A 57,145-nucleotide genomic window follows, 5' to 3' on the forward strand; every position below is an offset into this window, starting at 1 on the left:
CAGAGTCGACTAACTTTACTTGCCAATGGTGAGAGCCAAGCCGAAGTCGAGAAAGCTCAGAAAGTATTTCGTGAAGCCTATTCCATTATGAATTCAGGTGCAGACGACAAGACGATCAGCGAGCGACTGAAAGCATATTTCGACCAAGCGGAAAAAAACGGCGATCTGGACAAGGGCGCAGGAGCAAAACAATTAAGCAGATTGGAAAGGCCCTGGTTTAGAGCATTTATCAAATACGACCCCGCACCGACCCTGGCGAAAGTGAAGCAAGCAACACTGGTTTTGAATGGCGAATTGGATCTGCAAGTTCCCGCTAAAATGAATCTCGATGGCATTCGTGCCAATATGAAAGCAAACAAAAACGTCGTGATCAAAGAACTGCCTAAACTAAACCATCTGTTCCAAACCGCGACCACCGGTTCATCGGCTGAATACGGAAAAATCGACGAAACTTTGTCACCTACAGCCTTAGAAGCTATGTCTGGTTGGATCTTGCAGCAATAAATTTAACCCGTGTAGGTACAATTAACAAAGCGTAATCGTACTCATGACTTTATGATGACTATTGATATTTTTATGTCTCTACGTGTCATCTAAATTGAATTGAAAGAAAATGCGATGATTAAGGCGGACGAGAATTCATCTCAAAGTTTATTTGACCAGGCCAACGATGCATGGGACCGCGGAGAAAACGAAAAAGCTTTTGAATTGCTACATTTAGCGGCCAATCAGGGCGAAATTTATGCCTATAACACTATTGGCTATTTTCTGGACGAAGGTGTCGGCGTGCCTCAAAATAAGGATATGGCATTACTCTGGTATAAAAAGGCTGCAAAAAATAAGGACATCTGCGCTTTTATGAATATCGGTGTCTTGTATCGTAATCTGGGCAATTTAAAGCGTGCTTCTTATTGGTTTTTAAAAGCTCTACATAACGGCGATGGTGACGCTGCAATTGCTTTGGCAAAAATTTTCATTCATAAAGGAACAAAGCAAAGTAGAGCCCAAGCAGTTAAATATTTGAATATGTCCCTTGAATCAGACAATGTCATGTCTGATACGCATGATGAGGCACGCAGAATTTTGAAGCAAATCAATTCGTAGGTTCGAATGGCGTCGCGTAATCGTACACATGTAGCGCAAGGAAATGACAGAAACCCAGACTATATCCTGAGTTTCTGTCCGATGACTGCCTGCAGTTATGCTGAACTTATACCGCTAACATTCGCTTATTCAACGACCTGCATCCAGCGTCTTTCCTGCACGGTACGTTCTTTGAAATACTTGCGCGGATTGCCGCACATATGGCAACTGCAGGTTGTTGGTGTATGCAAGACCATACCCAGGCGCAAGACACTGAGCTTTTCTTCCCAGCTATAAAAATAATACTGACGTTTCTTTTTCAGACGCGCAGCATGGTGCCTGCGCAAAGCACGAGAGAGATCTTTCATGATAGTTCCTCATTACCCCGGGCGGCCCGATTGCCGCCTTGTGTGGCATGAAGAACTTTTTGTTGTACTGGTTCATGATGGACTTTCTATATTTGAAATATCAATATCGCGTATTTGCGGATACTCCAGATTTTTGCAAGAGGCTATATGATGCTTTATTAGAGAAGATAGCGTGCTGCATACCGCCAGCTTACGGTGTATTGCATATGTTCTGCATTTGCTATGTAGGTGGCGACGTTCGCAATTGGGTAGATGCGTCATGCGCCCTATTCATTGATAGTAAATCGGTGCGCGTGGTGCGCCCCACAAATCTATGTAGCCTGGAGACTGTCAATGCAATGTAAGCTCAGTGCATCCAGATACAAGGCCAACTCTTGCGGGGCTTCGTGCATGATGAGCAGGTAGGGATGGATTGAAGTTTTCTTCTTGAACAGCATGGTGACATGTTGTCCGCTGAAGTACCAGCCTTCCAGTGTTTTGCTCCAGGCCAGCCGGGTGACGTTGGTGTTGATGCGGTAACAAGAGACGACATCATCACGAAACTGATATTCTGCAGTGAATGGCAAGACTTTTTTTGGGGACTTGAGTATTTTGGCTGCACTAAGATTGGCAATCCGGCGCCAGTAGGGCAGGATGATTTTTTCCTGTGTTTTCAGGAACCTGTCGGTATCCCAGGTGCAGAAAAAGGCGACAGAAAAAAGGAAGAAGAGTAGCAGATCAACCCTGATGCCGTGCATCGTCGAACCATCCAGGGAAATCAATACCACCGAGAGACAGAGCCCAATGGCGCTGACATATTTCGCCAGCCTTGCGCGAAATAATTGTATGGTGTCTGTAAAAATCCGCTTGCGGCAAACAAGCAGGCGGTCATACACCAGGCTGCGCAGTTCTGCTTCAAGAGCCGCAAAAAAGTCCGCTTGTACCTGTGTTTGCAAATCTAAACGCTGTTTGCATGTATAAGTCGCGACGGGTATCTGGTGTATGGAATCTGTACTTTCGGTCATATAGGGGGAATATCTGTTTTGGCCTGCCTGGGCTGGTACAGTCCACTATTGTATGCTGCCAGTCTAACACAGGCCATTATTAGTCCAAAGTAGCCAGCGCCCGTTCAAGATCTGCCAGCAAGTCATCAACATGTTCCACACCCACATGCAGGCGCAGCAGCCAGCCGGTTTTTGGCGCGCGCTGTGGGGCAACTGCAATCAGGCTGTGTACGCCACCCCAGCTATTGCCTAGCGTGAATAACTGTAGTGCAGCGACAAACTTTTCTATCGCTGGCAGATTGTCTTGCTTCAGGCTGAAAGACAGCAAGCCATTGCCGAGTTTGAAATCGCGTTTCCATAAGTGGTGATAAGTATCCCCCGGCAGTGGTGGGTAATTGAGCTGGGCTATCGCGGCATGGCTTTGCAAGAATGCGGCGATGCGCAGGGCAGATGCATATTGCCTTTCCAGCCGCAAGGCCAGCGTCGGCAAGCCGCGCAGTGCCAGGAAGCATTCATCGGGGGCGACGTAATAGCCCAGCAGTTCTGCCGTGTCGCGCAGGGCATGGTAGGCTGCTTCATCGCGTGTGCTGACTGCACCCATCAACAAATCAGAATGCCCACCCACGTATTTGGTCAGTGCCTGTATGCTGAAATCGACACCAGCATCCAGCGCCCTGAACCCTAGTGCCGTAGCCCAGGTATTGTCCATCACTACCTTGATCTGGTGCGCATGGGCAGCAGCAACGATGGTGGGTATGTCCTGCATTTCCATGCTGTTGGAAGCAGGACTTTCTGTCCATACCAGTTTGGTATTGTGTTCAAAAAAAGCAGCGATGCCGGCGCCAATATCATTGGGGTAAATGCTGTGGCGCACCCCCCATTTGGCAAACAGGGTTTTGGTGGTTTCCAGCGTCGGGCCATAGATGCTGTCCGGCAGTAGAACATGGTCACCGGCAACCAGCAGCATGCTGTTAACCAGCACCGCCGCGGCAAGGCCAGTGGGCACCAGCACGGTATGACCACCACCTTCCAGCTCAGACAATTTATTTGCCAGCGCATAGTGGGTGGGCGTGCCATTTTGTCCGTAGCTATAACCCGTATGTGCCTGCGCCTGCCGGTGCAGGAATGATGCAACATCCGGGAAGACGATAGTCGATGCATGGAATACGCCCTGCGACAACGAGGCAAATCCATCCGGGATATCGCTGGCAGGTTTTACCAGTCTGGTACTGATGTCAGTCATGGCTATTCTCTCCAAACGCTGATCAGAATGGCAGTTGCGCAGCCGGTATCACGCTGATCTGCCCCATCTCGCTCCATACCCAGTTGTGGTGATTGCTGATGCTTGCTGCATCCAGGTGAGGGCGGTTGCGCGTGGTATGGGCATCGGCAATGACGTTGGTCTTGATACCCAGCGCCGCTGCCTGCCGTATTGCACTGTCTAGACAAAACTCGCTGGCGTAGCCGCAGACAAACACTTCATTTATGCCACGTTCAGCAAGCCCTGCTTCAAAGCCGGTTTGCTGGAAAGCGCTGCTGTGCTGCTTCGCGCAAACATAGTCGTTTGCCTGTGGTGCAATGGCGGTGGGGAATTGCCAGCTGTCGCTGTCTTTTTCCCATGCAGTACCTGCTTCATTATGCTGCACATACACCACCGGCATGTTGGCCTTGCGCGCCCTCGCAATCAATTCGTTGATACGCGCCAGTATTTCGTCTGCCCTATGGGCAGGTGGGTCTATAAAAACCGCATTCTGAAAATCGATGATGAGCAGGGCAGATGACATGGTTTACTCCAAAATTGATAAGCGGGCTTACAAAGGGGGACTTAAAGGCTTATGCAGAAACAGTAGTTGCGATCACTTGCAATAAATCCGGTGGCAGAGTCCAGTTTTGTTTGATGGCCTGCACTGCTGCCTGGGTATCACCAGCACGCAGCGCCGCGATGATGGTTTTGTGTTCTTGTATCGATTGTGGTGCCATGCGCTGGTCACCAAAATGCGCAAGCTCTATGCGTTTAATGCGTGGGCGCAGATTCGCCAGCAGTTTTTCTATCTCTGTATTCTGGCTGGCCCGCACGATGATGGCGTGGAATTGCGCATCAAGTTCAGTCGCACGTTGATGCGCATGTGCTGCAATAGCCTGCGCGAGTGCCGTATTGACAGCCTCAAGTTCCTGTAAATCAGTTTCAGTCAGTCGGGGTGCTGCCAGCTCCAGCGCCGTTGCTTCGAGTGCGGCGACGACCGGGTACAGCTCGATAATTTCTTCCAGCCTTGAAGGTGCGACCTTGGTCCACTTATGAAAGCTGGTAATGACCAGACCTTCATCCTCCAGTTGCCGCAAGGCTTCACGCACAGGCGTACGCGATACCCCAAGCTGCAAGGCCAGTTCCTGGTCGCGCAAGATCTCGCCGGGTGCGAGCTGCAATTCTATGATCCATTGCTTGAGGCTGCGATACACCTCTTCACGGGCGAGTGAGCGGTTCAGAGGGGCTGTGCTGGTGGGGATGGGCATGATTAGATTGAGCAGGGGGCGTTACGTGCTAGTGAATGATTTGTAGTATGTAATATACTACATAAGTGAAAATCTGTCGTGCGAGTGATTTTTACGGGTTTTGGTAAAGAGCGGGCAAAAGCTAATTCAATGCCAGCCGAGTGTTTGCGACGGCATGTTTGACTTTTGTGAAGCATGAATTGCTTTGCTGTTCACACTTGCATTTATGATATTAATTGAAATTAATTATTTTATTTGCAATAATGGTGCTCACTGAAAATTCAATTTTTGAACTCACAGGATTACCATGAAAAAAAGAAAAACTCGTTCAGGTGAGACATTGATCGCCTCAACTGTACTTTTGACTGGTTTTGGAATTATCGCAATTTTTATTGCCCCGAATATTCTTGAAAAAATGGGGGAAGAAATAACAGACGCCGGGAAGTACACCGCCAGGGTGAGCGCGCTGATCAAGGACACACCTGAGTGCGCGAAGTATAAAGAACAGCTGGCTGATCTGGGAAAAAGTGCGCAAACTATCAACGGTGGTCTTACTTACCGTGTTACTGAAGTGAATAATGAAGTCAATAAATTTGGTTGCAAGAAATAGTGCTCGACTTAGCTCAAGACTCAACATTGTAAAGGGTGAACGCAATATTCCTTCCGTTACGGCTACTAAAAAGACTATGTTCCTGATTTTACTTATTAGCTCCAAACCGTCGTGCCGGACTTGATCCGGCATCCAGTGTCTTTTAACCCGGACCTGTAAATTCTCGTGGTTTGCGCAAAAGCTGTGTGCAGAATAACCAGAGGGCAAGTGTTTGACGAAAGCCGCTGGATGCCGGATCAAGTCCGGCATGACGACTTTGAGATTGCTGTTTTTCCTGAGCTGCATATCTTTTTTAAGATGTGCGATAAAGCCCAGCATCAAAAACCAGAGTCAAAGCCGACAATCGAAACAAAAAAAATCAAATCCACACATCCAGCGGACTTGTGCGTTCGCCACCTTCGTCACCGGTATTGACCACACCACGCGGTTCCACGAGCAAGAGTTTGACTTCATGTTCTGCGCTAGGTTTATGCTCCACGCCTTTGGGCACGACAAACATTTCACCTGCGGATATCAGTACGTAGCCATCACGGAAATCGATGCGCAGTTGTCCTTCAAGGACGATGAAACTTTCATCGGTATCGGCATGGTCATGCCAGATGAAATCGCCTTGCAGTCTGGCGACTTTGAATTGGTAGTCATTCATCTCGGCGATGACTTTTTGTGACCATTGTTCGCTGAAAAGACTGAACTTGTTGGCGAAATTAATGCTGTGATAAGTTTTGCTGTCGCTGACTGCTGCGGTATTCATGGCTGGCATCCTTGGCTTTTGTTTGAAAAGCCCCAGCATACGCAAGCTGCTGCCCCAATTCTTGTACGTTTGTGCGTCAGCTATTCAGGCCGGGAAGCCTTGCCATGCATGTTCAGCCAGCGCAGAGGTGTCAGGCCAAAGGCCTTGCTGAAGTGTTTGCTCATGTGGCTCTGGTCGCTGAACCCGGCAGCCAGTGCGGCATTTACTAGCGTGTAGCCTTGCATCAGCAGGCTTTTGACGAGATCAAGGCGGCGCATGGTCAGGTAGCGGTAGGGGCTGGTGCCAAACAGCAGGCGAAAATCGCGTGACAGGCTCCAGCGGTCACGGCCACTGTGGTCGGCCAGTTCATCGAGGGTGATGTTGTCCGTCATGGCGCTGTGGATATATTCGCGCGCCCGTTCAGCGGCCTGGTAATCGAAATGTAATTTGCTGGCCGCTGCGCCAGCGAGTTTGTCTGAGCAGGTGTGCATGGCATGGGCCAGGTCGAACAGGGCGTCTTGTTCTTCCAGTGCATCCATGGGTTTGTCCATGGCTTGCAGCAGGGGCAGGGTGGCGGCAAACAGGCGTGGATCGGTGGAAATACCATTCCTGATAAACGGTAAAGCCTGGCCGCCCAGGATTTGCTGTATCAGTGCAGGCTCGACATAGATCATGCGGTAATGAAAGCCATCGCCAGTGCCTGCCTGGCCATCATGTGCTTCATCAGGATGCAGCACAATGGTGCCGCCAGGCAGGCTGTTACACTTGCTGCCACGATAGGCAAAGCTTTGCACACCCGCCAGCGTGCTGCCTATGGCGTAGGTATCATGCTTGTGCATGGCATAGGCGTTGCCTGAAAAATAAGCTTCGATACGTTCCAGCCGGTCAGACCCTGGCGCCTGGCGTATCCAGTCGGTGTTTTTCTTGCTCATGGCGGTGTGCTCGCTTCCATGAGGTATATGCTAGCACTTGCCAGAACTTTTCACACAGGCCGCAAGCGTGCTATGAAAGCTGCTGGATGCCGGATCAAGTCCCACTGCTGTCCGGAATAATGTCCTTGACAAACAATAACGAGTAAATTCCCTCCCTTTCAAGGGGATGTCGTCGGGGTTTCACAAAGCATGCTTTGTGCCGACAGAATCTAAGCCGCTTGCAAGCGGCGCAGTGGACGGCTTAGGGTGGGGATGGGTTTCAGTCGATTGGCTGTACATGATTTTGCTACAGAAACCCATCCCCATCCCAACCTTCCCCTTGAAGGGGAAGGAGCTTCAAGCATGATCGCTGACAAAAATTATTCAATTGCAGAATTAAGTCTTCGACGTAGAAGAATCGCCGGGACGCTGTTCGTACTTGACTCTCCGAATGAGTCAAGATAATTATTCCGGACAGCAGTGGGATCAAGTCCGGCATGACGGTTCGATGGTTTTCGTCGGTAACGCGGGATGAGTTTTTTGAGATGCCGAAAAGCGATTCATCAGACTTTGATCAGACTTTGGTAGGGGGCGCCGTGCGCACCGGGGTGATGAGGGTAGTCGAAGCATTGGTGCGCACGGCGTACTCTACAGCGCATCAATCCAAATCACGGTAATTCTTTCGGTGGTATCGCTGGCATCCCTTTTTGTGTGAGTACAAAATCACAGCGCCGCTTTTGTTCATTCTCATCCAGGCCAGACATGGCGCGTTGCACGTCTTCTTTTATATTTTTCCCCAATTTCATTTCTTTCCACTGTGCGGGGATTTCATACTCAGGCTTGGCGCTGTCGGCCCGCTTTTTAGACATTTCCATACCTTTTTCAAACTGTGCGCGTAAACCTGATGTGGCCTTGTCACCAGTTGCCTTGTCGGTAGTTCCTGCGCGGCTGACTGTAAGCGACATCATCGCGTGCATGGTCTTGATATTTTTGTCCCACTCCAGTCTTTTTACCGCGAAACGTGGGCTGTAGGCGGGATCAAGGCGGGTGCAAAAAGCCTCGATTTCATCCGCCGTCGTGTATTGAAAATTGACCAGGGCCAGCGAGATAAGCCGGCGGGTATCGCTGGCGGTGTCTTGTGCGAAGCTGCGACCTGAGGCCAGCAGCAAGGCTGTGGCGATACATACGATGCTACTTTTCATTACATTTCATTTCCAAAATGGGCGGGCTGCGGTCAATTTGAATGGTATGACAATGCTATCATTCCCACCATACAAATAAAGCAGAGGCAGGCATGAAAGCATCTAATTTCTTTTGCAAGCTGGCATCCTCGACGCTGGCTGTTTGCTGTCTTGTGCAGCCTGCCAGTGCCACACCTGCCTGGCAGCGTTTGCATCTTCCTGTACCTGGTCAGCAGGCCGGGTATGATTTTCCGGTGTATGCGAATCACAGACTCGATGGCAAGCTCGATGGAAAACTCGATACGATACGTGAAGTGATCATCGTCCAGCATGGCATACAGCGTAATGGCGATGATTATTATGCGGCGGCGATGGCCTTGTTGCAGGCGTCTGGTCGCTCGCTGGACGAAGTGCTGGTGATTGCGCCCAATTTTCCAGGCAAACCTGATACCGGCTTTGATGGCATGCCGGTCTGGTCAGTGCAGGGCTGGACCGGCGGTGATCCTGCCTTGCCGGGCACAGGTACGCAGGCGGGTTTGAGCTCATTGCAGGTCATCGATGATATCGCCCAGCTGCTGGCAGACAAGTCGCGTCTGCCTCAGCTAAAGAAAATCACGTTCGCCGGGCATTCTGGTGGTGGGCAATTGATACACCGTTATGCCGTCCTCAATCATGTGGATGAAGCCTTGCGTGCGCGGGGGCTGGATGTGCAATATGTGGTGGCGAATCCTTCCTCCTATCTGTATTTCACGCCTGAGCGACCAGCATCTACTGGCTTTGCTCTCTACGACAAATCAGTGTGCCCTGCCTATAATGACTACCGCTATGGCATGCAGAATATGGTGCCCTATGCAAAGGGCATGAATGGCCTGGATTTATACAGCCGTCACCTGCAAAGACAGGTCACTTATCTGGTTGGTAGCCTCGATACTGATCCGAACCACCGTGTGCTCGACAAGTCCTGCGGTGCCGAGGCAGAAGGGCCAACGCGCTATGACCGTGCCCATGCCTACTGGGCTTATGAACAATACCTGGGCAAGCAAACCCCGGTCGCCAAAGCCCTGCCAGCCAGCAACCATCATTACCTCGATGTGGAAGGTGTAGGTCATGACCAGACCAGGATGTTCGGTTCGCAATGCGGGGTGAAATTACTGTTTGGCGACAAAGCCTCAGTGGATAAACTGGCCGCGCAGTGCAAGCCTGTAAAACCGTAAAAAAATGCCCTCGGACAGCAGGGCATTGTAAAGAGCATCTCCAGATGGGGACCTGGAGTACTACCGGGTGGGGTTCATGGGGGCTTCTTCAAATGCACTCCGTGACTGCAGAGTAGCGATGCGCGCTTGAAAAAATCCCGCATGAGTAAAAAAATCGTGAATGCTTAATTGTGCATGCTTAACTGTGGATGTTTAACTGTGTATGCTCAATTTTGTATAATTAATACCTTAGCGATGCATGCGGTTGCTCGCTTCTATCAATTCATTGTAGGCCTTGGTGACTTTCTCCTGGCTGCCCTCTACCATCCAGGCTGAACCTGGCTTGAGCATCATCTTGTCGCCTTCACTGTAGGGCACTTTGTCACGGATGCGGCGCACGCGTTCTTTGGCGGCCTTGCGATAATCTTCGCTGGCTCTCTCCAGGCTGGACCAGCCACTGGCCGCGCTTTCACTATTCTTTTTGACATAGGCAATCGCTTCGTCAGTCACGCTTTCATACTCGGCCAGTGCCTTGGCCGCGGTGGCGGCATCGAATTTCTCTTCACCTATCAGGCGTATCAGGTGCTTGGCTTTGCTCATCAGCGCCATTTGCAGATAGGGTAGCTGGCGGCCCTCGGTTTTTTCGAGTTGCTGCATTTCTGCATCGAGTACCTTGTCGTTCTCTGCTTCGATTTCATCAGAAAAAACATTGCTCTTTTCTTCAAACAGCTTCATCGCGGCAGCCAGCGGCGCGTGCATTTTTTTGCCCTTGGCAAATGCATCATCCTTGTAATTGTCGCGGCTGTAATACTGGTCGGCATCGGCCACCAGTGTGCCCAGCTCTGCCAGGCTGTTGATGTAAGCCGTAGCAGCCACATCAAGTTTGCCCGGTGCTGCCTTGCCTGCCTGGGCAAAGCTGGCCTGGCATTTGGCTATCTCATCGACATCGATTTTATACAGGCCATACACCACGCTTTCTTTTCCGCTGGGGCCAGTTTCCATGTTCTTGACCCAGCTCGCGTAACGCGCAATGCTGCGATGGGCATTTCTGTCGAGCTGGTTATAGCAGGCGATGTAGTCTTGCAGTTTGTCTGAGCTGCTTGCTGTGGGAGCAGAGGCCGCTGCGGGCGCAGTAACAGCAGTAACAGGCGCAACTTGTACCTGACTTGCGGCAACGGGCTGGGTTGTTGTCGTTGCGGGCGCATTGTCGGTATTTTTGCTGCACGCGGTAGCCAGCAAGATCAGGCCAAGGCCTGCCAGCGTGCGCGTTCGCATTGTCGTACATATTGTCGTATGCATGTTTATTGAGACTGCAGATACAGCAGATACAGCAGTGTGAGGCAAAGTCATGCTAGTCAAGTTCAGATTGGGTGGGCCATCTTAGCCGCTTGATGTTTTTAAAGTTGCAACAATTTGTATCCATTTGTGTGTTTGGTTGCACTGTATTTTGTTTCTGCGTTTTTATGCATGGCTGGTAGGTTTCTGGCGATGAACAGTCATGTGTCTGCTTTATGTCTTGACTACTAGCGCGGCTTCCATGATTAAACTCACCCGACAAAGCCCTGCCTGCCACGCTACCAATGTGCGACGGTTGTCCTGGCTTGAATCGAAGAGATGACGAGTTGCCCTGATGTTAATGCAGATTCACGATGACATCGCCCAACCACCGCATCGTATAGATGCCTTGCACGCATGGGAGGCACTGCACGTAATTACTTGGAGGCTGTTGCAAAATTAACCTGTCGTTGTTGCGCCTCCCTGTCGTACTAAAGGCCTGCCAGTGTTGGCGACGTCTCGCCGGGGGCACCTAGCCGGGGGCGCCTAGCCGGGGGCGCCTAGCCGGGGGCGCCTAGCCGGGGGCGCCTAGCCGGGGGCGCCTAGCCGGGGGCGCCTAGCCATCTTAATTTTGCAACAGCCTCTTAGTTCAACAGCGAAGTGTCTGCACCAGGCCAACTGCGTTTGAGATCTACAGTCAACTTTTTGATCTCCTCTTCACGGCCTTGAGCTTTCACCACATGGATCAGGCCTTGCAATGCCCATCCGCATGCAGGATTAAAGAACAGATAATTTCGGTAAGTTTGTTCTGCCTCTGGCCATTGCCGCGCGCGCATTTGCAGGTTTGCGAGTGCAAGTATGCTGTTATCTGCCATGACAGGTGCTTGGGCCTCTTCCAGATATTGTGCAAATGCAGATGCTGATTTCTGGTGTCGGATTGCTGTCTCAGTCTTACCCTCAGCCAGCGCCACTTCTGCACGCAATTGCTCGCGTGTGACCAATGCCAGGCTGCGCATGGTCTTGTCCAGCGTTTCATCTTTTGCATGCGAGCCTGCGATGGTGCTGGCAATGGGTTCCAGTCGCTTCATCGCCTCTCTCGCAAGCGCCAGTTCACCCAGATGCGCGAAAGCGATGCCTCGGGCATAAAAATACAGGGCCGCCGCGACTCCCCGCCTTCCATAAGCAACAGGTTCGCGTAAGAGTTCATCCCAGCGTTGCAGGCGCAATAAAATGAGTAAGGGGCGGCTACGTTCCAGTTCTGCGAATTCTTCGTTCACCACAGTTTCTCCACTAGCCAACAGACGTGCGGCATCCAGTGCCGCCTGGCCGCGACCTTCTTTCAGCAATACGTGCCAGAGCGCGGTAGCACCTGCGCTTGCAGGGGACTTGCGTTTTGAATGTGGATTTCCGGGTGTTTCAATATTTTTACTCACAACCGCTACCGCCTCCCGAATTTTGTGATTGACCTGATTGCCATCATTGGTGATGTTGGAGTAAAGGTCTATATTGACAAGTATGTGTTTAATAAATTGAAGTACCGCGAATGCTGCGCTGTACCGGCAGCCAGTGATTTGGCCGTGGCTTGCTACTTTCGCTCCATTGGTCTAAGTATGCCGATGCGCCCGGGTTTAGTATCAAAATACCGGGCGCACATGCATCCATCATTTTTGTAAAAAAACCAGTTGATCACGGAGTTAGCTGCACATACACTGGTTAGCTATAACTCAAACACCTGGTTTCATGAACCCTAGATTTTTTACCGTAAAATTGGCAAGATCAGGCAAGACGCTGCTCATCTGGCTGTTGGGTAAAAACCAGTCCAGTACTGTGGCGGCATATTGATTGACCGATGTCGTGGGGATGAACTGGCCTTTTGCATTTGGTCCACTACCTTTGTCGTCAGCACCGTCAAGTGCATAGTCGGGCCAGATGCCGTATGATTTTTGTCCGCGCACTGCACCGCCCAGCACAAGCTGGCAATTGCCCCAGGCATGGTCAGTACCATTGCTGCTGTTTGGTTTTAACGAACGCCCAAAGTCAGATGCCGTCATGACGGTTACCTTGTCGGACAAGCCCATCAGCCGCATGGTGTTGGTGAAGCCCGTCAGCGCTTCGGACATGTCCCGCAACAAGATGGGGTGTCTTTGCAACTGGTTGGAATGGGTATCAAAATCGCCTGTTCCGACACAGATGATGTCGCGCACGCCACCCAGTTTTGAACGGGCACTGATAATGGTGGCGGCACGTCGCAGATGCCGTACAAAGGCTACGTCCCTGGCAGCTGCGAAACCTGTCGCAATTTCAGCTGCGGGCGTGCCGGAAAATAAAGGGCTGATGGTTTCATTGACATCGATGGTAGATTTTTCCTGCTCGCCCCAGGCCTTGACGAACTCTGAAGTGCTGCCCGTCGCCGAGCCAACCAGCATCTTGATGAGGTCCAGCCGCGATGTTGTCGTTACACCAGATTGTTTGATGGCATTGTCGTCATAACTGAGCGCAGTACCAGACAGGCGCAATTGCGCAACTCTTGGTGCCTGGCCCCAGCGTTTGTCACCTGCAAATGAGTAAGATTTGCCTTTGCCTGCATTTTGCAAGGCACGGCCGCCCCAGCCACTTTGTACCTTGGGGTCGCCCATGGCATTATGCCAGCAGTTTTGTTGTCCGCCATGGTCAAACAGTTGATTCGGGATCTGGCTGCTGTCACCATCCCTGACCAGGCCGGCATATTCAGTCTTGGTGATGGGTCTGACCAAAGGCCCCACATTGGTGATGATGGCCATACTTTTGTCATTCCAAAACGATTGCAATGGTTTCATCGATGGATGCATGCCCAGATGTTCTGGCCCGTCTAGCGGAATCAACAAGCCATTATCACCGCTGATACCAGGGTCGCCAGCATTGCGGCGTAATGCCACACCGTCAGCACCACCCCTGGACTTGTTATATATTTTATAGATAGCCTCATCCATGGGCACAAAGCAATTGAAACCATCATTACCGCCTACCATATAGACATAGATGAGCGCCTTATAGTCGTCGCTCTGTGCATTTGCATCGGTGTATGAAAATACCGAAACGCCGGTAGCCATACTGCTTATCGTCGAAGCAACGCCAGTTTTTAAAAAATTTCTACGATTCATAGGGATGCTCCTTAGCGTTGAATTTGATAGTATCCAGACTTGCGGATCAGGTACAGAGCCAGTTTCACACGCTCGGTTAAATAATCGCTCTTGTAGGTTTTCACCAGTTTGCCGTTGTTGGCCGTATCGCTGGCTGGCGTCCATTTGCTGATGGCATCAACGATGGTTTTGATATCCGACTCAGGCAGTCCGCCAGCAGCAAAGGCGGCGTTCATCCAGCGTACCAGGCTGTTTGCGTCTGCTGCCTGTGCGACCAGGGATTTATATTCCAGTCTGGTGCCCAGGTCCCATGGCGAGTTATAGCGCTGCTGGCCATCTGCCGCGAGAGGGCATTTGCCGTTTGAGCGCTTAAGACCGGTGTCGCAGTCTGGCAAGATACCTGTGCCTTCATTGTACTGATCGAAGATCAGATAATTATCAAAATTGGCGCGCGCAAAAAGTTCGTTCGCTCCATTGATTTCAAACTCTGGCCCGACTAGTTTATTTAGGTTGAGGCCGGGCAGTGGCGCATCAGGTTTAAAGAAATTGAAGACAGTTGGTGAATCAAAAACCAGTTGCCCCAAGTCTTCACCCACGCTATGCCGCCCCATCTGACGGCCATCTGTGACCGAGCCTTCGAGAGCGCGGAAAAGGGAGGTCATATAGACGATAGGCTCTTTGAGTTTGCCAAACGCCGGGTCAGCCGCGCTGGCACTGTCACGGGCTTCCGGGTCCAGCAAGATGGCGGCGATGACTGCTTTCATGTCACCTCGCTTGCCAGCACCTATATCACCAAATTTGCCGCTATCAAATGCATCTGCCACCCGGCTTACATAGGCTGGCTTTGGGTTGCTGGTCACCAGGCGTTGTATCAGGAGTTTGCTGATAAAAGGGCTGACGTTAGGATGAACCTGCACTGCCTGCATGGCTGCATCAAAGGCCTGTTTCGCGTTGCGTGATGCAGGTATCGTCACATCGGAGAGCAACAGTCGCTTATCGCCCCTGGTAATGGCGGCTGGATCGTCGTGCTTGGCATCGATGAGCACCATGGGCCCGGCATAGTATGAATTGTTCCAGGAATTAGGGTTGCGGTTGGTATAGCGCGAGTAACCACCTGCAGGGTAGGTCAGGCCAGAAAACGCATAGGCATAGTTCAGTGCGATTTCTTCCGTGTAGGTAGGCTTGCACTTGTTTTGCTGCAGGCTGCCATCATGATTCAGCAGGCAGGGGCCGACTGAGAATAGCTGCAAAAATTCACGACCATAGTTTTGATTTGGATCGACGCCATCATTGTTGACGGAATTGATGAAGTCGCCAGTGACCGGGCTGAGCGAAAATGATCGCAAGATATCAAAGTAATTGCCAAAAGCCTGGTCGCGGAAAATCTGCTGATGAATGCGCATGCCATAGGTATGGTCTGAATCTTCACCCATGCCAACCAGAATTTCGGATAGCGCTAACGCTACCCGGCCACGCAATTGATCATCTGCATTGATGGCCTGACGATAGAATTCCCATACCAGTGGGTCGCTGGTCATATTGTCGCGTCCGCAGTGATCTGCGGTGAAGTGTTCATCGAAGTTGCTACCGCCTGCACAACCGCCGGATACTTTATCGATGAATTCATTGCCGACCGTGTATTGCGTAGGGGTCTTTCCAAACTGACTGATAATCCATTGCCTTGCACCTGATTGCTGGATTTCTGCCAGACCTTTCAGGGTGGGGCCAAACGTCGCCTGGTGCATCAGGCGCGATGCATCTGTCAGAGATTGCAGATCGGCCCCACCTAATGAACTTGCCGCTCCCGCTGCGATGGGGGGAGGTGCTGCTTGTCCCCCTTTGTCTCCCTGGTTTGAACTGCTGCTGGAGCCACAGCCAGCCAGATAGAACGCCAGCAGCGGCGAAGTCAGACAGATAATCGTCATTCGACTTGATAATATTTTTTTCACTTATGAACTCCTCTTTTTAAAGCCATTGAGACGGATGAGGTAAAACTTCAGCAGATAATTTCTTGTTCTACGCACCGATGAAGAACAAGCCAGAAAAAACGCGTTACGATCTTTGCATTCCTTAATTTTTTAATGTCTAAGCATATCGATCAGAAAATCAGATAAATGATTTCACTGATTTATTGAATTCAGAAAGTAAGTGGACCAATAGATCAAAAGCAGATTTGCGAGCCTATAAAAAAGAGCGTAAAAAACTGCGGAACTGAAATCGACCGGTTCACTCTAAGTACGGCAATTTTTCAAACGGCATCACTGTTCTTTACTAAGCGCAGACATCAAATGAAACTTGATGCAAGCAATGCGTCTTTCACCTATTTACTTGATGAGGCGCAACGGTACATAATTGCAAACCTTGTTTCAAGGAGCCACCAAGTTGTAATCAAGTCACCACGAGGTAACCATGCGGCAACAAATATTGAGCGACGCCTTCCTGGCCGATTGCCCCATCATCGAAGTTCTGGACCAGTTGTCTGACAAGTGGTCAGTGCTCGTCATGGCACGCGTCGTCAAATCACCCATACGATTTAATGAGCTGAAAAGAGACATGCGAGGCATCAGCCAAAAAGTATTGGCACAAACTTTAAAGAAGCTCGTGCGCTTCGGTTTGATAGAGAGAACCGCATATGCCACTGTGCCAGTGACAGTGGAATATGAGATTACCCCGTTAGGCATATCGCTCGCTGCCATCGTCAATGAACTGCGCATCTGGTCTGTGAAGCATTGCGTGCAGATCCGTGCAGCACAACAAAAATTTGACGCAGAGCACAAGCAACTGGAAGATTGAAATGCCTTCCAACGGCTTGTACACGCATACAAAAAATGGATCGTCCAGCAAATGACGGTTCTTTATCGGGATATTTGGAAACAAATTGGTTTTGTTGTTACACAATACTTACAAATCCCCCATCTTGCCTGAGTACCCAATCAAAGTTCTTGTGATGAGTGAGTGGCACAGCCAGTGTGATTTCTATGCATATCTCGGAAATTGGGCACCTGGTGAGTACTAGGGCACTATTCATTCAAACGGCAATGCCCGCACGGTATAAAACTCGCTGGCGATTTTCCAGTGGCCGTTGATCTTCAGCAGGTGCAGCAGCTTCCAGCCAAAGCCACCTTTTTGCGTGCCTGCTTCTTTGGTCACAAAATCCAGCGACACTTGCGCCAGTGCGCCATCCTGCTTGATATCGACATTATAAAAATCCTGCTCCAGCTTGCGACCGCTGCCAAATACACCCTGGCGAAAATCCGCATAACGGCGGGTATCGATGGTGTCGCCAGTATTGGCGATATCTGCGACGCCACGCACCGCCATGAAAGGCACTTGCTCATCAAGCAAGAGCGTGGCAAAGGCCTTGCCGTCACCCGTGCTGACGGATGTCGTGTAGCTGTTCAGCAGGCGCGCTATGGCCTGCTTGTCTTCAGCGCTGTTGAAGTAATGGGATTGAAAATCGACAGGGGAGGGGACAGCTGCGGCGGCAGGATTGGTCATGGTCATGGTGCTTGCTATAGTGAGGGTCAGGATGAAAGTAAAGGCAACGCGGGGTATCAATTTCATGGCGGGTTTTCCTTCAAAAGAGTGCATTCGGCTACTATAGTGAGCTGAGACCCATTAATAAATCGAATATTGATAATGCAAGGTATTACAAAGTCTAATGATTGATCGCCGCCCATGAAAAACCTCGACATAGGCTTGCTCAGGACCTTCCTGCACGTAGCAGAGACTCGTAGCATGAGCTTTGCCGCGCAAAGGCTGCACATGACGCAGGGCGCAGTGAGTCAGCAAATCAAGCGGCTGGAAGACATGGTCGGCAAGCGCTTGCTGGACAGGGCCAGGTCTGGTGTCTCACTGACAGCGGAAGGACAAGTATTGCTGCAAAAAGCGCGCAGCCTGGTAGAAATGAATGACGCCATCCTCGCCTCCATGACGCTGGCCGAAGTCGCAGGCACAGTGCGCCTTGGTGTACCACATGATCTGATGGTCATGCACCTGCCGAATATCCTGCCTGCCTTTGTCAAAGCCTATCCGCAGGTAGAGATATCCCTGCTCGCAGGTTCATCCACTGAGTTGATGAAAAATTTTGACAGTGGCCTGCTGGATCTGGCCATCATTGAATCACCAGCTGGCTCTGCTCAAGGAGAGTTGCTGGCACTGGAAAGACCAGTCTGGGCAGGCAAGCGCGATGGCAGTGCCTGGCAAAAACGGCCATTGCCGATCTGCCTGGTATCAGAAACCTGCGCCTTAAAACCCACGGTAGTGCGTGAACTCGCCAGAGCCAGCATAGACTGGCGCAATGTCGTCGACTACCCCAGCATGGAAGCCATCAGCGCCACCGTGCAGGCAGACCTGGCCGTGACAGCCTTGCTGCCATCGACCGTGCCGCCCGGGCTGGATATATTCGACGAAGAGGCTGGCTTGCCCGTGCTGGATGAATTTGCCATCAGCCTGCGCATGCCCGCGCATGGGGGCAGTGCAGCGAGCATGGCGCTGGCGGAAGCGATACGGGGGGCTTATGCGGGGAAGCGCGCGGTTTCGTAGCTTGGGTCAACTCACGAGTTAATTGTAGATTTTAAAAAAACCAAAAATCTCACCGCAGAGGAAGGAAAGACTTCTTGCAAGAAGTCTTCGTTTCGCACGCGGGCGGTACACCGCCCGAATTCCCTGCTGCACCACAGATATACAGAGGGAACACTGAGATTTTAAAGAGAGAATTGATGTACTCGAATGCTATGCCATTTCAAAGATTTTCTCTGTGCCCACTCTGTGTCTCTGTGCCTCTGTGTTGAGTGGTCTTGAAGTTTGCAGGCAGGGCCAAGCTCAAGCTACGGCCAGAAAAAATCAACGCGCCAATTCCTGATCCCATTTCATGATCCATTCCTCAGGATCAGGCTGGTCATATACTGACAGGCGTTTTTTTGCCATGCGTGCCCAGCTCGTAGGTTGGGCTACGCTTTATCAGCCCAACACTCGGCCTCGAAATAACGCATACGTTTATTAAACGCCCAGTGTTGGGCTGGTACACCGTAGCCCAGCGAGGCCCGGCCCAACCTGCAAGCCCGGCCCAACCGCAATCACCCGCCAACATAAACAGGCAAACTCAACAATCCCTCGAGCCGGTCAACCGTACCAGGAATACGCTCCAGACGCGGGTAGCGTAGCGAGCCTGTGTAGTTGATCGCAACGGTACGGGTTTTACCATCCACCATGAAAGTCAGCTCTATCGCCTCCTTTGATACGGCAGCCGCCTTGATCGCCTGCTTCAATACTGTATCCGAATACGCTTCCTTACCCACATTCAGCAATCGTGCACCCAGGCTGATGCCAGCGCGAAAGGCCGGGCCTTCCCATGTCACGCTGTTGACCACGCCCTTGCCATTGACCGCCATGCCCAGCGAATGAGAAAAATCCGTCGCACCTGCATCCACTTCCATCTTCGTGAAATAGTCTGTGGGTTCATCGGTGTAAATCAGGCGGTAGCCGCTGCGTGTCAGTCCATCGAGTGCATGACTGGCATCGTGGGCTTGCAGGCGTTTGGTGAAATAAGCGGCCCAGTCATAAGGTACCAGCTGGTTCAAGCGTTTGCAGATATCTGCAAATGTATAGGTGCTGATCGCACTGCTCGCTTTGCCGCCGCCAAAGAACTTGCCAGCAAAATCAGCCAATCCTGTTTTGCCGGAGGAGCGTTCGCGCATCAGCATTTCTACATCCAGCCATAGCATCACACCTTCGACATAATAGTCTTCACGACGTTGCCAGTCACGCCAGCGCACTGCGGCCTTGCCGCCCGCCATGTAGATGGGATCTATCGTGCTGTCTTGCAGTGACTTCCATTGCCTGCCCACGCGGGCGCTGACAAAGGCGGCATCCATCGCCAGTGCATCCAGGCTTTGCTGGCGCGTCATGAAGCCCAGGTGCGATGTCAGTATGCGCCCCCAGAATTCTGTCTGCCCCTCATACATCCACAGCAGGCTGCCGCGCATGGGCATGTTCAGGTTGGGCGTCCATAAATCGGCAGGCTGGCGGTAGCGGCCATTCCAGGCATGCGCATATTCATGCGGATGCAGGCTGGCAATGCGTAACTGCGCATCGGCATTCGCAAAAAAATCAGCTGGCAAATTGATCTCTGTCGATTCTGAATGCTCAGCACCACCACCAGAAAACACCACATCTGACAATGTCACCAGAAAATCAAAATGTGGATAAGGCTGGCCCTTAAAGAGTTTAGGAACAGCCGCCACCATAGACTGATACCTGGCCAGAAATTCTGGCGTGATGGCAATCGCAGCCTCAGAGTCGCCCAGCATATTTAAACGTACCGGCACAGCCGCGCCCGCAGGCGTGAGTTCTACCCGTTTGAAATGCCGCCCTGCATACACAGGCGCATCCATGAGTTTTTCAGCACTGGTTTGTTTGAAGCTGATCTGATTACCAGTGACTGTATTGCTGTCCAGCGAAGTAGCGAATTGAAAATCTTTGGGCAGAGTGAGGGCGGCGGTAGTGGCAATATTGCGCAGATACCATCCCGCCGGATACAGCGCCAGTTTTGACCATTGCAACTTCAAAATGTCTGGCGACAAACCACGGCTGGCGGGCAGTATCTGGAAATCCAGTCTCAGTTCACGCGCAGTTTTTGGCACATTGATGTGAAAGGCGCAGGGGTTCACCGCATCGCGCTGCCATTCCAGCTTTGTATCACCTGCCATGATGCTCAGGCCTGCCAGGTCAGCGACCGTTTGCGTGGCCGCATGGCTGGTGGTTTCCCATTCAGGATACAGCAAGACCATGTGACCACTTTTTTGCACTGGTATGCTTTGCCGCACACGGATGATCTTGTGCACCGTATCGGAGGCATCCACATCCAGTGTCATGACGCCATGAAACACCCTGTCACGCGGTGCTTCTATCTGTGGCGCTGGTGTTGCTGCCCTGGGGCCGGGGTCAGAGTGCACTGCTTGCGCTGCTTCTATAAAAGCGATTTGCGAAAAAGACAGAACAATGGCTGGCAGTAGCTGATTCATAGGCAATCTGTTAATGGAAATTCTCAAGTGATGCCCGTAGTGACTACTTTACGGACGGTCTGCTTCAGGCCATTTTTAGCCGAGAAAGTTCCACAGAAAAAAGGATATATGCATGAGCTGTCTGCTTACCATTGAAAATCTCACGCGCAGGGCCATTGCCTGAATTTGATATGCCTGTAGCTGCCGCAGTCATGGCGGCCGTCAGATTCGCATTGTAGGTTGCACCGGGAAAAATAATAAGTAGTCCTTTATTTAACGCCATTCCAGCCATACAGGCACCGGCCCGGCATCATTACCATATACATCCCATACACTGTTTTCTGGTGCAGATGTTGCAGCAGCAATCATGGCGGCTGCAAGGTCAGGTCTTGCTATCGTGCGCTTCATGTCGAGGCGATGATTGGCCTGGGCAGACAGCATGGCGGCAGTTGCTGGCCTGGTCGTTTCAATGCCATTTTCCAGTACATCAACCAGGCGTGGCGCACGCAAGATCACATACGGCAGGCCGCTATCGACAAGTGCCTGTTCCCTGTCCACGATATTCTTTTGCATGCCGCGCTTGGCCAGGTTCAGCAAATGCCAGGTCAGTGATGATTTGCCCGGCCCCATGACCGAGAGCAGGATAATGCGTGGTGGTTTTGCGTGACGCTGTACACCATTCAGCGCATTCACGAAACCATCAAACATCACCGAGCGTATCAGCTGTTTTGATGCAAATACCTTGTGAATATCCACCGTAAAAAATACTGCCTCCAGCTCACCTGCCAGTGCTGCGGCTATGGCTTCCGGTTTTCCCACATCGGCAACGACGGGTTTGATCAATTCTGTTGCTGCGGGTGGCTTGCGTGCTATGGCACGTACTGTGTGACCCTGGCTGGCCAGCAAGCGGGTGATGGCCAAACCTGTGCCGCTGCTGGCACCGACGACTGCGTATTCTTTCATGATCATTCTCTTTTCTCTTATTGATTAGGACATACGTAAAATTGGCCTTGACGGTTTTTGCCTCAACCTTGCATGGATGGCAATGAGCTCGATGAGCGCAACCAATGTAGCGCACCCCAAACCGTCATTCCCGCAGGCTTTTAGCGGGAATCCATCGTTGATCAACCGCGTAGGCAGTAAGACAGGTAAGGCCGATCAGGCATGGATAACCGCCTACGCGGGTATGACGAATTGGAACCTACGGTAAGCTGCAAGCTTTGGGGCGGTTTTGCCTAAGTCCTATTGATATTTTGTTTATATGTTTTTTAAAACGGCTATCAACTGGCCATTCATGGCAGGCGCGCTGGCAATAAAATTGGGGCTGGATAAAGTCCAGGGCTGGCCTGTCCAGTCTGTTAACTTGCCGCCAGCTTCAGTCACCAGTAAGGCACCGCTGACGACGCCGGCCAAGACATTGCCGTGCTGCCAGAATGCATCGAGTTGGCCGCTGGCGACCTGTACCAGTTGCATGGTGGCAGGCACAGCCATGCGTACCAGCAGCGCATGTTCCAGCATGGCCGTGACAGACTGGCCTATCTTGCTGTAAGCCAGCTTGCCTTCACCCGATGTTGCCTGGCCGGTGCTGACCAGGGCCGCCGCCAGGCTGGGTTTTTGTGATACATGTAAAGGCTGGCCGTTCAGATAAGCACCACCACCGCGCACTGCCGTATACAGCTTTGCCGCCAGCGGCTCAGCAACCACCGTCAGCACCGGTACATTGTCACGTACCAGCGTTGCCGTCACTGCCCATTCAGTCGCGCCGTGGATATGGTTGACATTGCCTTCTGCCGGGTCAGCCACCCACCATTCGCCAGCAGGCAAGGCACCGCTGGATTTTTCATCGTCCAGCCATTGCGCGCCCGGGCGCAGGGCCAGTAAAGACTCACGCAATTGCGCGGTGACGGCAGTGTCATTGTCTTCTATCATCGTCAGCAGTTGTGGCAAGTCAGCAGGACGTGCATCTGGCTTGAAACGCTGGAGCAGCAGGTCAGCCGCTTCGCGCACTGCAATCACGGTTTTGTCGAGCAATTGCGGGTCGTATCCATTTTTGAATTCCGTTTTGTTTAAGGTTTTCATGATTAATTCGCGTTCGTTAAGGTAGGTATATAATATGAGCTATCGCTCATATTGGAAACTCGCATTCATGACCAAGTCCATCAAGAAGGCCGCCACCCCGCTGGCCCCTCGTAAAAGCCCCACACAAGCCCGCTCTGTCGCCACTGTAGAAGCCATCTTGCAAGCTGCTGCTCACATTCTTGAAACTGAAGGCCTCAGTGCCTGCTCCACCAATGCCGTGGCAAGAAAGGCTGGTGTCAGCATAGGCTCGCTCTACCAGTACTTCCCCTCAAAAGACGCCATCAGCAGGGCGTTGATACTGGAACAAACCATGGCGCTGGTTGAAGACGCCGAAAAAATAGATCTGGAACAGGGTGGCCGCAAGGCGCTGGAAGATTTGATCGATGTCGCCATCATCCACCAACTAAAAAGACCGGCGCTGGCAAAAATACTCGACGCAGAAGAACTGCGCCTGCCCGTCGCCGCAGACCTCAAACGCCAATCCACACGCCTGCGCAAAACCGTGCACGACATACTCTCTCAGGCCGATATGCCAGAAGGTGCAAACGATGCAGAAGTCATGGCCGATTTAATGGGCATCATCAAGGGCATGGTCGATGCAGCTGGGGCGCGCGCCGGTTCACATATCGAGACGAGTGCAGCGAATTTACTCAGACGGGTACGGCGTGCGGTCTTTGGGTATCTGGATGCGGGAAAATAGGGGGACTGAAAAATTATTCATGTAGCAGCCAAGGGGAATGATCGTGGCGGTCTAATTGTGTTGCTTGATTACTTGACTACTGGAGGTCAGTGGTGACCCCGTCTTTGTCTTTCTGCGTCTTTGCGCTCATCAACGGGGTCTGTCCAGTGGCAGAGTCATTTTTCCATAAGGATTCAATCAGCTTGCAAGATCAATCGCTGGCGGGCTATAGGTTTGCGTGAAGCTGACAGTGGGGCCGGGTACATAGACCCGTAAAATCAAAAAAAAACTTTCGGCACTGGGCGACTGCAACCAATAACTACCTGCAGGTAAGCTGTCGGGCTTGTCGCTTTGGATCACGATGGTCATGCCACCCTCGGCATCGGTTGTCGAAAATTCTGGATAATAGCCGTTGATGGAATAATTGCTTGAGCCAGGGCACAGGTTGTAAGTCGAGTTATACAAGGTGACCGACCAGAAGCCGTGCATGTCAGCGTTGAAGGGTGGGAAATTACCTGCCGAAAAAGTCATGCGATAGCAGTTGGAACCATTCAATTCATTGCCCTTGCTGTCGATGCTGGTGTTGATATACACCGCTTCGTCCGGGTCATTGGCGCAGATGCCTGACAGTGATTGCACCGCTGCCCTAGTAATAAAGTCGCTGTGCTGCCCGGCGCGGCCTACGTCTTGCGGTGGATACGTCCAGTTATTCACCGATTTTCCACGGGATTTGCTGAACTTTTTAAGCAAGTCCAGCCCGTCTCTCGCCGCCCGCTGAAGGCCGATGCGGGTAGCTTCGGATTGTTGCTCTACATGCTGGTTCGGGCCGATGTTAATCGTGGCAAAGAGGTTTAGTAATTGCTCCTGGTTGATCCCCGGTGGCAAACCGGGCGGGTTTTGTGTCATGGCGTCGTTCATGGTGCGCCATGCTCCTGCGGTATGGTTGTAGTCGACACCCCAGGGTATCATCACCGGTTTTTTATACGGCGTGGGCGCATTGGGCCAGTCTGCCAGCGGCGTCAAGAGGTATTGCTGCTGGACCTCGTTGGCCGCTTGAACCTCGGTCGTGCTGCTGTTGTTGACTCCGGTGCGCCCCAACAGGAATACGGTATCAGTGCGCGAGCGTGGCAAGATATCCGCCACGCCATCTGGCACCGTGCCGTTCCAGTGGTGTGGTGCGATCAGGTAGTTGCCTGCTTCTGTACCTGTGGCGTGCGTACCCACATAGGCAAAGTTGTCGGCGTCCATGCACACCATTTCGATCACGAAATACCGTTCGGTGACAGCTGGAACCGAGAGAACGATGGGGTCTTCGGCGATGTCGAGCCAGGCAGTGGAGTACAGCGTATCGGTATTGGGCGCGCCACCCGTTTGTGCCGCCGGAGTAGCCAGTACGGCTGCGTGATGAAAAGTATTGATAGGCGCATACAGGTCAGGCAGCCCATGCTTTTCTGAAAAATGCTTGCCTGCTTCGCTGGCCCACAACCAGCGCAATTGCGCATTGTAAATCCAGGGAAAGCCATAGATGTAGGCTTGGATGCCCAGCGAATACGCATACTCTTCTTCGGCATTGTCTGAATCAGGCAGACTGAGTTGCGGCAATTGCAGGCTAAACAGGCTGGCGTCTGGTGTTGATGCTGCGTTGCTCATGATGACTCCTATCCGGGGTGGAATGATGGTGACTGAAGCAAAACACGTTCTTTGGCTTGGAGGCATAGTCAGTGTTTTCAGACTAGCTCTTGTTTGCCAAACTTGGAACCCTCTCCGGCAAGAGAGGGTTCCCTACAGCGATAGCCTTGTTGTGGCAATTTGTTGCAAGCCCTATCCTATTTAAAACAGGCGCTGGTATCTTGCGGGTTTTTCGCGTTGCCAGGCATCAACTCGAATGGCGTGAAGCGGGCAGGTGCCGTGTATTGATTTTGCACGTAGTCAGAGTACGACATCAGCGCCGCGTTCATGACATGCAAGCGGTTCAAAGTGGAAAGCTGCTGCAGTGGCAATGTCACCAGACCGGACTTGTAAACTTCGCCGCGTGTCCATTGCTGACCCTGAGTGATGGTGCCAACCAGCCTGGCTTGCAGATCGGCGGCACTTTGCCCCAGTGCGTTTTTACCGCCAACGACATCAGGTGGCAGCAGTTCAGGGTTGACGATCCATCCCCTTGCTTTGGCCACCGTATTACCAAAAATAATCAACTCGTTCAAGGTCATATTGAGTGCTGAGTAATTACGCAGGGGCAAGGGAGAATCGCCGGTAGCGGTTTCTTCTGTATGCCCGGCGATGTGCGGCGCAGTGGCGCAGGTCGCACCAAAGATCATTTGCAGATTATTGCCATCCAGTTTCATATAGCTACCGGCATCGGTGCCGCCAGGAGGAGAAGGCGCATCGTCACCGCAGTAAGTCGAATGCGAAGCCGTGTCCTGCATGCTGTGGATATACAAGCCGATGCGGGCAAGCTGCACAGGAACCGGCGGCATGGCCGGATCTTTCCACAAGACACCGGTTGTACGGGATTTATCCTTCAGCCATTGGCCCAGTTCGCGGTAACTGACATCACCATTGCTATTATCGAGAATTTTAGGCCCTGAGTTAAAGCTGACCTGAACACCGTTCTGTGACTGTGTAATCACCGGCACATTTCCCTGCGCAGTGATCCCTGTCCTGCACGCACGGCCACTGAAATTCGATGCACCATTTGGTACCGTCAGGCCTGCCGCGCACAGCAAGCCAGGTTCTTCATCTGCTTGCATGGCCCATTGCCGCATATTGGAGAGCGAACCCTCATAAACATCGTCAATCACGAGCGGATAGCCGGGTACAGGGAAATGGAACGGGTACACGGCCTGGATACCACTGGCACCATGCACGTCCGTGCCTGCGCCGTTCGGGGAAAACGGCAGCACATAGTGATACAGCGGGCCATCGGTTGTGGCATTGGTGCGCTGGAAGCCATTAAATTTGGCCGTGATATAAGACTGGCCAGAGTTGCTGGCAGACGCTTGCACGCCGCACTGGTCAATGGGTGCATATTGCGTGTAGTCTGCCACTTCATTGTAGGCAACAATCCAATACGCCACATCGGCCCTATAGCCCAGTGCCTGCGCCAAAAAGTAGGTGGCATCTGAATGGATCATACTTCTGGCGGGAACAGGCGCAGCAATTTGCTTCACCGCCTGCGCAAGTTGCGCCGGACAAGCTTTTCCTTCAGACGGCGTCTTTGCACACGCCGCACGCGGCTCCACACAGGCCACGATCTTGCGGTCTTTCGTGGAGACACAGAGATCTTCAAAATAAGCATGCGCGACTTGTGGCGCAAAGAATAAAATCGCCAGCAAGGACGACCCATTACCGATCAAACGCTGAATTTTCATGTGATGTAATCCCAGGATGGTATTCGCACAAGCTGATATAAATGTAGCGGTGACGAAGATTGTTTAACTAAATTGTTCAACGAAATTTTTTAAGTTAAGGGCGTTGATCAAGAACAGGAGGTAAGCGACAAACGCGACGAACGCTATAAAGGTGTCTAAAAATTGCTGACGAAATGCAGATTATCATAAAAGCATCTATTGTTAGTATAAATGCACTTCAATTATTCAAAATACAACATGTGCAGCTGTTTTTTCATCACTTTTTCAGGAAATCTGACTAGCTTATGTTGAGTTTTGCGATCACATGGAAGTCACCCGCCTTTCCAGTCAGGGCAATCTGCGATGCATCACTGCCAGTGGCAGCAGAGCTGAAGCACCATTCAGCCCGCCAGCGCAAGACCATGCGCAACAATAAAGTGAGAGGAGTAAAGCAGACTGCCCAAGCATGTCTCAGCACAGAGAGTTCTCTCCTGTGCTCTGCCGCAATATGAAGCCAGCGACCTGAACTTTAGTCTGGTTCACATAAACCCGAAACAGGCATATCATCCACTTATTTTTCGCATGCCAGATTTCGAGAAATGAGCGCCATGAATTCTTCGTTGAAACCAGTCGTTTTTTTATGCGCAGCTGCCGTGCTTGCTATTTCACCCTGTGCCTATGCAGCGGATAAACCTGCTGCCCCCGCTGACCTGGCGCTCTCCTGCCAGAATCCGGTAAAGAAAGGCGATACCGCACAAAGCCTGAAGAAACGCTATCCAGGAAACACCACAGTGCAGGAAGTGGATGGCCCTGAAGGGGCAACTCAAAAAGTACTGGTGCTTTACCCGCAAAACCAGATGAAGCCCTACAGGGTAGAAGTGTACTTTGATGATGACGCAATGACCCGCCTTGTTTCCGTCAATATCAATAGCGACAAAAGCCAATGGACTTACCAAGGCTTGAAGATACTCGATTCCATCCCGGCGGTAGAAAAACAGAACGGCAAGCCGCTGACTCTGTACGGCTTTGGCTGGGATTATGGCGGCCACGTCACCAGCTTCAATGAAGGCACCTTTTCAACACCATCCAGCGACTGCACTCCACATTTCCGCTTCCAGCTACGTACTGATAAAAATGCGCCCAAGGCAATTCTTGGCGAACAAAAAATCAAATCCAGCCTGCCAGCAGTCATCCAGGCACAGCCTTATCTGAGCGAAATATCACTCGACTTTGTTGAACAGAAATAGCAAGGAAATTCGCAACCCCCGCGTAGGTACGATTAGCGAAGCGTAATCGTACAAAACCGCGTCCCCCAAAAAAGAAAAGACCGCAAGCATCCAGCTTGATGCCGAAATAATTCGATGGCATCGCGACGTCCAATCGCTAGATTGTTATCAGGTCTTATATGGATGCAGTGTCACACGACTGAAATATATAAATGTAAGGCCTTATTTTATTTTGTGTTTTTACAAAGATTTTTGAATAACGGATAATAAATCATGGATATAATGCCAGCACACATTATGCAGGCATGATGCTGATATAAAACAAGACAAAATAAAACAAAGAAGGGGAAACCGTGCTCATCATCTGGGGGAAAAAACATGTGCGCAAAAATATTGGCTATGCTGCCGATTTTTGCCCTATCTGCCGCGGGCCGCAGGTATTCAAGCTCATCCGCGTCGGCCTGGCCAGCCACGTGTATTACATTACCTCCGGTGATGGGGAGCTGGTCAGCCATGAGCGCGAATGCGAGCAGTGTCATACTCTGCTCGATGCCAATCCAGATGGGTATCTGACCCTGTCCAAGAAAAAACAGTCGCTTGCTGACTTGATGAAGACGACTTTCCCAAGCCTGCCGGAAGTCTATAAGGAAAGACTGGACCTCGAAGAAAAAGTCATGAAAACCCCGACACTGCTGACGCCACAAGAGCGCGACGTCATGATCAGGACACCTTTTCATCTCTTGTCGCCCCTTTTAGAAATACGCCTGGGGCAGACCCATTTAGACTTGGGCATCAGCCTGGCACTGCTGGGCTCGTTTTTTCTCGTTACCATCGTCCCCGTATTGCTAACGAAAATCCTGCCGTTTGATGAAGCCATCAACTTTCTCGCCTGCGCCATCATCGCCTTACTGGTGACAGGCTGGCAAATCCTCACTGCTGGTAGTCGCTATGTCAAGCGTCGTATCGTCCCTGTCCTCGGCTCCAACTTGAAGCCTTTGAGGCCAACAGAAAGCGAGCTGAAATCAGCACTGGCAGAATTGAAGGCAGACCGGAAAAAAATGGCAACGAGATTGAAAATTGCGGATTTGCAGACATATTTTTGAAAGACAGCGCAATTTCTCTAAAGACATGGATGGCATCGATTACCACAAATCTGGAAGTAACTTCAGGCAGGGCTAGTATTCATGCATTTCTAAATCTGCGGGTGCTTACGCGATTGCAAGTCAATCCCACCCGCAAGCAAAAATTAGGAGAAATATCATTGCTAATCCCGGTGGACCTGACGAAGAAACATGGAAGAAAATGAGCTTGAACGAGAAGAGGGTATATGTTGTAGGCGTCATCGCAGTAATATTGATTACAATCACTGCGATTGTCTGCAGTAGATCAGGCTTGATCTAATGGCGCAATCATATGCGTCTTAGGTGTAATGGCTCACACAGCAATTACCTCGTTTTCTGATAAACAACCGACCTTAGCTAGTGCTTGCTCAGGTGGTCACCCGGAAAGACCTCAAGAAGTATGGAAAGACGAGTTCCAATATTCATACATTTCCAAACTCGCGGACGATTACGCGATTGCTAATCGCCCCTGCGCGCTTAACACTTGCTAACTTGCTGGCAAAGTACACCAATGCATATGGGCGAACGATGACGCCATCATAAGCTATTCGATGCGATGGGCTAAATACCTGTTGCGCCCGTTAGATTTCGCAGCGTAGAGTTGTTCATCTGCTGTTTGAACAATATCCAATACTGCCCTATCTGCTTTGCAGAATGCGGTAACAACACCCAGGCTGACCGTCACATAGTTGGCAACGCTTGAATGGCTGTGAGGAATGGCGAGTCGATTAATCTCCTCGCGTATCTTTTCAGCGATAGCAATAGCGCCTTGTTGTTTTGTTCTTGGCAGCACACACGCGAACTCTTCACCGCCGTAACGTGCTGCCAGGTCTGTGGTGCGCACCAATACTCTCTTGATTGCATTCGCTAGTTGTTTGAGACATTCGTCGCCGGCCACATGGCCGTAGGTGTCATTGAATAATTTAAAGAAATCAACGTCAATTAAGATGAGCGATAGCTCATCTCCAGACCGTACATGCCGTGCGTATTCCTGGGAAAGTACCTCGTCCAGATGTCTTCTGTTTGCCAATCCAGTCAGGCCATCAATCATCGCAAGCTGGGTTAGCTGATCTTCGATTCGCTTTTGGTCAGTAATGTCCTGAATCACACCAACGTACTCTTTTTTTTCAAGTGCTACCACTTCAGAAACTCTGAGTTCGACTGGAAAATGGCGATCATCCTTAGTTATCCCCTCCAGTTCCAGACCAGTTTTCAGGACTGAATTTTCACCTTCAAAATGAAAATGTGAGAGATGATCCATTTGGTCATCAACATTTACCTCTCGCATCAACTTTTTAATATTCATTCCTATTAATGCGTCTTCTGTGTAGCCGAACAAGTGTTGGGTGGCAGGGTTAGCGGAAGTGATAAGGCCACTTTCATCAATCGTGATGATGCCGTCCAAAATGCTTTCTAATATGGCGTGTAGACGTATTTGTGTTTCCTGCGCCCTTAATTCTGCCAGCTTCAATAGAGTGATATCGCTGACGCGAACAAAGAAACCACGCACCGCTCCATTGACGATATCAGGTATGTAATGTGCCAAAGTGTGTCTGGTGCTGCCGTCTGCTTTTATCAATGATCGCTCGAATTGCTGTGCCTGACCAGCAAGCGCTCCTAAAATATAGCGCTCATTTTGCAGATATAGACTTTCACCCAGAAGGCCTTTAAGGTTCGTGCCGATAATGCTCTGTGGCGACTTACCAAACCATTCAAGATAGCCTTTACTGGCATAGTGGCAATATAATTGATTGTCCCAATAAGCAATTAACCCGGGCATGTGGTTAATTATTTCACTTAGAAATCGAATTTTCTCAACTGGAGATAATGTACTTTTGGTGTGATTACTTGTGTTCAAAATTTCCCCGCTAACAAATTTAAAAATCAAGCAGCGTGCTGATGTTGATAGACCCATCTTGCGCATAAAACCCATTTTTTTTCATTGATCTAAATCAAGAGAGTTTAAAATTAACGCAACGATCAGGCATATCGAAAACATTGCCCTATACCCATGCGCGATTAAAATTCCGCTTGGGCACAAGCAGAGTGAAATCGTACACAATCGTGTCCCTCAGAGACTTTATGAAATTGAAAAGGGCCCATGTCCAACATCCATACATTTCCAAAATTACGGGTGATTAGACAATTGGGATCCACCCCAGATGTGGTTTAATTGCATTTATTTTTTGAAAGAGACTTGGCATGAAAATATTAAAGTGGTTAGCAATCATCGTTGCCGGCCTTGCCGTCATTATTGTGGTTGCTGCAATGCAAGGGGCTGGTGATCAACGCCGCATGCAATCTGCTCTGCAATTGACCGGGGGTTACGTCGGCATGACAGAAGGCCAGCTCTATGAGCTTGGGACTAGCATCTCAAAGAATGGCGTAGGCACCATAGGAGAAGCGCGTGAAGTGATTTTTTGGCTGGTATGCAGCGGCCGGTTTTCATCCGCCACAATTGAACCATCGGCCAAAGCTGCCTTAGGTTTGGTATCTGCACAAGGGCTGAGTGAAAAAGAGGCGGTTACCACCTTGATTCAAATGGTCGATCCATCAGCACGCGCGCCACTCGACGGTTGTCCGAAATAAGACGAAATTGGTGTGAGATTGGAGTCGTGTCTAATACTCGCTCGTTGCTGGCTTGCGGGTGATTATGCGATTGCTTATTGCCCCTATGTGCTGATTATAATATTTTCAGAAGAAATAATATCAAAGCGATTGATAAGTTTAATGTTGACATCACAAAACAGGGCTTGAACCGATGACCAAAATTGCTAAGCTTATCGTTGATTTTTTGGCGCTTTCCGACCAGGCCCGCCCCGGCTATCGTGAAAGCCTGGGGCGTGGATTACCTAGGTTAGAAGCAGAATATAGACTAAAAACCATTTTCGAATCACCAGCCGATATACCCGAACTAGTTTTGGAACTATATTGCCAAGTCGATGGTACTTTGAGAGATGTCGCTGACCAAAAAGTCATGGATTTTATTCCCGGCTATCGTCTGATCCATATAGATGAACTTGAAGAAGAGTTTCAGAAATTCATGGCAATTCTTGGACCATCTCGACATCATAATTTTCCGTTCCTCGCGAATTATTCCAGTGACTTTGTTTGCATTGAAAGTGAGCCCGAAAATAGAGAAAATAAAATTGGTGGCTTTTTACATGACGACCCTCAATTTGAGTTGATGCATTCAAGCGCAGAAGATTTTTTGACGACTGTCATTGCTTTTTACAGGGAGAATGTATATTTTCTGGACGCTGACGGATTTCTTGATTATGACTTCGATAAACAAACACTTTTGGGGAATCGATTAAATAACGGGATTTTATATTGGCAATAAATTTACAAGATTGCTGATACCCAATCGAAACCCACGTAGGTAAGATTAGCGCAGCGTAATCGTACGGATGAGATATCAAAAATAGCTAAAGACACCAAGAAAATCCGATGATCGCTGCCTTTACATCTCCGCACGAGAGTGATGTATCCTTGAGTCAAAATCATAAAGCAGCCGGGATTTTCAAACAGCACAGAAAATTGCGGCTGACCATGCGTACGATTACGCTGCGCTAATCGTACCTACATCTCTGCAATTCCCCATAATTAATATAAGCCAACTGAAGAATGCAACAGTAATCCCATGGAGAATAATAAGAAAAGGAGCTTAATTTGGAAATGAATCTGGATCAAATGCTGATTTGGATAAATCGCGTGGAAGAACAGGAATTGGAGTCAATACAGCATATATTTGATATAGACAAAGGCTTACGAAGTCGAGGTGCATACAATAGAGCGGCCGATAATCCTAGCCACCAAATTGAGGGGCTGATTATGCTTTCACAAGCCCGATGGGTACTGCAGAAAGATTTGGATATGGCCAATAATTTACTCGGTAAGATTACTGACTTAGCAGCATTAAGCAGTAGAGCAATTCAAGAAATTGACCATGCCAGATCGAATAATTATGTTTGGGATTACATTCTTTTATCCTATTCTACTTTCGTACCCATACTAGTTGGCTTATTGTTAGCTGGGGCAGAGAAAGAATTTTTCGGATTAAGTGAAAAAATCGTTTCGTGTTCAAGCTTTGATCATGAAAGCAGAGGACATATTGTGGGCGAATTTGCATTTCAAATTGCGAATCTTGCCGTCGGTAAGTATGGCTTGGATTCCTTGAGTGCAATTGAGGGTACAAAGGGATTTAAAAAATCACATTTTATCTATGGCTACCACGAGTTGCTTTACCATATTGCGCAGAATGACCCGGAGGCATTTGAGCGTGTAAGGGGGGAGCTGGAGTCCGCATTTCCAAAGCGTGTACGCAGCAGGATTGCCCTTGGCCAATTGGAGACTTGGGGGTATGGCAAAGTAGCGCAGTCAGCCACGTTTGATGCATTAGGCACGGCCTTGTGCCGATTGGCTTTGTGGCGTGGAATGCCAATCAATGCTAATACAAGGCTGTATCCTAAAGAATTTTACGCAGCTCAGTTGCTGCTTGCGTAATATGACTAGCCAGCGTAGGTACGATTAGCGCAGCGTAATCGTACGAATGAGATACCGGAAACAGCTATAGACCTCAGGTAAATTCCATGATCGCCGCCTATACATCTCTGCACGAGAGGGATGTATCCTTGATTCAAAATCATAAAGCAGCCGTGATTTTCAAGCAGTACAGAAAATTGCTGCTGAGCATGCGTACGATTACGCTGCGCTAATCGTACCTACATCTCTTAAAGGACGATGTATGTTTGATACACAAGATGAATGCTTAAACGCTTTTGAAAAGCTTGGCTTTCCTCCTATTTTTTCTGAAATGTGGAAAGGAGGAGGGTCCGATCGATTTAAGCGTCAGTATGATGTTCCTGTGAGATTCTTTCAAATTAAAGACATATTAAAAGAAAATAATTTACTACCTCTTAGGTTTTTGCCGATGCTTGAAATGAATAGAGAGGTTATTTACGGCTTTGATATGGACTCAGAAAAATTCGTCGAATATTATTATTCTGATAGCGAAATATTTGTAATCGGGGATAATTATCAGCAGTTTTTGGGCGCCATATTTGTTGATCTTGGCTATGCCGGATTGGAATCCTTAGTTCAGGAAGTTGGAGACTCATTTGAGTTCAAGTATTTACCAGAACTATACGTTTTCCTGCAACAAGATGACGATGAGAATGCATTGGATTCAAAGATGAGATTTATTCTTAATCTGCATTAGCCCGCGCAGATACGGTTAGCGCAGCATAATCGTACACAGCCGTGCCCCCCAAAAAAAAAGAAAAAACCTCAAGCGTGGTGGCATATAGAAGCATGCATTTCCACTCTCCTGCATTTCTCTGTGACTCTGTGTCCCTGTGGTGAGCATTCAGGTCGTATGATTTTCGTTTGCCGGTACCGTATTTAACGTACCCCACCAATGCATACAAGCAAACTCACCCAAACACCCCGCCCTCATCCGCATCCAGTATCACCGACAAAGTAATATGCCGTGGCCTCGTCAGTGCAAACAGCACCACATCCACCACGTCCTTGCTGGTCGCACGTTCGCCTTTCTGGCGGTCTTGCACAGCGTCCCATTCTGGTTGCTGTGGTGAGACGTCATCAAGATAGGGCGGGTGCACGCTGATGGAGCGGATGGGTGTGCCTGCGAGCATTTGCCGGAAGCCGTCTGCCAGGCCGGACTGGGCGCGTTTGGCGGCGTAGAAGGGCACGGATACGCTTTGCATCCTCGCATTTGGCAAGCCGCTGATGGAGCCTATGGTGAGGATGTCTGCGCCTTTTGATAATCTCAGCAACGGCAGCAGGCCCTGGGTTAGCAGGAAAGTGCCTGTGACGGCAGAGTTGATGACGCCGAGTACTTCGGCTGCTGTATAGGCTTCGTCCCTGGCTTCCAGCCACATGGTGCCGTTGTTGATCAGCAGATCGATGTGGGTGTGTGATTTGCTCAACGCATCGATGGTGGCCTGCACGCTGTGCACATCGGCCAGATCGGTTTCAACACAAACCGGCATCTCATGTCCCAGGCTTTGTATGGTGCTGGCGGTATCACCGAGCTGTGCAAGTTTGCGGCCACATAAAATCACTTTACAGCCTGCCTCTGCCAGTGAGAGGGCGAGTGCGGCACCCAGGCCGCGTCCTGCACCGGTGATCACTGCGGTTTTTCCAGCCAGACTATTCATACGGTTTCCTCACGAATTTTCCTCAATAAGTGTGCAGAAACTATACATCAGACTCGCCGCACACGCAGAGTACCCGCCTGTAAAGAAAAACGGCTGTTGAACATATATCTGTTCAACAGCCGTTTTAAAACGCAAAGCTAGTTACAAAAGCTTTACAGCGACTTCAGGAAAGCCAGTACTGCATCGCGGTCTGCTTTAGACAAGCCTTCAAAACGCTGGCGTGCCTTGTCTGCTTCACCGCCGTGCCAGAGGATGGCTTCGGTCAGGTTGCGGGCGCGGCCATCGTGCAGGTAGCCGACCTTGCTGTTATTGCCCATGACTTTGTCGGTATAGCCTATGCCCCACAGTGGCGAGGTGCGCCACATATTGCCCTGAGCCTGTCCTTCTACCAGCTTGTCGGCCAGACCTGTGCCCATGTCATGCAGCAGCAAATCTGTGTATGGCTTGATGGTCTGGTTGCGCAATTCAGCGAGCAAATGGCCGTTACCAGTTTTCATCTCCACCGTGTGACATGCTGAACAACGCATGTTCTGGAACACTTTGGCACCGGCACTGACTTGCTGAGGATTGACGACATGCTCATCCATAGGTGCGACACCTTTGGGGAAGCCACTGGCAATGCTGCGTTGTGCAGGCACGGCCACCAGACCCAGGTAGCGGGTGATGGATTGCAGGTCAGCTTCGGTGATACCTTTTTGCGCAGGTGCAGCAGCACAGCCAGCCGGGTCCGTTGTACAGCTACGGTTAGGATAGCTTGGTGAAGTGACAGCCATGTCTTGTAACAGCGCAGCCGCTGTCTGATGACGCAAGGTTGCCTTGGATGCCTTCCAGCCAAAGCGGCCTACACGTACTGCACCGGTCTCTGGTTCAAACACATAGTTGGCAATACCAACGACTCCATCAGCATCAGGTGCAGAGCGCACGCGGGACAGGATGTCTGCTTCAGGTATGGCTTCAAGCAAACCCATGCCTATCATAGGCTGTGCAGCGCGCAGCGAATACACGGTTGGTACTGCACCTTCAAATGCCAGTGAAGGTTTGCGCAATTCTACCGTGGTGCCATCGGCCAGCTTGGTCGTGCGGGTTTCAAAGCCGGCGACGTTAACATTGGTACCCCAGTTTTGCGGCACACCGCTGCTGGAGAAGGCATTCATCTGTACTACCGTGCCATATTGCGGATGCGGCAATTGCTGGCCTGCTGCATTGGTTGCTGCCACGCGCACCGACATGCTGTCGAGACGCTGGTTGATGGCGGTAGGCGCAGGGCTGCGGCCATTATTGACGTGGCAGGCAATACAGGCAGACTGGTTGAAACGCGGCCCCTGCAAACCTACGGCTTGCTGGTAACGGTCATTGCCATTCTCATTGTGGTCACCGGTCGTAAAGTTGGTATGCACCAGACGACGGCCCTCAACAAAGCGCTGTATGTTTTGCATACCCGCATTATTGTGTGGCTGCTGGAACATGAACAGACCATTGTCAGAATAGTTGTAGGAGACCGAACCCTGGCCACCCGACAAAGTATCTTCCGGCAAAGGCACCGAGTTCAGGCGCGGTTGCACGCCATACCAAGGTTTGAGACCAGAGCCGACCACATAAATCCATTCGGCTGAGTAATAACGTACACCGCCGTTGTCACCCTTGGCAGCCATGCCTTCAGGCGTGGAGAACATCGATGGCGAGACTTCAATGATGTCACCTGCCACCAGCGGACGTGCCGGGATATTTTTATCATTCGGGAAGCCATTTGCATCCAGGTCGCTATGTCCTGGATAGTCTTTCACGCGCAAGGTACAGGCACCATTCACACCATCAGGGCTGCTGAGTTTGTTATTGGCAGGGTAGGGTACGGGTTTGCAGATGGCGACATTGCGATCGACCAGTTCACCCGGATTCATCCAGCCATAACCTGTCACACCAACGCGGTCAAAACCACGGAAGAAAGCCACGCCACCCGGCAGAAAATCAACAGTATTGTATTGATTGACTGTGAGCACAGGTTTGGTCACGCCAGCCACACGGCTATTGTCGATGATCTCAAAACCCCAGGTGCGGTTCTTGAAGTATTGCGGCACAAAGGTCAGATAATTGCCCGGGCCTTTATCAACTGGCAGGCCGGTGACAGCATCGACAGTTTCATTCGGGCCATAGCCAATTTCATTCCACTCTTCACCACGTTCACGGCCATGGCGTGCCAGGCCGCGTGCACCAAAGCGCGTGACCAGGGTGCCATCAGGCAGGGTAAATTGCAGGCTTTCCAGCGGTTCTGCGGCGGCAGGCAAAGGTGCCCAGCCACTGCCGCTGCTTGGAAATTTCAAGGCGGTAGTCGCTGCATCTGGCAGGGTGTTGTCGCTGCCTGGTGACTTGAATTCAACTTCAAACAAAGAGTAACCATACTGGGTAGCGCGGGCCACGCCTTGCAGGCGTAGGTAGCGGGCATTCGCACCGAGGTTAAAGAATTCTTCCGTACCGCCTTTGCCACCACTGACATAGCGCAGTTGCGTCCAGGTCTGGCCATCGTCTGATACGCGCAGCGCGTATTCCTTGCCATAGGCGTTTTCCCATACCAGCTTCATGTAGCCGACAGGTGTCTTGGTGCCAAAGTCAAACTGTATCCAGGCACCGTCTTCTGAGGTGCTGCCCCAGCGCGTATTGGCTTTGCCATCGATTGCCATGGCGGCTGACATGGCCTGGTTTTCTACGGCAGAAGAAGTCGCGGTGACAGGTTTGACTGCAACACCAGGTTTGCTCAAGTCAATCTGCCCAGGGTTGCCGGGTTGGCTAGGCTGGCTTGGATCTGTGCCCGGTTGTGTGACCGGCGTGCCTGAGAAAGCCTGTATCTCTATGATGGAATAGCCATACTGGGTAGAACGCTTGACACCCTTCACGCGCAGGTAGCGGCCTTTGCCGTTCAGGTCAGTCAGGTCTTCGACGCCACCCTGGCTGTTATCGACGGTCTTGATCGTCGTCCAGTCACTATTATTGTCAGACACCTGCAACAGATATTGCGTGGCATGGGCGTTTTCCCATTGTATGCGCACGCGGGTGATGGTTTCTGACTTGCCGAAGTCCAGGGTCAGGTACTGGTCATCCGTGAAGCCGCTGCCCCATCGCGTATTGTCGTTATGGTCTATCGCTGCCAGCGCAGAGAGGTCGCCACGTTCAACAGAACTGGCAGTCGCTGTCACAGGTGTCAGCGCGGTTTCTGCGGGTGCTGCTTGCGGTGGCGCAGCCATAGGCGTCGCGCCCGTGCCGTTCTGTGCAGAATCAGCATTGCTGGACCCACCACAGCCTGCCAGTTGTAAACAAAGTAGCGATGAGGCCAGGCAGATGGCCGTCATGCGGTTGGATATTTTTTTCACGTAAGAACTCCTGGTTGGTACGTTTTGTATTTGCATGTGGCAGGTAGTCCACATCCTGTTGTATTGCGTACTGCATGTCTGTGCATGTGCAGACAGGTGAAGCGCCGGTAGTGCGATGAATTCCATAAAGAGAGCAACGCCAGGAACGGGTTTCCTGGTCCGTCGAAGCGCAACACTACATAATCAGCATGTCAGATGCAAGCAAGCGGGCAGCACTAAACAAGTCACCAAATGGTTACCTATCTCTTACTGAAAGGTAAGCATTCAGCCCTTCGCTCCGCCCCAAAATTGGGCGCGGTACATTTCATTTTTTGTCAGTTGATTGACATAATTGGTCAGTTTTTGGAAAGCATCCCATTTGGGGCATGTGCAGGATTGCACTTGGGAGTGGAAACTTTTCCAGTTTTTTCGCAATTTGGACAATTGCGCAACTTCATGCAGATCCACATGTTTTTCTCCTTCTCCTTCCCCTTCAAGGGGAGATTTGCGGGGTTTCGCAAAGCATGCTTTGCGCCGCAAATTTCCAAGCCGCTTGCAAGCGGCGCGGTGGGATGGTTGGGATGGGGATGGGGGGTCTTATAAATTTTGATCGCAGCTTAATCAACCGAAACCCATCCCCACCCTAACCCTCCCCTTGAAGGGGAGGGGATTTAGTAATCAACAATAATAGAAATAGGAATAGGTTTAGTTTGATGCCAGTAAAAATTCCATCCCGAGATTGCGCAAAGATACAGCGGGCATCGGAAATTTCAAATAAAACTACAAACTATGCGCGCGACTGTAAGTGTCACGGATCAATAACAATGCTCATTAATCCGCTGACAAAAAACGTCCTCCAAATACACAACTGAACCCGCAGTCATTTAATCCATCCCCAAAAAAGAAAACGCTGTTTAGCGCTCAACATGATTGTGACAAGTTTGTAAGAAACAAATTGATTTCCCTGTTACAGAAAACTTACAAATGCAGATGCAAAAAAATGGTGCCAGCATCGTTTTGCAACACACATCAGTCTTCGCGTGTCCAGTAACTTGAAGACTTTATCCATGCTTCTGGCTGCCCGCGCTGTTCTAGCATATAAGTACGCAATGCCCGCGCAGCCTGTCTTTCGGCAGCTATCCAGATGTAACCATCGCCTGGCGGGAAAGTATAAGCAGCGGCTGCTGCCAGCAAAGTCTGCTCATCATTGGCTGAATCCTGATCGCGTATCAACCATTGCGCTTGCCAGTTGGCTGCAGTCACGCACACCTGTTTATCTGCCGCATCAGCAAGCATGATGATGCTGGTGACATGCACGCCTGCGCGCAATTGTTCAATGCGTCGTGTGATTGCAGGCAGGGCAGTGGCATCGCCGATGAGCAGATACCAGTCAAAGTCGTCTGCCACGACCATGGATTTACCCGGCCCGCTGACAATCAGCGTATCGCCTGTTTTTGCCTGCATCGCCCACGCATTGGCGGGCCCGTGCTGGTGCAGTGCAAAGTCCAGCACCAGCGTGCGCGCATGTGTGTCGACATATCGCGGTGTATATTCGCGTGTAACAAAGCTGTCTGCTTCGCCGGCAACCGGTAGCAATATCCTGACGTGGTCATCATGTGCAAGGCTGGCAAAGTCATGCAGATCATCTGATTGAAAAGTGATGCGCTGCATATTGGTTGTCAAGCGTGTGACGTCGATGACGCGCAGGGTTCTGCGGCGTTTTTCCCAGTGCAGGCGTTCGATGTGGTGTGTGGTATTTGTGGTCATGACGATTTGATTTTGTGAGTATTGGTTTGTGTTGATTAATTTTCGTGGATTGGGGCGATGCGTAGGTTGGGCCGGGCCTCGCTAGGCTACGTTTTACCAGCCCAACACTCGGCGTTTAAATGACGTATACGTTTGCAGAGGCCGAGTGTTGGGCTGATGAGGCGTAGCCTAGCGAGGCCCGGCCCAACCTACACTCCAGCCCAAGCTACGAGGCTGATGAGTGTTGCCAGAGCAGACCCCAGAAATACGGCTCTCAGTGAAAACAGCGCCAGCACAGAGCCCGCTGCCGGGCCAGCCACACGGCCTGCGCTCGACATGACGCGTGCGATGGAAAAGTAATAATGGTGCTGCTCAGCCGGTATGGCATCGGCGATGACGGCAGAGATAGTGGGGTGCAAGACACTTTCAAACGCGCCTATCAAGATCAGCACCAGGGCAGATGCCCATACACCGTGGGTAAAGTAGAGTATTGCAAAGCCCGTCCCCACACCCGCAGTAGGGATCAGCAAGACCGGGCGGCGCCCGACGCGGTCGGCAATCCCACCCACCAGGGGAGTGGCCAGCAACTCGCCACCAGAATAGCAGGCCAGCAGCAAGCCTATGTGGCTGGCAGAAATGCCCGCATCTTTTTCTGCCCACAAGGCAAAAAACGGCATGAGTACACCGTCAGCAAAGCCGACAAAAAAACAAACGAAAAGGCCAACAGCAGTGGCGAGAGGTGCATTCGTGAAAATGCAGAGAGAGGCAGAGAATCTGCGGGGGAGCTGAGACAGCAGTCGTAATAGAAATCGCATATACATTATCCAAGGCGCGACAAATCTGCTTGCAAATGCAGGACAAATTTGTTTGCGCGCTGGCTAACGTAAACGCTTACGTCACTTTTTCCAGTGATATGGGGCCATGCTAACAAAGAAAAAACAGGCAGTCAACGTGCTGGATTTATGCCAGCCCGGATGGATAGCGCGGCTCGCTTTTTACTGAATATCAGCTTGTTGCCCTGCTTGGCAGTGCTGACTTGACAAAATAGATAAGCAAATACCATCACAATTTCAAATGTAACTAATTGTAGCCTGGGCTATAATCTGCAATTGCTTTTTACGCGCGCGCATTGCCATTTTAACTATTAAAAGGCAATAAAATCTGCTCACCGTCACTTTATATTATGAAAAAAACATTTCTGGCCTGTTTGTCTTTCCTGGTTTTTGCCTGGCCCAGCCTGTCGCAGGCCGAGGTGCGCAAATGTGTGACGCCTTCCGGTGAAACGATATTTACCGACCAACCCTGCAATGCCAAGATAGGCAGCAACGCGACCGAAGTCAAAAACGACGCCACACTGCGCAAGATCACGGCCATGCAAAAAGACCGCGATACCGGCAAAAGCTGCTGGGTGCTGGATCACAGATATAATCAATGCGATGTCAGCGTAGATCGCACCCTGATGACCAACTTCAAGGAGAACTGCACCATACCGAGAAACCAGTTCATCAAAGACCGCGCCAACGACAACGTCAGCACCAGCTATAGAACTTACAGGGAGCGTAGAGAATACAGAGAGTCATCGCAAGAAGCCGATGATCTCGAATATAGCCACAGGGATACCCGCAAAAGTCGCGCTGTCTTGCAATGTGAAGTGCTGGAAAAAGATATGTGGTCCTATCTGAAGCAAAACTTCAGCGACAAAGTGCCACCACAAGACGCCAAGAATATCGAGGTCAAATTAATGGGTTTGCCTGATCCTGAAAGAAGCAGCAGTTCTTATAACAGAAGAAGATAGACGCCTTGTGCAGCTATTTATGCAAAAAAATGGGGGGACAGGTCGTAAAGCCTGTCCCTTTTTTTAAGCCTGGATAGCTATCAATGCATGCTGACCGCAGCCAGTCGCACGGCTTTGTCAGGCAACCCATCCGCCTTGTCCAGCCTGCATGCCAGCGTCGTCAAAGCCCAGGCACCTACGACAACCAGGGCACCTATCCATGGTGTATGCATCAAACCGATATGGCTGACGATCAAGCCACCCGCCCAGGCACCAAAGGCGATGCCGACATTGAAGGCAGCGATATTCAAGCCAGATGCAACGTCGATAGCCTGTGGTGCATCATGTTCAGCACGCTGCACTACATACACCTGCAAACCCGGCACATTACCAAAGGCCACCGCGCCCCAGGCCAATACCGTCAGCAATGCCAGCCATTTGTTATGCGCGGTAAAAGTCAGCACCAGCAAGACAAGGGCAAGCAAGGCGAACACGATTTGCAATGCTGCGACCGGGCCTTTTTTATCGGCCAGTTTGCCACCCCAGATATTGCCAAAAGTCACCGAGACACCATACACCAGCATCACCAGGCCCACCGCATTGGCACTAAAACCGCTGATGTCTTGCAGTATTGGTGCCAGATAAGTGAAGACGATAAAGCTGCCGCCATAGCCCAGTGCCGTCATCGCATATACCAGTAACAGGCGCGGTTTTTTGAGTACCGCCATTTGTGTTAATAAAGAGGCAGGCTTGCTGCTGGCGATGGTTGAAGGGATCAGAATCGCGCATCCAATAAAGGCAATCACACCCAGCGCCGACACTGCCAAAAACGTCGCTTGCCAGCCCAGATGCTGGCCGATGAAGGTACCCAGCGGCACACCCGTCACCAGCGCCACCGTCAGCCCGCTGAACATCAGCGCAATTGCACTGGCCGCTTTGTCTTTGGGGACCAGGCCAGTGGCTATCGTTGAACCTATCGAAAAGAACACCCCATGCGCGAGGCCAGTCAAGACCCGTGCCGCCATCAGCGAAGTATAGTTGGGTGCCATCCAGGCCACCAGGTTACCAATCGTGAACAAGGCCATCAGGCCCAGCAATAATTGCTTGCGCGGCACCCGGCCAGTCAGTGCTGTCAATACGGGCGCGCCAACAGCCACGCCCAGCGCATACAGGCTGACCAGCAAACCGGCAGAAGGAACAGATACCGCCAGGCTGCTGGCGATGGTGGGGATAAGGCCGACAATCACAAATTCTGTCGTACCGATGGCAAAGGCGCTGAGTGTCAGCGCCCACAAAGCAAGTGGCATATGGACTCCATGCATGGGGAAATGAATAACAGGCTGCAGTCTGGGCCCATGCAGAACAAAGAAAAATAGCTTAAGCTACACTTTACTTATGACTCGGAGTCAACAATGCTAAGCCTGGAAACCATGAAAGCCCTGGTCGCAGTGGCCGATACTGGCTCATTTTCAGCCGCAGCCGAGCGCCTGGGGCAAACGCCATCCGGCATCAGCCGCAGCATCTCCCGCCTTGAAGCCCAGCTCGGCATGACCCTGATGACGCGCACCACCCGCAAGCTTGAGATAACAGAAGAAGGTCACTGGCTCTTGCAAAGGGCCAAGAAGATACTCTGCGATATTGATGACACTGAAGAACAACTGACAGCGCGCCTGTCGCAACCATCCGGCCTGGTGCGGGTAAATGCCGCCACCCCCACGTTAGATCATCTGCTGGCCCCGCTGGTGGCCGATTTTCTCGATGCCTATCCTATCATCAAGCTGGAACTGGTCAGCGGTGAAACCTTTGTCGATCTCATCGAAGAGCGCGCCGACCTTGCCATACGCATAGGCCATTTGACTGACTCCAGCCTGCACGCACGCCGTCTGGGCAGCAGCCGCATCCGCCCGGTCGCCGCGCCGCATTACCTCGCACGCCATGGCGAACCACAAACCGTGGCTGATCTGGCACAGCACAGATTGCTGGGTTTTACCGCCCCCGCCAGCCTCAATACCTGGCCGCTGCCCAAGTTGGATGGCGTCAAAGATGAGGGCTATGTCATAGACCCTGTAGTCAGTGCCAGCAATGGCGAAACCCTGCGCCACCTGGCCGTGCAGGGCGCTGGCATCGTCTGTCTGTCTGACTTCCTGACCATGGCCGACCGCGCCCACGGCAGGCTCAAACCCGTGCTGGCCGACATCAGCCTGCCCTGGATGCAGCCGGTCTGGGCGGTATTCTATAAACAGGAAGCCATACCCCCACGCGTGGCAGTCTTGCTGGATTTTTTGATGACGAGATTACCGCTGGAGAGGGTGTGAGGGGGGAGTCGGGCCATGCAAACCGCGTCGCCCGTTAATTTGCATACCCTCAAAATCGTCATTCCTCCGCAGGCAGGAATCCATCGTATTTGCGCCGTGAATTTTGATGTGCCATACAGTGCATATCACAAATATCCCGCAGAAGCGGCTTCAGCCGCAAACGCCATACCGTGTCCCTATTTTTTCGTGAGTAGGAATTAAATCAAACCCATTGCAATTTATGCCCGAATATCATTAAATTGCAGCGACCCTGGCAAACCATATCCATACATCCACCCCAGCCTGATGCAGCATAAAAATAAACTCCACCACCTCTGCATCATTGCCCTGTTGATGACGACAGCCAGCCTGGTCGCCTGCAAAAAGACTGCCAACGCTAATGCCAACACTGCCGCCAGCTCTGTAGCAGAGCAACCCGCCAGTGTGCTTGCATCCACGATAGAAACTAGCACTGCCGCAGAAGCAATGCCAGACGCAGCACCTGCATCGACTGAATCCGGCCCCTTCGGCCTCGCCATGGCCATCAGCGAAACCGAGCTCACCAGCAAGTTTGGCTTTATCAAATCCAGCAAAGCCAAACATCTGTTCGAAGGCCAGCCGCCAATACCAGTAACTGATTTCAGCGACTACTACGCCGTCACCGCGCCCATCAGCGGCATTTGCAAGGTAGGTGCATCGCGCACCATCACCGCCGTCAGCGGCACCGGTGAACAAATCAAAGCCGCCGCCGACCGCATCGCGCAAGTGCTGGAACAACAATACGGCAAACCCAGCCTCAAAAAAGACAAAGTCAAAACCGACATCTACAACCGCCGCCCGCAATTCTGGATGGTCGGCCTCAAAGAAGGCTCAGTCAGCTACGGCTACCTGTGGGCCAACGGCAAAACCGAACGCGAATTGCCCGACAACATCCTCAACATCATCGTCTTCGCCCAGGCCCACGCCATCAACCGCGGCGAGGTAGGTGTCAGTTATGAGTTTGCGAATTATGCAGATTGTCAGAAGGAGTGGCGGCTGGAGAAGGGGAGGAAGTTGTGAATCCACATGTGCAGAGAAAACAGCGCTGGGTGGAACTGGAAGAACTTGCCAAAGCGCATTTCATCAGTTTGCTGAGTAATGAGCAAATTCCAGAAGACGAGGCGCAGCGCGTCATTTCTGGTGTCCTTATCGGATTGCAAAGACCAAGAAAAACCCTGACACTCAAAGTCAGCCTTTTGCCGCCACGCAAGCAGGAGATAGAGTTAACCGCCAGTGGCTATCCAATTGACAATCACTGGGATACCAAAGTCTTATGCCTGCTGGAAGTTGATGCTGAGACTGCACAAATCTCTGTGACTATAGTCAATGAGATGCCGTGGTTGCGCCAGGATATGCTGATGTGACCAAAGAGAGATATCCGCAAGAAGTATTTTATCGATCGCTATATACCTGTCTATTGAATCTGGACATCCAAGGCAGACGCATAGTAGCAATTTCAGGAATCAATGTGCGATGCCTAACCTTGTGTCGCACTAAAGTATCTAATTGAAATTTCGGCAAATTGCCGACGAGATTTTAAAAGGCATTCCTTTTGCAATATGGCATAAGAGGCAGGCAAAGAATTTCTCAGATAGGAATTTATGGTACCCAGTATCGGCAGTTTTCTCTCTTCAAATGATGTATTGCGCATTATTTTCATCGCAGGTGCGATTTTTGGTGTCGCCATGCTCGCATATACTGTCGCTCGCCAAAGAAACAGGAAGAATTTATTTGTCATGTTTGCTTACTGGTTATCTTTTTTGAACCTGCTTTCCAAATACACCTATCTGTTTTATTGAGCCCGTCAAAAAATATGAGAGAAACTACAATCTGTGTTTGAAATTTAGAATGACTAAAATGAGAAAAAGTATGCGCTTAAATTTTGATATTTTTTCTATCAATGAGCCAGGACAGTTTCTCTATGAATTGCATAAGCTAATCAATTGTCAGGGAACTGGCGATTACCGCAGGATGAAGGAAATTGGCCAGCTGGTTGTGGCACTTCATGAGTTTGTGACAGCAATAGAATCGGAGGGCGTAAGTCATTATTTTCTTTATTCTGAGAACAGGTGGATTGACGTTACGCGCTTTCTTGAGCTGATCAAGGCGAATCAGGCTTCCGGCATGTTTGCAGAAGTCACGAGGCTTGTCACCAAAGGCGAACTTCAATATGAGTCAGGCTTGCTGCCTGATGCAATTGAACAGATAGAATGTGATGAAGTGCAGGCGAGAGTTTTCGACCAATTCAATCAGGAGTGTCAGCTTGTCTGTGAAGAGGTAAAAATCCAGATTCACGATTATATGAATTCACGTTGGCAAGAGGTTCAGTTTTTCATAGAGCAAAGAAATCAATTGTCCAGTACGAAAATGTCTTCATTGAGTGATGAAGGTATCCGTGAATTGGCATATTCGGATAGGGATGCGCCGTTTGATGGGGCTTTGCATCATCTACTTGTTATTGAGCGGATAAATCTCATTGCAGGCCTCGCCAGTGACCGCAGTTGTCCAACGAGAGAAACCATGTTTTCCATTTTGTATGCTATGTGTGGAAGTCTGGGGTCTCAAATTCTTGCAGGAAAAAATCCAGACGGTTTGCTTGATATGATGGATGCTATTTCACTATTGAAAGCGCAAAGCGACGAAGATGCAAATGAATGGGCGAGGAGGGCTGAAATTTTCCTGGCTTCACCTTCATCTGAACTTGCCCTGCAATGGATGGCTCTAGCTTTTTAGATATTTGATTGCGTGCATCCATGCGGTGCGTTACAACGCACCCTACCGGATACGGCTTTAGAATGAAAGTGCGGCTCTTATAACCGTATCGAAGCCCTGGAGTTTAAAGCCCCGCAATACACATTCGGGTCATCCCAGCGCAGGCTGGGATCCATCTGCGCAAATGCTGTCATCAACGATAGTGAGTAGCTTCAAGGACTATAGGGACAGGCTACATCACGATGCCGCAGCAACATCAGGTTCACGGCATTCACGCAGTTACACTCAAGCATAAACCGTCCCTGCCAACGCCGCCGTGATCCCCACGCTGCCCTTATCTACTATCGCCAGAAAAACCGCTTTCGCTTCTGCCGCATCCTGCTTTTGTCTGAAGCTTTGGTGAGCCTGGACAAGTGCGACCGTCCATGTCGCCAGCAACAGGTTGGCGGCCAGTATGGCGTCGGTGTCGCCAGCTTCGCGCTTGACGGATAAGGCCATTGCCTCTGCCACGACCTGGGCTATCTCATCGCGTATGGCCCTGGCGCGTGCCTTCAGGGTGTCGCTGCCTTCTATGGTTTCTATGAAGCCCTGGCTGCCTGGCGAGATAAAACCTTTGGCACCGGCGGCGAACCTGACATAAGGGCTTTCGTCTGCCACCAGTTTATGTGCAAGCAGGCGCAAGGTTTCAACGGGAGAAATAGCAGGGTCGCGCTGGCGCAAAGCCTCGCGCAGCATTTCGCGCCCCTCTTCATCACGGTCAAAGAACATGTCTTCCTTGCGCGGGAAGTGATTGAACACCGTCATGCGCCCCACGTCAGCCGCCGCTGCAATTTCATCCACGGTCACATGATCAAAGCCGCGTTCCTGGAAGAGCAGGGTGGCAGCATCAGAGATGCCCTGGCGCATGGCCAGGCGTTTGCGAGTGCGGAGATCGGTAGGGTTTGACATGAGCTGCATCATAGCATATATTAAATGTACGCAGTACATATTTGTATTGAGTACATATTAAGAAAGACTCATTTTATGACTACATTAACAAGTACAGGCAGCCAGCATGCACAGGCCTCACGGGCGGGCAATAACCGCGCCCTGGCTGTGATCTTTTCCACCATAGGCCTTGATGCCGTCGGCATAGGCCTGATCTTCCCCATCCTGCCGCGCCTGCTGGCAGAGGTCACTCATGGCGACAATGTCGCGCCCTACATAGGCATCATGACTGCGCTGTATGCGGTGATGCAGTTTGTCTTTGCACCCGTGCTCGGTGCATTGAGTGACAGGCTGGGCCGCCGCCCGGTGTTGCTGATCTCGCTGGCCGGGGCAGCCATCAACTACCTCGTGATGGCATTCGCGCCACAACTCTGGATGCTGTTCCTGGGCCGCGCCATCGCCGGGCTGACCAGCGCCAATATGTCGGTGGCCATGGCCTATATCACCGACATTTCGCCAGAAGACCAGCGCGCGCGCCGCTTTGGCCTGTTCAATGCCGTGTTTGGGGCAGGCTTCATCATCGGCCCCATCCTTGGTGGCGTACTCGGTGACTATGTCCTGCGCCTGCCTTTCATTGCAGCAGCGATCTTGAATGCGGCGAACCTGCTGATGGCATTCTTTGTCTTGCCAGAGTCACGCCAACCCAGCCGTGAGAAGCTGGATCTGGCAGCACTCAACCCGCTGCGCCCCTTGCGCTGGACATGGCGCATGAAAAACCTGCTGCCCGTGATCCTGCTCTTCTTCATCCTCAGCATGACAGGCGAGGTGTATGGCACCTGCTGGTCGCTGTGGGGCAATGATGCCTTCCACTGGAACGGTCTGTGGATAGGCCTGTCGCTGGGCACCTATGGCCTGTGCCAGGCACTCGCGCAAGCTTTCTTGCCCGGCCCAGCCGTCAAACTGCTGGGCGAGCGCGGCACCATACTGACCGGCTTTGCAGGCACCTGCCTGGCCCTGGTCGTCATGGCTTTTGCCAAACAGGGCTGGATGGTATTTGCCGTGATGCCGGTGTTTGTGCTGGGCGGCGTCGGCATACCGGCATTGCAGTCGCTGGCCAGCCGCATGGTCGATGAGGGCATGCAGGGACAATTCCAGGGCGTGCTGGCATCCGCCGTCAGCCTCGCATCCATCATTGGCCCGCTGATGTTCTCTACACTGTATTTTGTTGTGCGGACACAATGGCCAGGGGCAATCTGGCTCAGCGTGATGGTGGTGTATGCGCTGGCGGTTCCGCTTGTGTTGAGCTTGCGATTCCGTCGCGCTGAGTGATTTAGAAAATCTTATGCAAAGCTTTTTATCCTGGCTATCGACTTACTCTTACTCCTATAAGGTGCTTGGATTTTTTTTTGCTCATGCCCGGGTTTGTCCTTGTGTTTTATCGCGTCTCGCGGGTCTTAAAAGGCGGCGATAAGGAAAACAATAAGTCCTTTATCGACTATCTATTGATATGGCCTATCGTTATTGAGCAGCATAAAAAGTCTGCGACCAAAAATTCAAATAAATTTATTGTCTGGGGAATGCTGATGATAGTGATGCTGGTTGTTGGGCGTATGGTTTTCTTGAATTAATGGCGGCAAGGTGGCGTGAAATTACATGAAAGCTTTGTCATGTAAGCTTATCAAGGCTTTTTCGCATGCAGTCCGTGTAGGTACGATTAGTGTGACGTAATCGTACGCATGCGATGCCTCAAATTGCATGTCGCTTCAAGCAATCCACTTGCTCTCCTGTACCATTGCGATGTGAGCGTGTTGCATGCCAAGCTTTATTTCATCACAAGACCACGGATTGTCAGGCAGCATGGGGGGATTGTCGCTGACCATGCGTACGATTACGCTTGCGCTAATCGTACCTACGGCCCTGTCTTCGCTTGAGGTTCCTTGCTGTGCCAGAATCTTCTCTTCCGGGCCTCACCCAAGCAATATCATAATCACTGGCCGCTGTCATCGCAGCATCCCGCTCTTCGTCTGATTTGAATCCGCCGACCGTCTCAAGCCCAAACGCACAGTTTCTAGGTTTTTCAAACATGTGATATACCTTAATTTTGTCTGTATATAAGACGAGATACTCTTGGGCCATTTCATCTACTCCACGTGCATCGCCAACCACAAATGAGTCGCCCCGCTCCAACGCCTCTGCTAGTTTTGGGACATAATGCTCGGTGAAATCTTCGTTTGAAATCTTCAAATGACCGCTGATGTATGCTGTTATCATATTTCTCAAGTGAATTTGTCGTAAGTTTTCGGCGTCTTACACCAAAATGCTCAGCAATCCAGAATTTTGCCGTTCCAGGCACGCCGAGCAGCTTGTGTAGTCCGCGTAGGTACAATTAGCGCAAGCGTAATCGTACGCATGCGATGCCTGAAATTGCAGGTGGCATCACGTAATCTCATTGCCAATCTCTGCCCAATTGCGACGTGAGCGTAATGCATGCCAGATTCTATCTCATCGCATGACCAGAGATTATCAAGCAGCATGTGGGGCTTGCCGCTGACCATGCGTACGATTACGCTTGCGCTAATCGTACCTACGGCTCTTGATTCATAATTCCTTTAACATTTCTGAAAATACTTCAAAGCTATCAGCTACGGGTGTAATGCTCGATTTTCCCAGAGAAGCCTGTTCATGGTCCCATATCACTATCGCTGCTTCATCTCGAAAGCGGCCATCAAAACAGAGAAAATCCCCTCCATATAATGCCGCAAACGGGCATATGCCTTCTTCTAATCTGTCCTCTATCTGACTCCATACAACTTCTATATCGTAGATGCTGCATTGATCAACTTTATAATTTTCTACAAAGGACAAAAATCTCTCGATTACTTTCTCATTCATCCCAACAGTAAAGCATTGCTGAACAGGGGCACCTCCATTATTCTTCCTCATCAGGACAAGATATTTTTGTGGGAAATTGATTCCGATTTCTGCCTCAACCTCATCCACGTATTCTTCACTAAATGGTTTGGCAATACTTAGGTTTTTAAATTCTATTGTCTGCATTTCAATTTCTTCCACCTCGTGTTCAAGACTGACGTAATCCGTACAGGCGGTGATCGTACCGATGGCCTGGCCGTTGGTTTTACCGCGTCAACCTATACAAATAAATCGCCGTCCTGATCGTCGCTCTCTGGATCGAAGAAATATCCAGGTCTTCGTCCGGTGAGTGCGCACCTCTGCCGGTGGCGCCGAGGCCATCGAGGCTGGCTACGTAGGGCGCGACGAATTGGATGTCACCAGCACCGCGTTCGCCCGGCGGGAAGGCTTTGATTTCGCCCAGGCCTGCATCAAAGCTGGCTTTGGAGTACAGGTCTAGCAGGGCGTAGTTACCGGGGGTGGGGGACATGGGTGGGTAGTTTTCGCTAAAGCGTATCGTTGCACTGGTGCCAGCCAGGTTTTTGCTGACGATGTCTTTCATGCGCTCTCTGGCGCGCTGGCCCTGTTCTGCGCTGAGGTAGCGCAAATCGCCGTGTACGTGGGTGCTGGGGGCGATGACATTGGTCTTGCCGAAGGCAGTACCTTTGCTGTTCTGGCTGTCGTAACTGATCTCGGTGCCACCGAGGATATTGCCGGGGTTGAAGGTCAGGTCGGGTTCAATCAAGCTTTCGCGAAAGCTGTTCAGGATGCGCGCTGTTTCATAAATAGCGCCATAGCCATTGTGACCAAACACGGCGGCGGAATGGCCTTGCTTGGCTGTCACATCCAGCACAAACCCGCCAGAGGCGCGGCGGCCTACGGTGCCGGTGGCATTGCCGTTTTTATCGAGTGCCGTACCCTCAAAGGCCAGGGCTACGTCACTGCGTTTGGCGGCATTGACCAGGTCAGCACGCGAAGTGGCGATGGGGTGGCCAGCACTTTCTTCATCACCGCTGAAGATGACCTGTATGCGGGTATTGTCGAGTGCACCGACGGCATGCAGGGCGCGCAGGGCTTCTATCATGATGACATCGCCACCCTTCATATCATTCACGCCCTGGCCGCGCACGCGGTTGCCCTGCCTGTCCCATAACTGTACGGGGCTGTCTTTTTCAAACACGGTATCGAGATGACCTATCATCAGCACGCGCTTGCCTTGCTTGCCCTCACGCTCGGCCAGCAAATGCCCGGCACGGTTCATGGCCGCTGGCATCTCAGACCAGTTGGTCTTGAAACCCAGGCCCTCGAGTTCATTGCTGAATAACTTGCCGACTTCGCGCACGCCTGCATGATTGAGTGTGCCGCTGTTGATGTTGACACTGCGTTCCAGCAGTTGCAGCGCTGCTTCTGACCTGGCCTGCACGGCGGCGACAATTTTTTGTTCAGTCGGTGACAGGCTTTGCGCATTGGCAGTGGAGGACAATGCGCCTATGGACAAGGCGATGCAAAACGGGAGCACTTTTTTGATGAGCATGGCGCGTTCCTGGTATCTGTGTTGGGTGGTTTGGACAGATGCATAATGTACACGGTTTTGCGGGTAGGGGGAGGATGCAAACATCAGTAGAAAGCGTTGTTCGTAACTTGCAGCGTTGAAAATCTTAAAACCACTCACCACAGAGACACAGAGGCACAGAGCAGGCACAGAGGAAAAATATGAGAGAAATTGCATAGTCTGAGAGCGTTATAGTAGGGTGCGCTTATTTTAAATTCTCGGTGTTATCTCTGTCTCTCCGTGCCTCTGTGGTGAGATTTTTGGTCTTTTTTAAAAACACAAGCGCACCATTGCCCAGAAAAGCCATCCCACCTATCGCCAGCAACACGCAAGCGATGCCTGTGAGCTGGCTGCTGCTGACCACTTCGCCGAGTACTACGACTGCCAGCACCACGGCAGATACCGGGGCAAGGGCCGTAAAGAGTGCGGCTTCGCTGCCGCTGACTTTGGCCGCGCCTGCATACCACAGCAAAAAGCCGGCAACGGTCGGCACCATCGCATAATAGACCACGGCCCATACTGCCTTGCTGGTGACAGGCGTCTGCCACGGCATTTCAAACACGGCGGGGATGATGGACAAGGCCAGACCCAGGCCCGTCATGATGGTGGACAGGGCAAGCGGTGGGATTGCCGTCTTCAGGCATTTATTCAGCAGGATGAACAAGCCTTCACAAACAATCGCAGCAAAGATCAGGGCATTGCCCAGCAGTGAATGCTGAGCACCTGCATTTGCTCCATCCGCCCGCACAGCGATCGACAACACACCTGCACCCGCCAGCAGCACAGCCAGCAATAAACTGGCTTGCGGCCTTTCACGCAGCAAGACGATAGCGATCGCGGCAGAGACGATGGGCAGGGTGCCGATGATCACAGCGGCATCGGCCGCCGATGTAAGGTGCATGCCAGCGATCAGCAGGGTGGTGTAGCCCACACTGCCAGCGCCCGCCTGCAAGACCAGCAAGAGCCAGTCGCGCTTGCCCAGCCTGGGCAGTGGCGCGCCGGTGACGCGCATCAAGAATAAAAAGCAAGGGAAGGCGATGGCAAAGCGTAACGCCGTTGCGGTAAACACCGGCAAGCCACTACCTATGACTTTGCTGGCGACTACCGTACTGCCAACGACGATCATCGCCAGCGCCAAATACACATATCCCAAAAATCTGTCTGACATCGCCTGCCTCACCATGGATGAAAAGCCACAGCGTGCCAGTTTGAAATGGCGTCGTCTTGAATAAAATTGCAGGCTAGCTCCTGGAGCCATACACCCCGGGCGACACCCCAAAATTACGCACGAACAACCGCGTCAGATGGCTCTGGTCAGCAAAGCCGCTATCCATCGCGACTTGCACCAGTGGCATGCCCGCTGCAATCAGGCGTCGGGCATGGTGCAGGCGCCGTTGCAGGATATAGGCATGCGGCGTCATGCCGGTGGCCTTGGCAAAAGCACGCAAGAGCTGGAAGCGACTCAGGCCGCTTTGCTGCGCCAGGTCTTGCAGACTGAGAATGGCGGTCGGGTCATCATCAATGCGGCTGCGCGCATGCTGTATGGCCGACGTCACACCCTGCACACCCTGCACACTCTGCACGTTGTGGCTGAGCAGGGTGGCTGGTTGCATGACGCGGGCAAACAGCATGAGCATCTGCTCTTCTGCCGATGCATGCGCCCCCTGTGGAGATGTCATCGCCGTAAACAAGGCCTGCACTGCCTGGCTGATACGTTTTTCACGTATGACAGGCAAACTGAATTCTGCCTGTACAGTCTTGCCTTCCGTGATGTCGCCTATGAGGCTGGCAATCAGTGTGGGTTCCACATACAGCATCTGCCAGCAGCGTCCGTTTTCGCCTATGGGTGTGCCATCATGGATTTCACCGGGGTTGACGGTAATCGTATCGCCCGCCATGGCCTCGACCATGCCCACGCCGCTCAGGGATTTTTGTGCACCTTGCACCACGACCCCTATGCCAAACTCTTCATGCATGTGCCGCCCAAAGCGATGCCTGGATTGCGCCTGCACCGCCTCAACGCCAGCCAGGTGGCAGGGCAGCATGGTGAATTGTTTTTGCGGGCTGGCGGGCATGGTGATGTTGGGTGTTGCGATGGCTTAGGATAGCATTTTTGATGAGAACAGGTGAGACAGGTATTCGCTCACTTCAGGGAAGTAGGGGCGATTAGCAGCGCGTAATCGCCCGCATCTGCGTGGCAATGACAAGTGAACTACGATTTGACCTTAGACCGTGATGTAGCCATAACGAGAGCTACATTGCAACACCCTACGCTTATCCTTTTTCGGCGAGGCATGCGTACGATTACGCTCCGCTAATCGTACCTACACGCTTATCCTCTGTGCTTCCTCTGCGGTGATATATCTTGGGTCAGACTTTGATACTCGGATACAAGGCCCCTCACAAGCCCAGCACCGCATGCACATAATTCACCGGCGCGTGATCGGCCAATGAACGGAATCCCACGTTCTCGCTGCGCCACGCATGTTCAAACAGGTATTCTGCCTTGGCTATCGTCTGATCCTGCAAGATGTCGAGGCTGCTCGGTGCGGCAATCAATGCACCGTGGCGGTCAAGATAATGCATGCCATGCACATGCTCATAATGTTCTGATTCTGGCGGCAAGATGGCGACAATGTCGGCGCAATTGACATAGCGATCGACCACGCGACTTTTGAACATGGCAGCAAAGCTGGCATTGCCAACACGTGGTGAACCAAATGTCACCAGACGGCTGTCGGGCAGCAGGGCGGCAGCCAGGGTGGCAATGGCAGCACCCAGGCTATGGCCGGTCAGATAAACGGTTTTGGCAGTGCACTTGCCCAGCCAGTCTTGCAGTTGTGGCGCTATGCTGTTGTAGGCGCGCAAGAAACCATCATGCACCTGGCCATCACCCTGCCAGTTCACTGGCCAGAACAGACCATCGATGAGGATGTCGGTAGGGTCGTCCGGCTGGGTACCGCGAAAGGCGACGTAGGCCGTTTCACCCTTGGTGACGGCAAACCCCTGGGTGCTGGTGTCTGTATTCGTGAACAGCGTTGCTGCTCCAAACTGTGCCTGCGCCAATACCCCCTGGAAGTGCTCAAGCACCTGGCCGCCTTTGTCATAATGCCAGTAAGCCAGCCGCGACAATTCGGCGCAGATGGCATGCGTGGTCCACGGCAATTCCGTGCCCAGCAGGGCAGGCTGGGATTCGGGATGGAACAGGGCAGTTTTGCTGGGGTCGTATTGCATGTGGGCTCCTGTGGCAGGACAGGGATGGTCATTTCAAGATAGCTCACACTTAACTATATTGCAAGTGTGAGCGCGAGTCATTAATGGCTGTTGACCGGCCCTAATGCCTTGAACTGATGCCGCACTTCTGCTTCTGACTTTGCTGACAGTTTGTTGATCAAACTGTCGTCCGGTATCAGGTAACGTATCTTTCCGTTGTCCAAGTTAACTTGAATCACATATTGACGCGCGCCTATGTAAAGATAATCTTCCCTGTCTGACATGCCTGCCGAAGTAGGCCATAAACCGTCTTGCAGCAAAGGCTTGCGTTTAATACTGATGACATTTTTGCTGGTATTTTCTGGTTGCCGGCCTATGGATAGCAAGGCCTCATTACAAACCACTAATACATTCTGATCGCGTTTGAGACTGGCTGCAAATGGCACGCAAGGGAGCTTTACATCGACCTTGGCTTGCCAGCGCCTGCTTACCTTCGTTAGCCTTAGCCATGAGCCTTCCGTAGAACCCCGGTGAGCCAAGCCTTCAATCGCATACAACCCATCATCTTTTTTGATGAAATCAACGATATGGTGATTCGATATTTTGTAATGTTCTTTTCTGTCCTTGCTAAACCAGTAAAGAGCCGCGCCAAATTCACCACAGTTATAGCCAACAAGCCATCCGTCATCCACTTCAGCGAATGATGTCGTGGTTCTTAAAGAACCAGACAGCGGTTCTGCCGCAATGACAAAGCGCGTGTCCCTGTCTGCTTTCTTTGAATTACTGTCATCCAGTTTTGCCTTGACGATAGTTTCCTCGGTATACACACGCCATGCGATCTCAGAATAATTAGCGGCGTAACTCCATACTTCCCGCTCTTCTTCTGACGCAGGGACAGTGATTTCTTTCCAGGTACTGACATCCGCAGAATAAGGTTTTACCGCTGCGCTGGCGCAAACAGCATGGAGTGCCAAAGCCAGCGCAAGAAAAAATTTGAACATGATTGCTGATGTATAAGATTGTCAATGAGGTCTGTCTAGATTATACAAGCCG

55 protein-coding genes (1 of these 55 running past the window's edge) are annotated in these 57,145 nt (G+C 51.3%); 20 read left to right on the forward strand and 35 right to left on the reverse strand.

Translation table 11 applies throughout. From position 1 onward, the window contains the following. Positions 1-504, forward strand: the 3' end of a protein-coding gene (locus tag ACO0LN_RS10180) for an alpha/beta hydrolase family protein (RefSeq protein WP_422973341.1). It extends 882 nt beyond the left edge of the window; 504 of the gene's 1,386 nt are visible here — the last part of the coding sequence; its start codon lies off the left edge, out of view; it ends in the stop codon at positions 502-504. Positions 505-603: 99 nt separating this feature from the next. Beyond that, positions 604-1,104, forward strand: coding sequence for a tetratricopeptide repeat protein (locus tag ACO0LN_RS10185; RefSeq protein ID WP_422973343.1), 501 nt, complete (start codon positions 604-606; stop codon positions 1,102-1,104). A 125-nt stretch (positions 1,105-1,229) separates the two neighbouring features. On the opposite strand, the gene ACO0LN_RS10190 is transcribed toward ACO0LN_RS10185, so the two are convergent. The 5 genes from ACO0LN_RS10190 to ACO0LN_RS10210 all read right to left on the reverse strand — a co-directional run bounded on the left by ACO0LN_RS10190 (position 1,230) and on the right by ACO0LN_RS10210 (position 4,945). Further along, complete coding sequence (locus ACO0LN_RS10190) at positions 1,230-1,451, reverse strand: hypothetical protein (protein ID WP_422973345.1); 222 nt, start codon at positions 1,449-1,451, stop codon at positions 1,230-1,232. Between the two features lie 311 nt (positions 1,452-1,762). Beyond that, complete coding sequence (locus ACO0LN_RS10195) at positions 1,763-2,455, reverse strand: hypothetical protein (protein WP_422973347.1); 693 nt, start codon at positions 2,453-2,455, stop codon at positions 1,763-1,765. Positions 2,456-2,534: 79 nt separating this feature from the next. Next, positions 2,535-3,677, reverse strand: coding sequence for a trans-sulfuration enzyme family protein (locus ACO0LN_RS10200; RefSeq protein ID WP_422973349.1), 1,143 nt, complete (start codon positions 3,675-3,677; stop codon positions 2,535-2,537). A gap of 22 nt (positions 3,678-3,699) precedes the next feature. Continuing rightward, a complete protein-coding gene (locus ACO0LN_RS10205) occupies positions 3,700-4,218 on the reverse strand; it encodes an isochorismatase family protein (protein ID WP_422973351.1) in 519 nt (172 codons plus the stop codon). 49 nt (positions 4,219-4,267) lie between these two features. Next, the gene (locus tag ACO0LN_RS10210) at positions 4,268-4,945 is read right to left on the reverse strand and encodes a GntR family transcriptional regulator (protein WP_422973352.1); all 678 of its coding nucleotides are present in this window, start codon (positions 4,943-4,945) and stop codon (positions 4,268-4,270) included. A 286-nt stretch (positions 4,946-5,231) separates the two neighbouring features. Here ACO0LN_RS10210 and ACO0LN_RS10215 point away from each other — a divergent pair, with 286 nt between their 5' ends. After that, positions 5,232-5,534 (forward strand): hypothetical protein, encoded by a 303-nt coding sequence (locus ACO0LN_RS10215; protein ID WP_422973354.1) that lies wholly within the window; start codon positions 5,232-5,234, stop codon positions 5,532-5,534. A gap of 358 nt (positions 5,535-5,892) precedes the next feature. Here ACO0LN_RS10215 and ACO0LN_RS10220 read toward each other — a convergent pair whose 3' ends face one another. The 3 genes from ACO0LN_RS10220 to ACO0LN_RS10230 all read right to left on the reverse strand — a co-directional run bounded on the left by ACO0LN_RS10220 (position 5,893) and on the right by ACO0LN_RS10230 (position 8,377). Next, positions 5,893-6,285 (reverse strand): cupin domain-containing protein, encoded by a 393-nt coding sequence (locus ACO0LN_RS10220; protein ID WP_422973356.1) that lies wholly within the window; start codon positions 6,283-6,285, stop codon positions 5,893-5,895. An 80-nt stretch (positions 6,286-6,365) separates the two neighbouring features. Then, the gene (locus tag ACO0LN_RS10225) at positions 6,366-7,196 is read right to left on the reverse strand and encodes an AraC family transcriptional regulator (protein ID WP_422973358.1); all 831 of its coding nucleotides are present in this window, start codon (positions 7,194-7,196) and stop codon (positions 6,366-6,368) included. Between the two features lie 647 nt (positions 7,197-7,843). Continuing rightward, a complete protein-coding gene (locus ACO0LN_RS10230; protein ID WP_422973360.1) occupies positions 7,844-8,377 on the reverse strand; it encodes a hypothetical protein in 534 nt (177 codons plus the stop codon). Between the two features lie 92 nt (positions 8,378-8,469). On the opposite strand from ACO0LN_RS10230, the gene ACO0LN_RS10235 reads away from it, so the two are divergent. Continuing rightward, positions 8,470-9,570, forward strand: a complete 1,101-nt coding sequence (locus ACO0LN_RS10235) for a hypothetical protein (RefSeq protein WP_422973362.1) — start codon at positions 8,470-8,472, stop codon at positions 9,568-9,570. 228 nt (positions 9,571-9,798) lie between these two features. Here ACO0LN_RS10235 and ACO0LN_RS10240 read toward each other — a convergent pair whose 3' ends face one another. The 4 genes from ACO0LN_RS10240 to ACO0LN_RS10255 form a co-directional block, all read right to left on the reverse strand. After that, positions 9,799-10,824, reverse strand: coding sequence for a YiiG family protein (locus ACO0LN_RS10240; RefSeq protein WP_422973364.1), 1,026 nt, complete (start codon positions 10,822-10,824; stop codon positions 9,799-9,801). A 644-nt stretch (positions 10,825-11,468) separates the two neighbouring features. Further along, on the reverse strand, positions 11,469-12,257 hold the full coding sequence (locus tag ACO0LN_RS10245) for a hypothetical protein (protein ID WP_422973366.1): 789 nt from the start codon (positions 12,255-12,257) through the stop codon (positions 11,469-11,471). A 291-nt stretch (positions 12,258-12,548) separates the two neighbouring features. Continuing rightward, positions 12,549-13,964 (reverse strand): DUF1501 domain-containing protein, encoded by a 1,416-nt coding sequence (locus ACO0LN_RS10250; RefSeq protein WP_422973368.1) that lies wholly within the window; start codon positions 13,962-13,964, stop codon positions 12,549-12,551. Positions 13,965-13,975: 11 nt separating this feature from the next. Further along, positions 13,976-15,868, reverse strand: coding sequence for a DUF1800 family protein (locus ACO0LN_RS10255; protein WP_422973370.1), 1,893 nt, complete (start codon positions 15,866-15,868; stop codon positions 13,976-13,978). Positions 15,869-16,352: 484 nt separating this feature from the next. On the opposite strand from ACO0LN_RS10255, the gene ACO0LN_RS10260 reads away from it, so the two are divergent. Next, positions 16,353-16,736, forward strand: coding sequence for a winged helix-turn-helix transcriptional regulator (locus tag ACO0LN_RS10260; protein WP_422973372.1), 384 nt, complete (start codon positions 16,353-16,355; stop codon positions 16,734-16,736). 231 nt (positions 16,737-16,967) lie between these two features. Here the strand turns inward: ACO0LN_RS10260 and ACO0LN_RS10265 are convergent, their stop codons facing one another. Then, complete coding sequence (locus ACO0LN_RS10265) at positions 16,968-17,507, reverse strand: hypothetical protein (RefSeq protein WP_422973374.1); 540 nt, start codon at positions 17,505-17,507, stop codon at positions 16,968-16,970. Positions 17,508-17,621: 114 nt separating this feature from the next. On the opposite strand from ACO0LN_RS10265, the gene ACO0LN_RS10270 reads away from it, so the two are divergent. Continuing rightward, positions 17,622-18,488 carry a LysR family transcriptional regulator gene (locus ACO0LN_RS10270; RefSeq protein ID WP_422973376.1) on the forward strand — a complete coding sequence of 289 codons (867 nt, stop codon included), beginning with the start codon at positions 17,622-17,624 and terminating at the stop codon, positions 18,486-18,488. 533 nt (positions 18,489-19,021) lie between these two features. Here the strand turns inward: ACO0LN_RS10270 and ACO0LN_RS10275 are convergent. The 4 genes from ACO0LN_RS10275 to ACO0LN_RS10290 form a co-directional block, all read right to left on the reverse strand. Then, a complete protein-coding gene (locus ACO0LN_RS10275; RefSeq protein ID WP_422973378.1) occupies positions 19,022-20,968 on the reverse strand; it encodes a peptidase M61 in 1,947 nt (648 codons plus the stop codon). Positions 20,969-21,032: 64 nt separating this feature from the next. Continuing rightward, entirely contained in the window at positions 21,033-21,239 is a 207-nt protein-coding gene (locus tag ACO0LN_RS10280) for a hypothetical protein (RefSeq protein ID WP_422973380.1), read from the reverse strand. Further along, positions 21,221-21,910: an NAD(P)H-binding protein gene (locus ACO0LN_RS10285; RefSeq protein ID WP_422973382.1), complete on the reverse strand. Its 690-nt coding sequence runs from the start codon at positions 21,908-21,910 to the stop codon at positions 21,221-21,223. Before ACO0LN_RS10285 ends, ACO0LN_RS10280 begins: the two co-directional genes overlap by 19 nt. A 294-nt stretch (positions 21,911-22,204) precedes the next feature. Further along, the gene (locus tag ACO0LN_RS10290) at positions 22,205-23,026 is read right to left on the reverse strand and encodes an inositol monophosphatase family protein (RefSeq protein WP_422973384.1); all 822 of its coding nucleotides are present in this window, start codon (positions 23,024-23,026) and stop codon (positions 22,205-22,207) included. A gap of 34 nt (positions 23,027-23,060) precedes the next feature. Between ACO0LN_RS10290 and ACO0LN_RS10295 the strand changes: the two genes are divergently transcribed. After that, positions 23,061-23,726: a TetR/AcrR family transcriptional regulator gene (locus ACO0LN_RS10295; RefSeq protein WP_422973386.1), complete on the forward strand. Its 666-nt coding sequence runs from the start codon at positions 23,061-23,063 to the stop codon at positions 23,724-23,726. Positions 23,727-23,903: 177 nt separating this feature from the next. On the opposite strand, the gene ACO0LN_RS10300 is transcribed toward ACO0LN_RS10295, so the two are convergent. The 3 genes from ACO0LN_RS10300 to ACO0LN_RS10310 form a co-directional block, all read right to left on the reverse strand. Continuing rightward, a complete protein-coding gene (locus tag ACO0LN_RS10300; RefSeq protein ID WP_422973388.1) occupies positions 23,904-25,355 on the reverse strand; it encodes a DUF1254 domain-containing protein in 1,452 nt (483 codons plus the stop codon). Positions 25,356-25,531: 176 nt separating this feature from the next. Then, positions 25,532-27,076 (reverse strand): hypothetical protein, encoded by a 1,545-nt coding sequence (locus ACO0LN_RS10305; protein ID WP_422973390.1) that lies wholly within the window; start codon positions 27,074-27,076, stop codon positions 25,532-25,534. A 277-nt stretch (positions 27,077-27,353) separates the two neighbouring features. Then, positions 27,354-27,533 carry a hypothetical protein gene (locus tag ACO0LN_RS10310; protein WP_422973392.1) on the reverse strand — a complete coding sequence of 60 codons (180 nt, stop codon included), beginning with the start codon at positions 27,531-27,533 and terminating at the stop codon, positions 27,354-27,356. A gap of 130 nt (positions 27,534-27,663) precedes the next feature. Here ACO0LN_RS10310 and ACO0LN_RS10315 point away from each other — a divergent pair, with 130 nt between their 5' ends. Next, positions 27,664-28,302, forward strand: coding sequence for a hypothetical protein (locus ACO0LN_RS10315; protein ID WP_422973394.1), 639 nt, complete (start codon positions 27,664-27,666; stop codon positions 28,300-28,302). 332 nt (positions 28,303-28,634) lie between these two features. After that, positions 28,635-29,384 carry a hypothetical protein gene (locus ACO0LN_RS10320; protein ID WP_422973396.1) on the forward strand — a complete coding sequence of 250 codons (750 nt, stop codon included), beginning with the start codon at positions 28,635-28,637 and terminating at the stop codon, positions 29,382-29,384. Between the two features lie 562 nt (positions 29,385-29,946). Here the strand turns inward: ACO0LN_RS10320 and ACO0LN_RS10325 are convergent. Next, on the reverse strand, positions 29,947-31,335 hold the full coding sequence (locus ACO0LN_RS10325; protein ID WP_422973398.1) for a sensor domain-containing diguanylate cyclase: 1,389 nt from the start codon (positions 31,333-31,335) through the stop codon (positions 29,947-29,949). A gap of 269 nt (positions 31,336-31,604) precedes the next feature. On the opposite strand from ACO0LN_RS10325, the gene ACO0LN_RS10330 reads away from it, so the two are divergent. From ACO0LN_RS10330 to ACO0LN_RS10345, 4 genes are all read left to right on the forward strand, one after another. After that, positions 31,605-31,991, forward strand: a complete 387-nt coding sequence (locus tag ACO0LN_RS10330) for a phage tail length tape measure family protein (RefSeq protein WP_422973400.1) — start codon at positions 31,605-31,607, stop codon at positions 31,989-31,991. Positions 31,992-32,163: 172 nt separating this feature from the next. Beyond that, complete coding sequence (locus ACO0LN_RS10335; protein ID WP_422973402.1) at positions 32,164-32,745, forward strand: hypothetical protein; 582 nt, start codon at positions 32,164-32,166, stop codon at positions 32,743-32,745. A gap of 329 nt (positions 32,746-33,074) precedes the next feature. Beyond that, positions 33,075-33,908 (forward strand): hypothetical protein, encoded by an 834-nt coding sequence (locus ACO0LN_RS10340; RefSeq protein ID WP_422973404.1) that lies wholly within the window; start codon positions 33,075-33,077, stop codon positions 33,906-33,908. A 241-nt stretch (positions 33,909-34,149) separates the two neighbouring features. Continuing rightward, a complete protein-coding gene (locus ACO0LN_RS10345) occupies positions 34,150-34,623 on the forward strand; it encodes a hypothetical protein (protein ID WP_422973406.1) in 474 nt (157 codons plus the stop codon). 214 nt (positions 34,624-34,837) lie between these two features. Here the strand turns inward: ACO0LN_RS10345 and ACO0LN_RS10350 are convergent, their stop codons facing one another. Both ACO0LN_RS10350 and ACO0LN_RS10355 read right to left on the reverse strand, forming a co-directional pair. Beyond that, positions 34,838-35,584, reverse strand: coding sequence for an SDR family oxidoreductase (locus tag ACO0LN_RS10350; RefSeq protein WP_422973408.1), 747 nt, complete (start codon positions 35,582-35,584; stop codon positions 34,838-34,840). Between the two features lie 152 nt (positions 35,585-35,736). Beyond that, positions 35,737-38,925: a di-heme oxidoredictase family protein gene (locus ACO0LN_RS10355; RefSeq protein WP_422973813.1), complete on the reverse strand. Its 3,189-nt coding sequence runs from the start codon at positions 38,923-38,925 to the stop codon at positions 35,737-35,739. A gap of 252 nt (positions 38,926-39,177) precedes the next feature. Here ACO0LN_RS10355 and ACO0LN_RS10360 point away from each other — a divergent pair, with 252 nt between their 5' ends. Beyond that, positions 39,178-39,528, forward strand: coding sequence for a hypothetical protein (locus ACO0LN_RS10360; RefSeq protein WP_422973410.1), 351 nt, complete (start codon positions 39,178-39,180; stop codon positions 39,526-39,528). A gap of 426 nt (positions 39,529-39,954) precedes the next feature. On the opposite strand, the gene ACO0LN_RS10365 is transcribed toward ACO0LN_RS10360, so the two are convergent. Both ACO0LN_RS10365 and ACO0LN_RS10370 read right to left on the reverse strand, forming a co-directional pair. After that, positions 39,955-40,692, reverse strand: coding sequence for a siderophore-interacting protein (locus tag ACO0LN_RS10365; protein ID WP_422973412.1), 738 nt, complete (start codon positions 40,690-40,692; stop codon positions 39,955-39,957). 188 nt (positions 40,693-40,880) lie between these two features. Next, on the reverse strand, positions 40,881-41,492 hold the full coding sequence (locus ACO0LN_RS10370) for an MFS transporter (RefSeq protein WP_422973414.1): 612 nt from the start codon (positions 41,490-41,492) through the stop codon (positions 40,881-40,883). A 362-nt stretch (positions 41,493-41,854) separates the two neighbouring features. On the opposite strand from ACO0LN_RS10370, the gene ACO0LN_RS10375 reads away from it, so the two are divergent. Next, positions 41,855-42,466, forward strand: coding sequence for a hypothetical protein (locus tag ACO0LN_RS10375; protein WP_422973416.1), 612 nt, complete (start codon positions 41,855-41,857; stop codon positions 42,464-42,466). 80 nt (positions 42,467-42,546) lie between these two features. On the opposite strand, the gene ACO0LN_RS10380 is transcribed toward ACO0LN_RS10375, so the two are convergent. After that, a complete protein-coding gene (locus ACO0LN_RS10380) occupies positions 42,547-43,752 on the reverse strand; it encodes an MFS transporter (RefSeq protein WP_422973418.1) in 1,206 nt (401 codons plus the stop codon). Positions 43,753-43,857: 105 nt separating this feature from the next. Here ACO0LN_RS10380 and ACO0LN_RS10385 point away from each other — a divergent pair, with 105 nt between their 5' ends. From ACO0LN_RS10385 to ACO0LN_RS10395, 3 genes are all read left to right on the forward strand, one after another. Beyond that, positions 43,858-44,760: a LysR family transcriptional regulator gene (locus ACO0LN_RS10385; protein WP_422973420.1), complete on the forward strand. Its 903-nt coding sequence runs from the start codon at positions 43,858-43,860 to the stop codon at positions 44,758-44,760. Between the two features lie 285 nt (positions 44,761-45,045). After that, positions 45,046-45,798: a hypothetical protein gene (locus ACO0LN_RS10390; protein WP_422973422.1), complete on the forward strand. Its 753-nt coding sequence runs from the start codon at positions 45,046-45,048 to the stop codon at positions 45,796-45,798. Beyond that, positions 45,795-46,142 carry a hypothetical protein gene (locus ACO0LN_RS10395; protein ID WP_422973424.1) on the forward strand — a complete coding sequence of 116 codons (348 nt, stop codon included), beginning with the start codon at positions 45,795-45,797 and terminating at the stop codon, positions 46,140-46,142. Before ACO0LN_RS10390 ends, ACO0LN_RS10395 begins: the two co-directional genes overlap by 4 nt. Positions 46,143-46,255: 113 nt before the next feature. Here ACO0LN_RS10395 and ACO0LN_RS10400 read toward each other — a convergent pair whose 3' ends face one another. After that, on the reverse strand, positions 46,256-46,516 hold the full coding sequence (locus ACO0LN_RS10400; RefSeq protein ID WP_422973426.1) for a hypothetical protein: 261 nt from the start codon (positions 46,514-46,516) through the stop codon (positions 46,256-46,258). Between the two features lie 119 nt (positions 46,517-46,635). Here ACO0LN_RS10400 and ACO0LN_RS10405 point away from each other — a divergent pair, with 119 nt between their 5' ends. After that, positions 46,636-47,511: a hypothetical protein gene (locus tag ACO0LN_RS10405; protein ID WP_422973428.1), complete on the forward strand. Its 876-nt coding sequence runs from the start codon at positions 46,636-46,638 to the stop codon at positions 47,509-47,511. A 264-nt stretch (positions 47,512-47,775) separates the two neighbouring features. Here the strand turns inward: ACO0LN_RS10405 and ACO0LN_RS10410 are convergent, their stop codons facing one another. Further along, positions 47,776-48,438 (reverse strand): TetR/AcrR family transcriptional regulator, encoded by a 663-nt coding sequence (locus ACO0LN_RS10410; protein WP_422973430.1) that lies wholly within the window; start codon positions 48,436-48,438, stop codon positions 47,776-47,778. A 75-nt stretch (positions 48,439-48,513) separates the two neighbouring features. Between ACO0LN_RS10410 and ACO0LN_RS10415 the strand changes: the two genes are divergently transcribed. Next, positions 48,514-49,746, forward strand: coding sequence for a TCR/Tet family MFS transporter (locus ACO0LN_RS10415; RefSeq protein WP_422973431.1), 1,233 nt, complete (start codon positions 48,514-48,516; stop codon positions 49,744-49,746). 570 nt (positions 49,747-50,316) lie between these two features. On the opposite strand, the gene ACO0LN_RS10420 is transcribed toward ACO0LN_RS10415, so the two are convergent. From ACO0LN_RS10420 to ACO0LN_RS10450, 7 genes are all read right to left on the reverse strand, one after another. Then, positions 50,317-50,688 carry a hypothetical protein gene (locus ACO0LN_RS10420; RefSeq protein ID WP_422973433.1) on the reverse strand — a complete coding sequence of 124 codons (372 nt, stop codon included), beginning with the start codon at positions 50,686-50,688 and terminating at the stop codon, positions 50,317-50,319. Between the two features lie 327 nt (positions 50,689-51,015). Continuing rightward, positions 51,016-51,489 (reverse strand): SMI1/KNR4 family protein, encoded by a 474-nt coding sequence (locus tag ACO0LN_RS10425; protein WP_422973435.1) that lies wholly within the window; start codon positions 51,487-51,489, stop codon positions 51,016-51,018. A 64-nt stretch (positions 51,490-51,553) separates the two neighbouring features. Then, on the reverse strand, positions 51,554-52,861 hold the full coding sequence (locus tag ACO0LN_RS10430) for a M20/M25/M40 family metallo-hydrolase (RefSeq protein WP_422973437.1): 1,308 nt from the start codon (positions 52,859-52,861) through the stop codon (positions 51,554-51,556). Positions 52,862-53,084: 223 nt separating this feature from the next. Next, positions 53,085-54,047, reverse strand: a complete 963-nt coding sequence (locus tag ACO0LN_RS10435) for a DMT family transporter (protein ID WP_422973439.1) — start codon at positions 54,045-54,047, stop codon at positions 53,085-53,087. 73 nt (positions 54,048-54,120) lie between these two features. Next, positions 54,121-54,954, reverse strand: a complete 834-nt coding sequence (locus ACO0LN_RS10440) for an AraC family transcriptional regulator (RefSeq protein ID WP_422973441.1) — start codon at positions 54,952-54,954, stop codon at positions 54,121-54,123. Between the two features lie 325 nt (positions 54,955-55,279). Then, the gene (locus tag ACO0LN_RS10445) at positions 55,280-56,113 is read right to left on the reverse strand and encodes a lipase family protein (protein WP_422973443.1); all 834 of its coding nucleotides are present in this window, start codon (positions 56,111-56,113) and stop codon (positions 55,280-55,282) included. A gap of 80 nt (positions 56,114-56,193) precedes the next feature. Then, a complete protein-coding gene (locus ACO0LN_RS10450) occupies positions 56,194-57,093 on the reverse strand; it encodes a hypothetical protein (protein ID WP_422973445.1) in 900 nt (299 codons plus the stop codon). Positions 57,094-57,145: the final 52 nt, after the last annotated feature.

Origin of the sequence: Undibacterium sp. TC9W (assembly GCF_049339865.1) — a bacterium.
Classification (GTDB): domain Bacteria; phylum Pseudomonadota; class Gammaproteobacteria; order Burkholderiales; family Burkholderiaceae_D; genus Undibacterium.

Bases quoted from the DNA above. Each gene is read 5' to 3' on its own strand.
- ACO0LN_RS10210 (WP_422973352.1), bottom strand. From the start codon at position 4,945: ATGCCCATCCCCACCAGCACAGCCCCTCTGAACCGCTCACTCGCCCGT.
- ACO0LN_RS10290 (WP_422973384.1), bottom strand. From the start codon at position 23,026: ATGAAAACCTTAAACAAAACGGAATTCAAAAATGGATACGACCCGCAA.
- ACO0LN_RS10400 (WP_422973426.1), bottom strand. From the start codon at position 46,516: ATGACAAATAAATTCTTCCTGTTTCTTTGGCGAGCGACAGTATATGCG.
- ACO0LN_RS10365 (WP_422973412.1), bottom strand. From the start codon at position 40,692: ATGACCACAAATACCACACACCACATCGAACGCCTGCACTGGGAAAAA.
- ACO0LN_RS10215 (WP_422973354.1), top strand. From the start codon at position 5,232: ATGAAAAAAAGAAAAACTCGTTCAGGTGAGACATTGATCGCCTCAACT.
- ACO0LN_RS10430 (WP_422973437.1), bottom strand. From the start codon at position 52,861: ATGCTCATCAAAAAAGTGCTCCCGTTTTGCATCGCCTTGTCCATAGGC.
- ACO0LN_RS10250 (WP_422973368.1), bottom strand. From the start codon at position 13,964: ATGAATCGTAGAAATTTTTTAAAAACTGGCGTTGCTTCGACGATAAGC.
- ACO0LN_RS10335 (WP_422973402.1), top strand. From the start codon at position 32,164: ATGACCAAAATTGCTAAGCTTATCGTTGATTTTTTGGCGCTTTCCGAC.
- ACO0LN_RS10450 (WP_422973445.1), bottom strand. From the start codon at position 57,093: ATGTTCAAATTTTTTCTTGCGCTGGCTTTGGCACTCCATGCTGTTTGC.
- ACO0LN_RS10270 (WP_422973376.1), top strand. From the start codon at position 17,622: ATGAAAAACCTCGACATAGGCTTGCTCAGGACCTTCCTGCACGTAGCA.
- ACO0LN_RS10415 (WP_422973431.1), top strand. From the start codon at position 48,514: ATGACTACATTAACAAGTACAGGCAGCCAGCATGCACAGGCCTCACGG.
- ACO0LN_RS10360 (WP_422973410.1), top strand. From the start codon at position 39,178: ATGGTTACCTATCTCTTACTGAAAGGTAAGCATTCAGCCCTTCGCTCC.
- ACO0LN_RS10350 (WP_422973408.1), bottom strand. From the start codon at position 35,584: ATGAATAGTCTGGCTGGAAAAACCGCAGTGATCACCGGTGCAGGACGC.
- ACO0LN_RS10295 (WP_422973386.1), top strand. From the start codon at position 23,061: ATGAGCTATCGCTCATATTGGAAACTCGCATTCATGACCAAGTCCATC.
- ACO0LN_RS10280 (WP_422973380.1), bottom strand. From the start codon at position 21,239: ATGGCTGGAATGGCGTTAAATAAAGGACTACTTATTATTTTTCCCGGT.
- ACO0LN_RS10190 (WP_422973345.1), bottom strand. From the start codon at position 1,451: ATGAAAGATCTCTCTCGTGCTTTGCGCAGGCACCATGCTGCGCGTCTG.
- ACO0LN_RS10405 (WP_422973428.1), top strand. From the start codon at position 46,636: ATGAGAAAAAGTATGCGCTTAAATTTTGATATTTTTTCTATCAATGAG.
- ACO0LN_RS10355 (WP_422973813.1), bottom strand. From the start codon at position 38,925: ATGACGGCCATCTGCCTGGCCTCATCGCTACTTTGTTTACAACTGGCA.
- ACO0LN_RS10195 (WP_422973347.1), bottom strand. From the start codon at position 2,455: ATGACCGAAAGTACAGATTCCATACACCAGATACCCGTCGCGACTTAT.
- ACO0LN_RS10435 (WP_422973439.1), bottom strand. From the start codon at position 54,047: ATGTCAGACAGATTTTTGGGATATGTGTATTTGGCGCTGGCGATGATC.
- ACO0LN_RS10345 (WP_422973406.1), top strand. From the start codon at position 34,150: ATGTTTGATACACAAGATGAATGCTTAAACGCTTTTGAAAAGCTTGGC.
- ACO0LN_RS10315 (WP_422973394.1), top strand. From the start codon at position 27,664: ATGAATTCTTCGTTGAAACCAGTCGTTTTTTTATGCGCAGCTGCCGTG.
- ACO0LN_RS10220 (WP_422973356.1), bottom strand. From the start codon at position 6,285: ATGAATACCGCAGCAGTCAGCGACAGCAAAACTTATCACAGCATTAAT.
- ACO0LN_RS10375 (WP_422973416.1), top strand. From the start codon at position 41,855: ATGAAAAAAACATTTCTGGCCTGTTTGTCTTTCCTGGTTTTTGCCTGG.
- ACO0LN_RS10305 (WP_422973390.1), bottom strand. From the start codon at position 27,076: ATGAAAATTCAGCGTTTGATCGGTAATGGGTCGTCCTTGCTGGCGATT.
- ACO0LN_RS10370 (WP_422973414.1), bottom strand. From the start codon at position 41,492: ATGTATATGCGATTTCTATTACGACTGCTGTCTCAGCTCCCCCGCAGA.
- ACO0LN_RS10390 (WP_422973422.1), top strand. From the start codon at position 45,046: ATGCAGCATAAAAATAAACTCCACCACCTCTGCATCATTGCCCTGTTG.
- ACO0LN_RS10385 (WP_422973420.1), top strand. From the start codon at position 43,858: ATGCTAAGCCTGGAAACCATGAAAGCCCTGGTCGCAGTGGCCGATACT.
- ACO0LN_RS10235 (WP_422973362.1), top strand. From the start codon at position 8,470: ATGAAAGCATCTAATTTCTTTTGCAAGCTGGCATCCTCGACGCTGGCT.
- ACO0LN_RS10205 (WP_422973351.1), bottom strand. From the start codon at position 4,218: ATGTCATCTGCCCTGCTCATCATCGATTTTCAGAATGCGGTTTTTATA.
- ACO0LN_RS10200 (WP_422973349.1), bottom strand. From the start codon at position 3,677: ATGACTGACATCAGTACCAGACTGGTAAAACCTGCCAGCGATATCCCG.
- ACO0LN_RS10265 (WP_422973374.1), bottom strand. From the start codon at position 17,507: ATGAAATTGATACCCCGCGTTGCCTTTACTTTCATCCTGACCCTCACT.
- ACO0LN_RS10240 (WP_422973364.1), bottom strand. From the start codon at position 10,824: ATGCGAACGCGCACGCTGGCAGGCCTTGGCCTGATCTTGCTGGCTACC.
- ACO0LN_RS10440 (WP_422973441.1), bottom strand. From the start codon at position 54,954: ATGCCCGCCAGCCCGCAAAAACAATTCACCATGCTGCCCTGCCACCTG.
- ACO0LN_RS10275 (WP_422973378.1), bottom strand. From the start codon at position 20,968: ATGAATCAGCTACTGCCAGCCATTGTTCTGTCTTTTTCGCAAATCGCT.
- ACO0LN_RS10225 (WP_422973358.1), bottom strand. From the start codon at position 7,196: ATGAGCAAGAAAAACACCGACTGGATACGCCAGGCGCCAGGGTCTGAC.
- ACO0LN_RS10410 (WP_422973430.1), bottom strand. From the start codon at position 48,438: ATGTCAAACCCTACCGATCTCCGCACTCGCAAACGCCTGGCCATGCGC.
- ACO0LN_RS10330 (WP_422973400.1), top strand. From the start codon at position 31,605: ATGAAAATATTAAAGTGGTTAGCAATCATCGTTGCCGGCCTTGCCGTC.
- ACO0LN_RS10420 (WP_422973433.1), bottom strand. From the start codon at position 50,688: ATGATAACAGCATACATCAGCGGTCATTTGAAGATTTCAAACGAAGAT.
- ACO0LN_RS10380 (WP_422973418.1), bottom strand. From the start codon at position 43,752: ATGCCACTTGCTTTGTGGGCGCTGACACTCAGCGCCTTTGCCATCGGT.
- ACO0LN_RS10445 (WP_422973443.1), bottom strand. From the start codon at position 56,113: ATGCAATACGACCCCAGCAAAACTGCCCTGTTCCATCCCGAATCCCAG.
- ACO0LN_RS10230 (WP_422973360.1), bottom strand. From the start codon at position 8,377: ATGAAAAGTAGCATCGTATGTATCGCCACAGCCTTGCTGCTGGCCTCA.
- ACO0LN_RS10285 (WP_422973382.1), bottom strand. From the start codon at position 21,910: ATGAAAGAATACGCAGTCGTCGGTGCCAGCAGCGGCACAGGTTTGGCC.
- ACO0LN_RS10300 (WP_422973388.1), bottom strand. From the start codon at position 25,355: ATGAGCAACGCAGCATCAACACCAGACGCCAGCCTGTTTAGCCTGCAA.
- ACO0LN_RS10260 (WP_422973372.1), top strand. From the start codon at position 16,353: ATGCGGCAACAAATATTGAGCGACGCCTTCCTGGCCGATTGCCCCATC.
- ACO0LN_RS10325 (WP_422973398.1), bottom strand. From the start codon at position 31,335: ATGGGTTTTATGCGCAAGATGGGTCTATCAACATCAGCACGCTGCTTG.
- ACO0LN_RS10255 (WP_422973370.1), bottom strand. From the start codon at position 15,868: ATGACGATTATCTGTCTGACTTCGCCGCTGCTGGCGTTCTATCTGGCT.